Below are 56565 nucleotides of genomic sequence, written 5' to 3' on the forward strand. Positions count from 1 at the left end.
GGTACCCGCCATCGTCGAGCTGGACTTCGCGGACGCCTTCGACGACCTGGACTGACCCGTCCGGGCCGCCGGCCCGGACGCGGCCGTACCGTCCCGCGTACGACGACCCGCTTGTCCACAACTCTCCCGTTGTCCACAGGGTTCCGTCGCCACTGGCCCGAACGGCTAGGCTCCGCCCGTACGAGAAGAGCCGTAACCGGGAGACCCCACGATGGCCAAGAAGCGACCCCAGACGAAGGCCAACCAGCCCCAGATCACCGACGGAGAGATCCCGGTCGTCGGAGCCCGTGAGCCCTGCCCGTGCGGCAGCGGCCGCCGCTACAAGGCCTGTCACGGCCGGGCGGCCTCGCACGCGGCGACCGAGCTGGTGCAGCGCCCCTTCGAGGGCCTGGCGGGCGAGTGCGACTGGGTCGCGCTGCGCGAACTGGTGCCGGCCGCCACGGTCGAACTGACCCTGAAGGACGGCCTGCCCGAGGGCGTCCCCTCGGTCACGCTCGCCACGGTGCTGCCGATGGCCTGGCCCGCCCTGCGCCGCGAGGACGGCTCGGTGCTGATCGGCCTGCAGAACGACACGGCGTCCGGTGACATCAGCCGCGACCTCGCCGACACCCTCCGGCAGGCGCTGGAGGCTCAGCCGGGCACCCCGGTGCAGGGCCGCCGCGCGCCCGCCGACAGCCCTCGCCTTCAGGACCTGCTCGACCCGGAGGGCGCTTTCGAGCCGGTCGTGCACGACGGCTTCGAGTTCTGGGTCCCGGACTCTGAGAACGCCACCCCGGACGTGACCGCGTCCCTGGAGCGGGCCAACGCGGCGGCCATCCCGACGGTGAAGCTGACCGGCGTGGACGCGGCGTACTGGTGCGAGACGCCGGAGAAGAACCACCTGCGGTGGGTCATGCCGCACGCCGAGGAGCAGCTTCTGGACGCCCTCGCGCGGCTGCACGCCGCGGGCCGCTCCAGCCTCGGTGAGGGCACCCGGCTGGTGGGCTCCTTCCGTGCTCACGGGCTCACGGTCCCGGTGTGGGACCTGCCGAGCGGGGTCGGCGCCGAGGACGTGGAGAAGCCGGCCGCCGAGTTCGCCGAGCGGCTCGCCGCCGCCCTGGCGACGGACGCCCCGCTCACCCCGGAGGAGCGCCGGGCCCGCGGCGGGCTCACCAACCGACAGGTCACGCTGAGCTGACGTACCGCGGCCCGTCCGGGGCGGCTGACCGGTCGGTCAGCCGCCCCGGACGGGCGGAATGCGGTGGGAGCGGTCACAACTCCCGCTCGGGCAGGGCGGGATCGGTGTCCGAATAGCCGAGGAAAAACGGAGATCGAATTTGCGAACAGCCGATCTCTTGTTACCGTTCCATTAGCCCGGTTGCTGGTGCATCCCCCGTCGCCAGCAACCGGGTCTCTTCATGTCCGGACGCGCACACGGAACGCGGTCACAGGTCAACCCGAGGTGCGGGCAAGGCAGTTGGCCGGGGGACCGCCCGGAATCCGGGTGCCGCGGCCCCCGGGACGGGCCCTACGAGTTACTGCCCGAGCGCAGCAGCAGCGGGCCGTCGGCCCCCGCCGCCGCGAATTCGGCGAACGCGCTGTACTCCGCCGTCCGCGCCCGGCTGCGCTCGCGGGGCGTGTCACAGGACGCGGGCTCGTCCCCGGCGCTCACCGCGCAGTACGTCTGCACGGTCCGGTCCCCCGGTCCCAGCAGGCTCAGCGCGGCCTGGAGCGGCTCCCCGGTGGCGTTGCGGTAGTAGGCGCGCGCCCAGGTGTCCTCGCCCCGGGTCAGCACACAGGTCTGCGCCTCGACGCCCTCGGGCGAGGTGAGTTCGGGTCCGCAGCGGGCGGCGGTGGCGGTGCCGAGCCCGAGCAGCAGAGGGGTGCGCGAAGGCGCCGTCACGGGCCCTTTCGCGTCGACGTCCGGCTCCCGCGAGACCTTCGGGTCGCGCGCGGGCATCCGTACCGTCGTGCGCTCCTCGTCGTCCGCCGGGTCCGCGGACGCCACGGCCAGCGGCAGCGCGATCGCGCACACCGCGACGCCCGCGAGGGCGAGCAGACGAAGGTTCATGGAGGGGACGATAACCAGCCCGAACGGGCGCCCGGTTCGCCGCGCGCCCGACACCCCTACAACTCGGGCGCGCTCACACCCGTACGAGTGAGGGCGTCGACCACCGCGTCGACCACGGCCTCCACGTCGGGCACCCAGGGCGAGGCCGAACCCGGCAGCGGAGCGCGCTCCCAGCGGATGTCGCCCTGCCCGGTCGAGGACGGGGGCAGGGCGAGATAGCCGCCCTCGCCGTGGAAGCGCAGGGAGCCGGGGACGAAGTCCTTGGCGTAGAGCAGTTCGCCCAGCTGCTCCATGCTGTACGGCCGGACCAGGATCGCCCAGCGGTCGGGCGAGGCGACGACCGGGCCGAGGCGCATGCCGTCGCGGTCCAGCGCGTCGAGCGCGCGGGCGGCGGCCGCGGCCGGCAGGCTCACCGCGCAGGGCGCCCGGCCTCCGGTGGCCAGCACGATCGGGGCCGCCGGACGGTTGGTCCACCACCAGCGCACCATCCGCCCGTCCGTGGTCGCCGCGAGCAGCGCGGGGTCGAAGGGGTGGGCACCGGGCACCGTGCACTCGGGGTCGGGGCAGCCGCAGCCGGACCTGGCCCGCGCGTCCGCCGGCACTCCTGGGAGCACCGGCCACTGCCATTGTGTGGCGAAGGTCAGGGCCGCGCCGATCAGCTCAGGCCTCTTGTCAGCACGCCGGGACAGGAGCCTGCGTCGCCTTCCGAGGATCTCGCGCATGAGCGCTCGTTCCTTTCCGTTGCACGCCTGGCAACACCGTGGGCCACATACACCATGTGTCGATCACTGCACTGTGCGTACCTGCCGGCGCATCACACCCCTGCGAGAAGCGCGGGGATCCCCTGCGGGTCGGGCGTCGGCCGTGTCGACGGCCGGCGCGACCGGACGACCGCGGCGGCCGGTCCGACCGTGCTCTCCGTACTCGACTGCGTCCGTACTCGTCTATCAAAAGCACGGGCGTGGCGTGGGGTGGCGAAGTCTGGCGTTTTGCCGTCCCGCGTATTTCTCCGCCTCCGCCACGGGAGGATGGGGCACGGTCGTCGGTGGCTAAGACGCCCGGGTCCGTCGCCAGGTTCCGGGTAGCCCCCAACCACCCCTGGCCTTCTCCGAGTACGTACCCATCACGACCGTTGTGACGCTCCTGCGAGCAAGCCCAGTCGACCTCAACGAGGCTTTGCCCGAGTCAGTTTTAAGCCAACTTTGCCTTTCTACAAGAGGAACCACCACCCAACCCGTAAACCACATGGACACCAGGAATCCCAGCAGGACAATGCTGGACATCCCCTCACGAGTGCGTGTACATGTGGAGACACTGCTAGCGGCGCAGAATGACCTGGGGGTTTTCGATGCTTTTGAGCAAAACGCACCGGTCGGAAAGCCGGACACCATGAACGCCCCGCACCCTCCGAAAGTGGCCGGAATCGATTCAACGGTTCCCGCACCCGCACACACTGTCGCGCCCGCGCCCGCCGCCGCGCCGGGCGTCCCCCCGGTCCACACCGGCCCGGGCGCACTGCTCCAGGACCGCCTCGCCGGCTGGGTCTCGGACCTCACCACGCTCCACGAGCTCACCGAACGCCTGGTCCGCACGGACGCCCTCGCCGAAGCGCTCCAGGAACTCCTGCGGGCGGGAGCCGCTCTGGTCGGCGCCCGGCGCGGACTCGTCGTCCTGGAACCCGGCGACGGCCTCGGCCCCCGCACCACCCTCGGCCTCGGCCTCGCCCAGGCCGATCTGGGCCACATCGAGACCGTGCCGCGCGGCTCGCTGCCGTACGGCGAACTCCTCGACACCCCCGCCGGACTGCCCGGCGGTGTGGCCGAGATCGTTCGCTCGGACCTGCTGGCCGAAGACGGACTGGACCCCCGGCACCGGGAGGTGGCCCGCCGCCTCGGCTTCGCCGCCAGCTACGCGCTCCCGCTGTCCACGGAGGCGGCCGGCCGGCTCGGCGCCGTGGTGTGGCTGTACGACGAGCCGGCCGAGCCGGTGGAGCGCCAGCGTCACCTCGTCGGCCTCTACGCCCGCTACGCCACCGAGCACCTCGCCCGGCTGCTGGAGGTCGAGCGCACCCGCGCGTCCATGGCGATCATGTCGGAGGAGCTGCTGCCGTCCCGGCTCCCCCGCGTGCCCGGCGTCCAGCTCGCCGCCCGGCACCGCACCGGCCCGCGCGGCGGCGGCGACTGGTACGACGCCCTGCCGCTGCCCGACGCGGCCCTCGGCCTCGCCGTCGGCTCGGTCACCGGCTCCGGGCCGAGCGCGGTCGCCGCGATGGGCCGGCTGCGCGCCTCTCTGCGGGCGTACGCCGTGATGGAGGGCGAGGACCCGGTCGCCGTCCTGTCCGACCTGGAGCTGCTGCTGCGGCTGACCGAGCCCGCGCGCTCCGCGACCGCCCTGTTCGCCTACTGCGAACCCGCCGGGCGCAAGCTCACCCTCGCCGGGGCCGGGCACTGCCCGCCGCTGCTGGTCGGGGAGCGCCGCACCGCGTTCGCGGAGACCTCCGTCTCGGCCCCGCTGGGCATGCTGGCCTGCTGGGAGGCGCCGAGCGTGGAGATCCACGCAGATGCGGGAGAGACGGTTCTGCTGTACACCGACGGGCTGCTGCACCGCACCGGCGACCCGATCGACCGCGCCTTCGCCCGGCTGCACGCGGCCGCGTCCGGCGCGCCCAGGGCGCTGCGCCGCGATCCCGGGGCGCTCGCCGACCATGTGCTGCGCACCCTGCTGCCGGACGGAGCGGACACCTCCGACAGCGAGGAGGACGTGGTCCTGCTGGCGGCGCGCTTCGAGTGACCCGCCCGCGCCTGCGCGTAACAGGCGCTTCGGCCCTGGGCCCCCTTCTCCGTACGACCGTACGATGGACGGGGTCCAGTGCCGTATCAAGGAGGATGACCGTGGCCGAAGAGCTTCCGGAGACCCTGGAAAACTCTGAGGAAGAGCCGATCAAGCAGCGGAAGAACGGCCTGTACCCGGGCGTCTCCGACGAGCTGGCCGAGAACATGAAGAGCGGCTGGGCGGACACCGAGCTGCGGGACCTGGCGCCGATCGCGCAGGCGGCCGAGACCGCCGCACGCCGCGCCGCGCTGTCCGCGCGCTTCCCCGGCGAGCGCCTGGTGATCCCCGCGGGCAACCTGAAGACCCGCTCGAACGACACCGAGTACGCCTTCCGCGCGTCCGTCGAGTACGCGTACCTCACCGGCAACCAGACCGAGGACGGCGTCCTGGTCCTGGAGCCGGCCGCGGACGGCCACCGGGCGACGATCTACCTGCTGCCCCGCTCCGACCGGGAGAACGGCGAGTTCTGGCTGTCCGGCCAGGGCGAGCTGTGGGTCGGCCGCCGGCACTCGCTGACCGAGGCGGAGAAGCTGTACGGCATCCCCGCGTCGGACGTGCGCGAGCTCGCCGGCAGCCTGCGCGAGGCGACCGGCCCGGTGCGGGTCGTGCGCGGCCACGACGCCGGCATCGAGGCGGCGCTGACCGACAAGGTCACCGCCGAGCGCGACGAGGAGCTGCGGACCTTCCTGTCGGAGGCGCGGCTGGTCAAGGACGAGTTCGAGATCGGCGAGCTGCAGAAGGCCGTCGACTCGACCGTGCGCGGCTTCGAGGACGTGGTGAAGGTCCTCGACAAGGCCGAGGCCACCTCCGAGCGGTACATCGAGGGCACGTTCTTCCTGCGCGCCCGGGTCGAGGGCAACGACGTCGGCTACGGCTCCATCTGCGCCGCCGGCCCGCACGCCTGCACCCTGCACTGGGTGCGCAACGACGGCCCCGTGCGCTCCGGCGACCTGCTGCTGCTCGACGCGGGTGTCGAGACGCACACGTACTACACGGCCGACGTCACCCGCACGCTGCCGGTCAACGGGCGCTACACGGAGATCCAGAAGAAAATCTACGACGCCGTCTACGAGGCCCAGGAGGCGGGCATCGCGGCGGTGAAGCCGGGCGGCAAGTACCGCGACTTCCACGACGCGGCCCAGCGGGTGCTGACCGAGAAGCTCGTGGAGTGGGGCCTCGTCGAGGGGCCGGTCGAGCGGGTGCTGGAGCTCGGGCTGCAGCGGCGCTGGACGCTGCACGGCACCGGTCACATGCTGGGTATGGACGTGCACGACTGCGCGGCCGCGCGGGTCGAGACGTATGTCGACGGCACGCTGGAGCCGGGCATGTGCCTGACGGTGGAGCCGGGTCTGTACTTCCAGGCCGACGACCTCACCGTGCCCGAGGAGTACCGGGGCATCGGTGTGCGGATCGAGGACGACATCCTGGTGACCGAGGACGGGAACCGGAACCTGTCCGACGGTCTGCCGCGGCGCTCCGACGAGGTCGAGGCCTGGATGGCGGCGCTGAAGCAGGGCTGAGCCGAGGTGCCCGCCGGAGCGTTGGCCGGCCAGGGCCCTTCTCCGTGGGAGAAGGAGCGGCGTCCGGTGCGTGCGATCGGCGTGCGGTGCGGAGGGTCGCGTGGCGGAGCCAGCTGTCCCTCCGCACCGTGCGGCTGGGGGCACCTCCGACGCCCTTGAGGCAGTGGGGAGGGCGTGCCGGGCGTCGCGACGCCGCGGGGATCCATCAGAAGGGCCCTGGCTGGGGCCTGTCGTGGAGCACGTCCAGGAACAGGGCGCCCGCCGGCAGGCCCGCTGCCCCTCGGGCTCCGGGCCCGGGTACGCAGGTCCGTGTCCGGAGCGGCCAGGGCCGCCCCGCCCTCCGGTGCCGCCGAGCCGCCCGCGTCGAGTACGGCGCGGGCGGCCGCCTGTATGCGGCGCAGGCCGGCCGGGCCCGCCGTGTGCAGCAGTTCGGTGTCCTGGAGGGTGGACATCACCGTCAGAAGGGCGTCCAGCCGTGCCCCGGTTCGGCGGCACCGGCCTCCCGCGCGCCGGTGAGCGCGGTCAACGCCCTTCTCACATGCGGGAATCCGGGCGGGGGCGGCGGGCCGTGCCCGACCGGGCGGGGCGCCTTGCTCCGGGAAGGCGGGCGGGGCGTGAGGCCGGGCGTCAGAAAGGCGCGCGGGGCATGAGGCCGGGCGTCAGGACGCCGTGACCAGTGGGGTGTTCTCGCGCCACTTGAGCATCTTGTCGAAGCTCACCACCGCACCGCTGCGGTCCGGCTTGTTGTCGATGTGGACGTGGTCGGCGAGTTCCTCGATGAGACACAGGCCCCGGCCGTGCTCGGCGTCGTGGCGGGCGGGGCGGGCGGCGGGGGAGCCTGTGAAGCCCGGGCCCGAGTCGGTCACCTCGATACGGCACTTCTCCCCGTCGAGGTAGGCGGTCACTCTGTAGGCCTCCGGGGAAACTCCCCCCGAACGGGTTCCTCCGTGCTCGACCGCGTTGGCGCACGCCTCGGTGAGGGCGACCGACAAGTCGTAGGAGATGTCCGGGTCCACGCCCGCGGTCTCCATGGTGCCGAGCAGCAGGCGCCGCGCGAGCGGAACGCTCGCAGCCTCGCACCGCAGATGGAGTGACCACCAGATGCTCATGCTCCAGCCTCCTGGCCGCGGCTCGACATACCGATACCTATTGCCACGAGTGCCCCGACGTAAGCGTTCAATCAACGTGATGCCGCCCATATGGGGGATGTGCCCCGCGTGCCATTCGGTGTATGTGAGGCCGGATACGACCTATGGCATCTTGCGGACCTGCCGTACGCCGGGCGCGGGCCCGGTGCGATGATGAGCCCGCCATGTCTGCCCCCCACCCACGCACGACGCCCTCCGGAGCCAGGCTCCGGATTCTGCGGGCCGCGGTGTTCGCCGCGGTCTGTGTCGTGCTGTCCGGGGCCGGGCACGCCCTGGCGTCCTGTGCCACGGTGCCGTTGTGGGCGCTCGGCGCGGGTTTCCTGGCCGTGCTCGCGGTGGCGGTACCGCTCGCCGGGCACACACGCTCGCTGCCCGGGATCGTCGCCCTGATGGCGGCCGGACAGACCGTACTGCACACGCTGTTCGGGCTGGGGCAGCACGGCACGGAGTCCGTGACCCAGGCCACGAGCGACGCGGCCGTGGTCGAGCGGGCCGCGCGCCTGCTGTGCGGAACGACCGCGGCGGCGCTCAGCCCGGCCCAGGCGCACCGCATCCTCACCGACGCCCGGCTGCTGCCGTCCGGCGGCGCGGGACCCGGCGGCACGGCAGGAGCGCACCCCGCGCACGGCCCGGCGGAGGCGCTGTCCAGCGCGGCCGCTTCATCCGCGTCCGCTTCCTCCGCCTCCCTGCTGCCTTCGCTGCCGATGCTCCTCGGGCACACCCTCGCGGCGCTGGCCGTCGGCTGGCTGCTGCGCCACGGCGACCTGGCCCTGCTGCGGCTCGCCCGCCTGTCCGCGCACGGGGTCGCCGAGGGGGCTCTCGTCCGGTCCCTGCGCGGGGCGTTCGCGCTGGTGCGCGCCCTGTGTGCGGGCCTTCCGTACGCCTCGGTCACCCTGCCGCGTCCGCCGCGCACGGCGCTGCTCGCGCCCGACGAACCGGGGACGTCCGCACTCCAGCACTCGGTGGTCCGGCGCGGCCCGCCTGCCGCCGCGCTCGCTCTCGCCGCCTGACGCGACCGCACCTTCCGGGGGCATGCCCGCCTCTGCCCGGCCTTGCCGGGCTGGTCCGGCTCCCCGGCGATCCCGGTGACTCTCGGGGTCCCCGTGGCCCCCGTGGCCCCCGTGGTCATCCGGGTCCCGGTGATCCCTCGTGATCCCGTTCCCGGTGACCCGGTGACGGCCGTCGTCGAGCGGCACGCGTCCGCGTGCGCCTCGCTCCCCCGCCCGCCGTGACGTTCTCCCCGGAGAACGCTCGCGGTGTGTGGCACGGCTCTCCCGTGACCCGGGGTCACCTGCGCGCGCCCGTGTCCCTCTTCCTCACCGGACCACCGGTTCTCACCCGAAGTGGAGTGCTTCCTCTCATGCAGGTTTCCCGAATCGCCGCCGCCGCTGCCGTCGCCGGCACCACCGTCCTCGTCCTGGCATCGCCCGCGCTGGCGCATGTGAGCGTCCAGCCCGAGGGCAAGGCCGCCAAGGGCGGCTACGCGGTCGTCGACTTCAAGGTGCCCAACGAGCGTGACGACGCCTCGACCGTCAAGCTCGAGGTCAACTTCCCGGCCGAGCACCCCCTCGCCTCGGTGATGCCGGAGCCGGTCCCGGGCTGGGACGCGAAGGTCACCAAGTCCAAGCTGGACAAGCCGCTGAACCTGCACGGCCGCCAGATCACCGAGGTCGTCAGCAAGGTCACCTGGACCGCCGCCAAGGGTGGTGGCATCAAGCCCGGCTTCTTCCAGAAGTTCCCGGTGAACGTCGGCGCCCTGCCCGAGGACACGGACGAACTGGTCTTCAAGGCGATCCAGACGTACTCGGGCGGCGAGGTCGTGCGCTGGATCGAGGTGCAGCAGGGTGACGAGGAGCCGGAGAACCCGGCGCCGGTCCTCGCCCTGTCCGCCGCCGAGGAGGACGGCCACCACGGCGCGGGCGCCGACGACAAGGCCTCCGCCGAGCCCTCGGCCGGCGCGGACCAGGCCGCCGCGCACACCTCCGCCGCCGGGGAGGCCTCGCAGGACAGCACCGACACCACCGCCCGGGTCCTCGGCGTCGTGGGCATCGTCGTCGGCGTGGCCGGCGTCGCCTACGGTGTCCTGGCCGGACGCCGCCGCTCCGCCTGACCCGTTCTCCGGCTGGCGGGCGGGCGGTGTGCCCGCCCGCCCGCCGGACACCGAACCTCGGTGCGCGCCGGGACGGCCAACGCCCCGGCGCGCACCGGAGCACCTCACCTCCGGGACATCACTCCATGCACTCCAAGCGCAAGAAGCAGCTCGCAGCGGCCGCGTTCCTCGCCGCCGCCTCCCTGACCCTGTCCGCGTGCGGCGGGGGCGACGACAGCGCCTCGCCCGTCTCCGTGGTCTCCGAGGAGACCGGCTCGGACAAGGCAGCCACCGTTCTCGACAAGCCGTTCGAGAAGCCGGACATGATCCTGACCGACACCACGGGCAAGGGGTACGACTTCCGCAAGGAGACCCAGGGGCGGCCGACGCTGGTCTACTTCGGCTACACCAACTGCCCCGACGTCTGCCCGCTGACGATGAGCAACATCGCCGTCGCCAAGAAGTCGCTGTCCAGGGCCCAGCAGGACGCGCTGCGGATCGTCTTCGTCACCACCGACCCCGAGCGCGACACCCCCGAGGCGCTCGGCAAGTGGCTCAAGGGCATCGACCCCCAGGTCGTCGGCCTGAGCGGCGACTTCGCCACCATCCAGGCCGGCGCCCGCACCCTCGGCATCTCCATCGACGCGCCGAAGAAGGAGAAGGGCAAGGTCGTCTCCATGCACGGCACCCAGGTCATCGCCTTCTCGCCGAAGACCGACGCCGGTTACGTGCTCTACGGCGAGGACGCCACCGTCGACGACTACACCGCGGACCTCCCCAAGCTGATCGAGGGAGCCAGGCCGTGAGGCGTGCCGTTCCGGTGACCGCGTTCGCCCTGGCCGGCGCTCTGGCCCTGGCCGGCTGCGGCGACGAGGGCTCCTCCGGCGCCGAACTGTCCGTCAGCGGTGCCTACATGCCCCAGCCGGTCTCCGACATGGCGGCCGGGTTCCTGACCATCGCCAACGACGGCGACCGCGGCGCGCGGCTGACATCCGTGACCAGTGACCTCGGCGAGGTCACCGTCCACGAGACCAGCGGACAGGCCATGCGGGAGGTCTCCTCCCTCGACGTGCCCGCGCACGGCTCGCTCGTCCTCGAGAGCGGCGGCAGCCATCTGATGTTCGGGGGCCTCGTCAAGCGGCCCGAGGAGGGCCAGACCGTCTCCGTCACGCTGCACTTCAGCGGCCTCGACCCGGTCGAGGTCGACCTGCCGGTGAAGCCGGCGACGTACCGCCCCACGTCCGGGAACTGAGGGAGGGATCACCGTGGCGCACACCGTCACCCCGCGCGTCCGCACGCTGGTGCTGCTGCTCCTGGCCGTGGCCGGCGCGCTGCTCGCCGGTGCCGCACCGGCCTCCGCGCACGCCGCGCTCACCGGCAGCGACCCCGGGCAGGGGACGGTGGTCGAGCAGGCGCCCCGGCAGGTCTCGCTGACCTTCTCCGAGGCCGTCTCCCTGACCGGCGACTCGCTGCGCGTGTTCGACCCCAAGGGCGAGCGCGCGGACGACGGCAAGGCTTCGGGCAGCGGCGGCACGACGTACGCCGTGGGACTGCACTCGGGGCTGCCCGACGGCACCTACACCGTGACCTACCAGGTCGTCTCCGCCGACAGCCATCCCGTCTCCGGGGCCTTCACCTTCTCGGTCGGCGCGCCCTCCGCGACCACCGTGTCCGTCGAGCAGGCATCGGGCGACGGCCCGGTCGGCCGGCTCTACGGGCTCGGCCGCTATGTGTCGTACGCCGGGTTCATCGTGCTGGTCGGCGGCTGCGCCTTCGTGCTGGCCTGCTGGCAGCGCGGTTCCGGGGTGCGCGCGGTGCAGCGGCTGGTCGTCTCCGGCTGGGTCGCGCTGACCGCCGCGACGCTCGGGCTGCTGCTCCTGCGCGGCTCGTACACCACCTCCTCGAAGGTCGCCGACGTCTTCGACCTGGAGCTGCTCGGCCAGGTCCTCCAGACCAAGACCGGTGCCGCGCTGGTGTCGCGGCTGCTGCTGCTCGCGGCCGGGGCCCTCTTCATCGCCGTCCTGTTCGGGGCGTACGACAAGAGGGAGGGGCAGGAGAAGCGGGACCTGGCGTTGGGGCTGGCAATCGGCGGCGGTGCCGTGGCGTCCGGTCTCGCGGCGAGCTGGGCGATGGCCGAGCACGCCTCCAGCGGGCTCCAGCCCGGCATCGCCATGCCGGTCGACATCGTCCATCTGCTGGCCGTGGCCCTCTGGCTGGGCGGGCTGAGCACGGTGCTGGTCGCGCTGTACCGGGCGCCCGCCGACACCCCGCTGGACGCGACCGCCGTGCGCCGTTTCTCGCGGCTCGCCCTCGGCTGTGTGATCGCCCTGGTCGCGACCGGCACCTACCAGGCGTGGCGGCAGGTCGGCACCTGGTCGGCGCTGACCGGGACGCGGTACGGCCGGTTGCTGCTGGTGAAGCTCGGGGTCGTGGCGCTGCTCGTCGGCATCGCGTGGCTCTCACGGCGGTGGACGTCCCGGCTGGCGGCGCCGCCGGTGGAGACGGCCATCGTGAAGAGGACCACCGTACGGACGGGGGCGGGGGCGGCGGCCGACACCGACACCGACGCTGGCACCGAGCAGGGCTCCGAGGGCTCTGGCACGTCGCATTCCGACGGCTCGGACTCCGACGGCTCGGACTCCGATGGTTCGGACTCCCACGGATCGGGCGCCGGCGGGTCTGACCCCGGTACGACCCCCGCGCGGGCCGCGCAGCTCGCCCGCCAGCGGGCCGCCGAGGAGAGCGCGCGGCGCAAGCAGGCACGGGACGCCGACCCGCAGCGGTCCGGACTGCGCCGCTCGGTGCTGGCCGAGGCGTCCGTCGCCGTCGTGGTGCTCGCCGTGACCACGATGCTGACGTCCACCGAGCCGGGCCGCACCGAGGAGGAGGCCAAGGCCGCCACCGCCGCGGCCGTGACCGCCCCGACGTCCGGCGCGGTCACCCTGGACATGCCGTTCGACACCGGCGGCGAGGACGGCAAGGGCCTCGTACGCGTCGAGCTCGACCCCGCCCGGGTCGGCGGCAACGAGATGCACGTCTATGTGGAACGGCCCAACGGCCGCGCCTTCGACGTCCCCGAGGTGAAGCTGTCGTTCACCCTGAAGTCCCGGGACGTGGGCCCGCTGCCCGTCGTGCCGGACCACATCACCACCGGACACTGGTCGGCCAGTGGGGTGCAGATCCCCATGGCCGGTGACTGGACGGTCGCCGTGACCGTACGGACCTCCGACATCGACCAGACGACCGTCGACAAGAACGCGAAGATCGGCTGAACCACCATGGCTGACCAGTCCCTTCCCGAGGCCCGGACCTCCGTGGAGAACCCCGTCGCCCCGGCGTCACCGGCCGGCGGGGGCGTCACGCGGCGCACCCTGCTCGCCACCGCGGGTGCCACCGGGCTCGCGCTCGGCGCGGCGGGTGGTGCCGTCGGGTACGCGGCGGCGCCGGCGGGGGCGACGCCGCTCACCTCGGTCGGCGCCGGGGAGGCGATGTTTCACGGGAAACATCAGCCGGGCATCACCGACGCCCTCCAGTCCCGCGGTCATCTCGTCGCCTTCGACCTGGCCCCCGGGGCCGGACGCAGGGAGGCCGCCGCGCTGCTGCGCCGCTGGTCGGACACGGCCCGGCGGCTGATGGCGGGCGAGCCCGCGGCCCAGGAGGACACCGGCATCGCGCTGGACGCGGGCCCCTCGTCGCTGACGGTCACCTTCGGCTTCGGACACAGCTTCTTCGGACGTACTGGGCTCCAGAAGCAGCGCCCGGTGTCACTGGACCCGCTGCCGGACTTCTCCTCCGACCGGCTGGACAAGGCGCGCAGCAACGGCGATCTGTGGGTGCAGATCGGCGCGAACGACGCCCTGGTCGCCTTCCACGCCCTGCGCGCGATCCAGAAGGACGCGGGGGAAGCGGCCCGGGTGCGCTGGCAGATGAACGGCTTCAACCGGTCGCCGGGGGCCACCGCGCACCCGATGACCGCCCGGAATCTGATGGGCCAGGTCGACGGCACACGCAATCCCAAACAGGCCGAGCCCGACTTCGACCAGCGGATCTTCGTGCCCGACTCGGGCGCCAAGGACCCCGCGTGGATGGCGAACGGCTCCTACGCGGTCGTACGCCGTATCCGCATGCTCCTGGACGACTGGGACGGGCTGTCCGTCAAGGCGCAGGAGGATGTCATCGGGCGGCGCAAGGCCGACGGGGCGCCGCTGTCCGGGGGCTCGGAGACGGCCGAGATGGACCTGGAGAAGACCGACGCCGAGGGGAACCTGGTCGTCCCGATCGACGCGCACGCGCGGATCAGCCGGCCCGACCAGAACGGCGGCGCGGCCATGCTGCGGCGCCCGTTCTCCTTCCACGACGGCATCGGCACGGACGGGGTCCCGGACGCGGGGCTGCTGTTCGTCTGCTGGCAGGCCGATCCGCTGCGCGGCTTCGTGCCGGTGCAGCGCAAGCTGGACCGGGGGGACGCGCTCTCGCGGTTCGTCCGGCACGAGGCGAGCGGGCTGTTCGCGGTGCCGGGCGGGGCGGCGGAGGGGGAGTACGTGGGTCAGGGGCTGCTGGAGGGGTGAGAGGGGCGGACGGGGGCGTGGCTCGGCAGCCTGCCGAGTTCCAAACCACCCTCAAGAGTGGTCGCCATGAGACGGGCACGCCTGAGATGCGGGCGGCCGTTAGGGTGAGGGACATGCCAGCGAGCTATGCGTATCTCGGCCCCGAGGGCACCTTCACCGAAGTCGCCCTGCGCACGCTCCCGGAGACGGCGACCCGGGAGCTGGTCCCCTATGTGTCCGTGCAGTCCGCGCTGGACGCGGTGCGCACCGGCGAGGCCGAGGCCGCGTTCGTGCCGATCGAGAACTCCGTCGAGGGCGGGATCACCACCACCCTGGACGAGCTGGTCGCGGGCGCGCCCCTGATGATCTACCGCGAGGTGCTGCTGTCGATCACCTTCGCACTGCTGGTGCGGCCCGGCACGAAACTGTCGGAGATCAAGACGGTCTCGGCCCACCCGGCGGCCCAGCCCCAGGTGCGCAACTGGCTGAAGAAGAACCTTCCGGACGCCCAGTGGGAGTCGGCCGCGTCCAACGCGGACGCCGCCCGGCTGGTCCAGGAGGGCCGGTACGACGCCGCCTTCGCCGGTGAGTTCGCGGCGGCCCGCTACGGCCTCGAGGCCCTGGAGACCGAGATCCACGACGCGGAGAACGCTCAGACGCGCTTCGTGCTGGTGGGACGGCCGGCCAGGCCCGCCGCGCCGACCGGGGCCGACAAGACCTCCGTGGTGCTGTGGCAGCGCGACGACCACCCGGGTGGACTGCGCGACCTGCTCGGCGAGTTCGCCACCCGCGGCATCAACCTGATGCTGCTGCAGTCCCGGCCGACCGGGGCCGGCATCGGCAACTACTGCTTCTGCGTCGACGCCGAGGGCCATATCTCCGACCGGCGGGTGGCCGAGGCCCTGACGGGGCTGAAGCGGATCTGCCTGGAGGTGCGGTACCTGGGCTCGTACCCGCGGGCCGACGTGGAGATCGCGGACGTGAGTCCGCCGCGGCTGGGGACCTCGGACACGGAGTTCGTCGAGGCGGCGGACTGGGTGGCTCGCTGCCAGGACGGCCGCTTCTAGGCGCACGTTCTCAGCGCACACCGGGGGCGCTCGGCGAGGTGGTCGGCAAGGGCGCATGCTGGGGGCGCTCGGCGGGGCTGCTGAGCGGGGCCCTCGGGGGGAACGGTCCGCCGGACTGTCCCGCCGCGGGGTGCCCGAGCCGACTCACGTGCCGAGCTGTGCCACCCCAGGGCTCTGGACGGTTTTCGGCCGATCACACCTGTCGTACCTGCACATTTTCGTTATCCACAGGAGTTATCCACAGGTCCGCTTCTCGACCTGTGCACAAGTCGACAACGAAGCGCCACGCAGTCGACAAATCACTCTGGAGCGACCAACTGCGTCCACCAGGGCGTAAGTCGCCCTTCGTCCACGCGTTTCCTTCGATCAATCCTTTGGGGCGACACATTTCCACTCGAAGGTGGGCCCAATGACGGTTCCTCCAGGGAATCGCAGGGAGCGGCAAAGCGTTCCGGAGTGATCAATTCCGGCATCCACAGATCTTCCACACAGCCTGTGGATAACTTTTCACGGCTGTGGATCTCTGTGGACAACGCGAGCCGGAGAGGGCTCCAAGTTCCGTTGTCCACAAGGGATTCCGGTCAACAGGACGCACCTCACATGCCTCGTCCCGGGGAGTGAGACACTTTTCCATTGACACCCCCTGACGTCTAACCCGTTGGGCGAGATCGTGTGACACGGGGGGCAATTCCCCCATAACGGTATGTACACGGCAGCGCGGAATAGTGAGTCGTGGGCCCTCACCGCGCACCGGTAGCCTTGAGCGCGTGATTGACCTTCGCCTGCTCCGTGAGGACCCCGACCGTGTGCGCGCGTCCCAGCGCGCCCGTGGAGAGGACGTCGCGCTCGTCGACTCCCTCCTGTCTGCCGACGAGCGGCGCAGGTCGTCCGGCGTCCGCTTCGACGAGCTGCGCGCCGAGCAGAGGGCGCTCGGCAAGCTGATCCCCAAGGCCACGCCCGAGGAGCGCGCGGAACTCCTCCAGAAGGCGGAGCGGCTCAAGACCGACGTCAAGGCCGCCGAGGCCGCGCAGAACGAGGCCGACGAGGAGACCAAGCGGCTCGCCCGCTCCCTCGGCAACCTCGTGCACCCGGACGTCCCGGTCGGCGGCGAGGAGGACTTCGTCGTCCTGGAGACGCACGGCACCATCCGTGACTTCGCCGCCGAGGGCTTCGAGCCCAAGGACCACCTGGAGCTCGGCGAGGCCCTCGGCGCCATCGACGTCGAGCGCGGCGCGAAGGTCTCCGGCTCGCGCTTCTACTATCTGACGGGTGTCGGCGCCCTGCTGGAGCTGGCCCTGGTCAACGCGGCGATCGCGCAGGCCACCGAGGCCGGGTTCATCCCGATGCTGACCCCCGCGCTGGTCCGCCCGCGCGCCATGGAGGGCACCGGCTTCCTCGGCCAGGCCGCGGAGAACGTGTACCACCTGGAGAAGGACGACTACTACCTGGTCGGCACCTCCGAGGTCCCGCTCGCGGCGTACCACATGGACGAGATCCTCGACGCCGACCGGCTGCCGCTGCGGTACGCGGGCTTCTCCCCGTGCTTCCGCCGCGAGGCCGGCACCTACGGCAAGGACACCCGCGGCATCTTCCGCGTCCACCAGTTCGACAAGGTGGAGATGTTCTCGTACGTCGCTCCCGAGGACGCCGAGAACGAGCACCAGCGGCTGCTGGAGTGGGAGAAGCAGTGGCTGACCGGCCTGGGGCTGCCCTTCCAGGTCATCGACGTCGCCTCCGGCGATCTGGGCGCCTCCGCCTCCCGCAAGTACGACTGCGAGGCGTGGATCCCGACCCAGGGCAAGTACCGCGAGCTGACCTCGGCCTCCAACTGCGACAGCTTCCAGGCCCGCCGCCTGTCGGTGCGTATGCGTGACGGCAAGCAGGTCAAGCCGCTGGCCACGCTCAACGGCACGCTGTGCGCGGTTCCGCGCACCATCGTGGCCATCCTGGAGAACCATCAGCTGGCCGACGGCTCGGTGCGTGTGCCCGAGGTGCTGCGGCCCTACCTCGGCGGCCGCGAGGTGCTGGAGCCGGTGTCCAAGTGACCACCGGGTTCCCCTACCGGCTGATCGCCACCGACCTCGACGGAACGCTGCTGCGGTCCGACGAGTCGGTCTCCATGCGCACCCGTGAGGCGCTCGCCGCGGCCACCGCGGCGGGCGCCGCCCACATCGTGGTGACCGGGCGCGCGGTGCCCTGGACCCGGCACATCCTCGACGACCTCGGCTACCAGGGCCTCGCGGTCTGCGGCCAGGGCGCGCAGGTGTACCACGCCGGGGAGCACCGGCTGCTGACCTCGGTGACCCTGGACCGGCAGCTGGCCGGGGTCGCCCTCGCGAAGATCGAGGCCGAGGTCGGTCCGCTGTATCTGGCCGCGAGCCGGGACGGACTGGACGGCGAGGTGCTGGTGGGCCCGGGGTACGCGCTCACCGGCGCGCTGCCCGCGACGCCGTTCGGCGACGCGGCGGACCTGTGGTCGGCGCCGCTGAACAAGATCTACATACAGCATCCTTCGCTGTCGGACGACCAGTTGGTGGAGGCGGCCCGGCGCGCGGCGGGCGGGTTCGTGACGGTCGCCCTGGCGGGTGCGGGAATCGTGGAGCTGCTGCCGCTCGGCCTGTCCAAGGCGACGGGGCTGTCGCTGGCGGCCCGGCGGCTCGGCGTCAAGGCCGCGAACACGGTTGCCTTCGGCGATATGCCGAACGATGTGCCGATGCTGGGGTGGGCGGCGTGGGGTGTGGCCATGGCCAATGCGCATGACGAGCTGAAGGCTGTGGCCGACGAGGTGACCGCCTCCAACGAGGAGGACGGGATCGCGCTGGTCCTGGAGCGTCTGCTGGGCTGACACCGTCGTGACGGTGCGAGCCGTGGTCGCCTTTCGCGCAGTTCCCCGCGCCCCTGAGGGGCTCGCGCCGTCGTGACGGTGCGGGTCGTCGTCGCTTCTCGCGCAGTTCCCCGCGCCCCTGGGTACGTCTTCTCGCACCTTGGTGACAGGTCCTGCTCGGTCCCAGTGACAAACGTTTTGCGGAGGATGCACGGATCGAACGTGCGCGGGGTTGCCCCCGACCACGGCTTAGCAAGCCGGTGCCTTGCCACTCGGCCAATCCTCCGGGAGGGCGGCCTCACGCGAAGTGGGATTCGCGTGCTCGAAGCGGCCGCCCGGGCAGCTTGGGCACGGCGGGCTCGGACGGAGGGGTAACTACTCCGGAGCCTGCCGCGAGCTGCCCTGTGGGGAACTCGACGGACTGTCGTGCATGGACATCGTCGTGCTCCTCCCCAGTGCGTGACGCCGGTGGCGCGCAGCTCGCGCCCGGCGTGGACACATCCACTGTGCCGGGACGGCGAGTTGCGCGCCACCGAATTACGAGGGGCCGGTCACTCCTCGCCGGCGAGTGTGAGCGAGCGCAGCTTCTGGCCGGCGTACCAGGTGGCGAGCACCGTCACGGCGACCAGCAGCACCGTGGCCGTGGTCAGGCCGACGTCGGAGGTGACCAGGTCATCGCCCGCGACCTTCTGGGCCACGGCCAGGGACCACTGCTGCACGCTGAGGGTGCGGGCGCCGGGCACCAGGGAGCCGAACAGGGCCTCCCAGACGAGGGCGTAGACCAGGCCGAAAACCACCGCGTGCCGGGAGACCGTGCCGAGCAGCAGGAACACGGCGGCGTAGGCGATGGAGGAGACCAGCGCGGCGACCGTGTAGGCGACCGCGATCTGCTGGCCGTTGCCGTTGAGGATGAACCCGGCGACGAAGGTCGGCAGCGCCGAGAACACCATCGTCACGGCGATCGCCACGATCAGCTTGGTGAAGATGATCGTGGGCCGCTTCACCGGCTTGGACAGGAGATAGACGACCGAGCCGTCGTCGATCTCCGGGCCGATCGCGCCCGTGCCCGCGATGACGCCGATGATCGGCACCATCGTGGCCAGTGCCAGTCCGCCGAGCAGGTCGGAGGCCGTCTGGTCGTCCGCTCCCGCGAGGCCGCGCACCACCACCGAGATGGCGATGAGCAGCAGCGGGAGCGCGCCGAGGATGAGGGCCCGGCGCCGGCCGAGCAGGGCCCGGTAGGTGAGCCGGGCGACTGTGGGGTCGTACATCTTCGGCCTCCTACGCCGCGACCAGGTACGAGAAGACGGACTCGAGGGACTCGTCGGACGGTGAGACCGTCAGCAGCCGAATGCCGTTGTCCCGGGCGACCTGCGGGAGCAGGGTGGTGAAGCGGCCGAAGTCGACCGCCTGGACGCGCAGCGCGCCCTCGGCGACGTCGACCTCGATGCCGGCCGTGGAGGGGTCGGCGATCAGCGCGGCCGCGAGGGCGCGGTCGTCGCTGGAGCGCACCAGGTAGCGGTGCGGGCGGTCGGTCATCAGCCGGCGGATCTTGCGGAAGTCGCCGCTGGCCGCGTGCCGTCCCGCCACGACGACCTCGATGTGCCAGGCGAGCTGTTCGACCTCTTCGAGGATGTGGGAGGAGAACAGCACCGTGCGGCCCTCGTCGCCCATGCGGCGCAGCAGGTCCATCAGCTGCATGCGCTGGCGCGGGTCCATGCCGTTGAACGGCTCGTCGAGCAGCAGCAGCGAGGGGTCGTGGACCAGGGCCGAGGCCATCTTCACGCGCTGGCGCATGCCCTTGGAGTACGTGGAGATCTTGCGGTCCTGGGCGTACTCCATCTCGACCGTGGCGAGCGCCTTCTGGGCGGCCTTGTCGCCCAGGCCGTGCAACTCGGCGTTGGCGACGACGAATTCGCGTCCGGTGAGGAAGTCGTACATCGCCTCGCGCTCGGGGACGATGCCGATGTGCTTGTAGATCGACTCGTTGCGCCAGACGGGCTGTCCGTCGAGGGTGACGGAGCCGGTGGAGGGGGCGAGGAAGCCGCCCATCATGTTGATGAGGGTGGACTTCCCGGCGCCGTTCGGCCCGAGCAGGCCGGTGACACCGGGGCCGATGCTCATGGTGATGTCGTTGACGGCGACCACGTTGCCGAACCAGCGGGAGACGTGGTCGATCTGGAGCGTGGTCACAGGCCCACCTTCTTGTAGCGGCGGATCAGGAGGCCGTAGCAGGCGGCGATCAGGCCGAGGACGACCAGGACGTAGACCGCGCCCTCGCCGTGGGAGGGGCCGACTCCTCCGGGGAAGGAGGAGGGGGCGCCGAGGAACGCCGACTGGACTCCGTCGATGAGGGTGACCGGCGAGAAGAGACCGATCCAGGCGATCGCGCCGGAGCTGTCCTGGAGCTCGGCGATGCCCTGGAGGGCGGAGACCGCGCCGTAGGAGATGGTGAACACCGCGATGACGGCGGCGATGCCGAAGCCGCGGCGCGGGGTGACGGAGGCGATCACCAGGCTGAGCCCGGCGAACAGCAGGGAGAGCAGAGTCACGGACACGAGTCCCTGCGCGAATCCCTTGGTCTGGTCGGCGAAGTCGAGCTTGGCCAGCAGCGCGCCGATGTAGAGCACCAGCACCGGGGCCGCCGTGAGGATGAACAGCGCGGAGGCCAGGGCGGCGAACTTGGCGCGGACGTAGTCGGCGGTCTCGATCGGCCGGGAGAAGTAGAGCGGGACCGTCTTGAAGCGCAGGTCGCGGGAGACGGACTGGGGGGCCTGGGAGGCGACGTACAGGCTGATGACGGCCTGGAGGAAGATCGCGTACTCGGTGTAGCCGACCGGGAGCTTGCTGGCCTTCGTGGCGACCGCGACGGCCACCATGATGGCGGCGGGCACGCACATGACCACGAACAGCAGCATCGGCAGCACCTTGGACTTCACCGAACGGCCGAGGCCGTAGGCGCCGCGCAGGGACTGCGAGTACAGCGAGCGGGTGGCGTAGGCGCGGCCGAGGCGGGGGCCGTCGTAGTTGCGGTAGCCGATGTTGTGGATGCGGGTCTGGTCACCCGGGGGTGCCGCCAGGGGGTGTTCAGCTGCCATGGCCGACGGCCTCCTTCGGCTGCTTGTCGCCGTGCCCGTCCGCGGGTGCGGTGGTGTGTCCGTCGGCGTTCTCGTGGGCGTGTCCGCCGGCGTGCTCGTCGCGGTGCTCGTCGGCGGAGGAGAAGACCTCCGCGATGTGGTGCCTGCGCTGCTCCATGCGCACCAGGCCGAGACCGAGGTCGGCGACGGTGTCGCGGACCAGGTCGTAGGTCTCCTCGCCCTGCGCGGTCAGCAGCAGGACGTGGCCGGCGCCGGGCAGGCCGCTGCCGTCCTGGACGGTGACGCCTCGGGCGTGCAGCGCCTCGCGCATCGCCCTGGTGCCGTCGGGGTGCGCGTCGGAGTCGGTGACCTCGACGGCGAGCGTGGTGGTGGTCTGGGTGAAGTCGGTGGTGGAGCTGGAACGCAGGAGCTTGCCGCCGTCGACGACGACGACGTGGTCGCAGGTGCGCTCCAGTTCGCCCAGCAGGTGGGAGGTGACCAGGACCGAGATGCCGAAGTCGGTGTGGATACGGCGGATCAGGCCCAGCATGTCGTCGCGGCCGACCGGGTCCAGGCCGTTGGTCGGCTCGTCCAGGAAGACCAGCTGCGGGTCGTGGACGAGTGCCTGGGCCAGCTTCACGCGCTGCTTCATGCCGGTGGAGTAGCCGCCGATGGGACGGTAGCGCTCCTCGTACAGACCGACATGGCGCAGGGTGTCCGCGGTGCGTTCGCGCGCGGCGGCGGGCGGCAGACCGGACATGCGCGCCATGTGCACGACGAACTCGGTGGCCGAGACGTCGGGCGGTAGGCAGTCGTGCTCCGGCATGTAGCCCACGCGCTCGCGGATGGCGGCGCCCTCGGTGGCGACGTCGAGGCCGAGCACGGAGGCACGGCCCTCGCTCGCCGGGGACAGACCCAGCAGGATCTTGATCAGGGTGGACTTGCCGGCGCCGTTGGCTCCGACGAGTCCGGTCACACCGGCTCCGATGTCCACGGACAGCCGGTCGAGCGCGGTCACCCGGGGGAACCGCTTGCTCAGGCTTTCGGTCGCGATCACAGTCACGTCTACGAAGGTAGTGACGCGGACCACGCCGGTCGTCAGACTCCAGAGCCGTCTTGGTGTCAGCCTCCAGTCGTACGGGAGGCCGGGGGTCCCCCTGAGGTCGGGCCAGGGGGAACCCTGAGGCGGGCCTCGGCGGGGGCGGCCCGGGCCTTGGGCGACGGCTCGCGAAGAGGGGTGGAACAGGGTCGTCCGTACGGCCTGCGACCGAGGGTGAAGCCCGGCCGTCCGTGCGGTCCGCGACCGGGAGACGGTGCCGCCCCCGGCCATACGCACACTCGCTCCGCGACCGAGGGCGCCGTACGGCCTGCGACCGCCCTATTGACGCCGACTCTAACAAGGTGCGAGATTCGGCGGTGTCAAGTTACGGACACGTACCGCAGTCGATGGGCTCGGGTGGGACGGGGCGGCATGACGACGGCAGTGGCAGACGGGATATCCGCGGAGCTGCGCGGATTCAGGACGGTCCAGCGGCTCGCCTACGAGTGCGCCGAGGCGGTTGCGGCGCAGCTGAAGCCCGGCGTCACCGAGCGTGAGGCCGCGCGCATGCAGCGGGAGTGGCTGCGCGAGCGGGGCGTACGGGACTGGTTCCACCTGCCCTTCGCCTGGTTCGGCGACCGCACGGCGTTCGCGGGCTTCCGCATCCCGCTCCAGTTCTTCCCGACGAACCGGGCGCTGGAGCCGGGGATGCCGTTCATCCTCGACATGGCCCCGGTCCACGAGGGCTTCACCGCGGACATCGGGTACTCCGGCTCGCTCGGCCTCAACCCCGTGCAGAACCGGCTGATGGACGACCTCCGGGCACACCGGGAGCTGATCCTGCGCGAGGTGCGCGAACGCCGCTCGCTGCGGGAGATCTACGAGGACGTGGACCGGCTCATGGTCGGCCAGGGCTACGCCAACCGGCACCGCGCCTACCCCTTCGGCGTGATCGCGCACAAGGTCGACAAGGTCGCCCCGCGCCGGTTCTCCCCGACTCTGTTCGGCTTCGGCACGCAGTCCCTGAAGGGCCTGGCGTCCGACGCCCTGCACGGCCACCGGGACGGCTGGTCCCCGCTGTGGTCGCCGTACCGCTTCTCCGACCATCCGCCGCAGCCGGGGCTGTGGGCGGTCGAGCCCCATCTCGGGTTCCGGGGCACCGGCGCGAAGTTCGAGGAGATCCTCGTCGTCACCGACTCGCGGGACCCCGAGGAGAGCGCCTTCTGGCTGGACGACGATCTGCCGCACGTGCGGCGCTGGGCGGAGGAGAAGTGAGCATGCTCCAGGGTGCGCGGGAGCGCCGGGTACGGACCGGCGGCATCGAGCTGTGCGTCGCCGAGCTGGGTGACGCGCAGGCCCCGACGGTGGTGCTCGTGCACGGCTACCCGGACAGCAAGGAGGTCTGGTCCGAGGTCGCGCCGCGCCTGGCCGAGAACTTCCACGTGGTGCTCTACGACGTCCGCGGCCACGGGCGGTCCACCGCTCCGGAGCCGCTGCGCGGGGGCTTCACGCTGGAGAAGCTCACGGACGACTTCCTGGCGGTCGTGGACGCGGTGAGCCCCGGCCGGCCGGTGCACCTGGTCGGGCACGACTGGGGCTCGGTGCAGTCCTGGGAGTTCGTCACGGTCAAGCGCACCGAGGGCCGTATCGCCTCCTTCACCTCGATGTCCGGTCCGTCCTTGGACCATTTCGGGCACTGGATCAACAACCGTCTCAGGCGCCCCACCCCGCGCCGGGTCGGCCAACTCCTCGGCCAGGGCGCCAAGTCGTGGTACGTCTACCTGCTGCACACCCCCGCCCTGCCCGAGCTGGCCTGGCGCGGTCCGCTGGGCAGGAGCTGGCCCGGCATCCTGCGGCGGCTGGAGAAGGTGCCGGGCGGCAACTACCCCACCCAGTCGCTGCCTTCGGACGCGGCGCGCGGGGCCTGGCTGTACCGGGACAACGTGCGCGCACGGCTGCGCAGGCCCCGCCCGGACGCGTACGCCCACGCGCCCGTGCAGCTCATCACGCCGCTCGGCGACGTCTTCCTCTCCGAGCGCCTCTACGACGAACTGGAGCTGTGGGCACCGCGGCTGACCCGGCGCACCCTGCCGGCCAAGCACTGGGTGCCCCGCACCAGGCCCGAGCAACTGGCCTCCTGGATCAACGAGTTCGTGTCGGGCATCGAGGGTGGCCGTACCGAAGTCGCGCCGACCGGGCGTCACTTCGAGCGGTTCGGCGGGCAACTCGTGCTGGTGACCGGTGCGGGCAGCGGCATCGGCCGGGCCACGGCGTTCGCGTTCGCCGAGGCGGGGGCGCGGATCATCGCCGTCGACCGGGACACCGAAAGCGCGGTGCGCACGGCCGAGTTGGCGCGACTGGTGGGCGCGCCGGGGGCCTGGGCGGAAACGGTGGACGTGGCCGACGCGCAGGCCATGGAGAAGCTCGCCGAGAAGGTCCTGCTCGAACACGGCGTCGTGGACGTGCTGGTGAACAACGCCGGGATCGGACTGTCCGGTTCCTTCTTCGAGACCACGCCGGAGGACTGGAAGAAGGTCCTCGACGTCAACCTGTGGGGCGTGATCCACGGTTGCCGTCTCTTCGGGCGGCAGATGGCCGAGCGCGGGCAGGGCGGACACATCGTGAACACCGCGTCCGCCGCCGCGTTCCAGCCCTCGCGCGCGCTGCCCGCCTACAGCACCTCCAAGGCGGCCGTGCTGATGCTCAGCGAGTGTCTGCGCGCCGAACTCGTGGGCCGGGGAATCGGGGTGAGCGCGATCTGCCCCGGCCTGGTGAACACCAACATCACCTCCACGGCGCGGTTCGTCGGCGTGGACGAGGCGGAGGAGAGGCGGCGGCAGAAGAACTCCTCGCGTCTGTACGGACTGCGCAACTACCCGCCGGAGAAGGTCGCCGAAGCGATCCTGCGGGCCGTCGTACGCAACGAGGCGGTCGTCCCGGTGACCCCCGAGGCACGCGGGGTGCACGCCTTGTCCCGTTTCGCACCTGGTGTGTTGAGGCGGCTGGCACGGGTGGAGCCGCGCCTGTAGGGACGAACGTGCCTGGTGGGGCGGCTGTTTCATCAACAGGTGTGCATGGATGACGGGTTCGCCAAGTTACATGCCTGTTAAGCAACTTGGCGAAATGCCCTAAAAGGGATAGTGGTTGTCCACACATCGGCGAACTGGCCTGTGGATAAACGCTGTTGCTTGTGGATCAAACCTCGGCCGGAAAGAAAGTGCGGGAGAGTCGCCCGCTCGGCATGCTGGGTCGCATGGACGAAAGACGCACCGTGAAGGTGTCGAAGTACCTCTCCAGGCATCTGCGTCATCAGCCGGAGCGGATCGGGCTCACCCTCGACGACGGAGGCTGGGTGGAGATCGAGACCCTGATGACGGCCGCCGCCGGGCACGGGTTCCCCTTCTCGCGCGAGGAACTGGACCACGTGGTGGCCGCCAACGACAAGAAGCGCTTCGCCGTCGAGGGCACCCGGATCCGCGCCAGCCAGGGCCACAGCGTCGACGTGGACCTGGGCCTGCCGCCGGCGACCCCGCCGCCGTATCTGTACCACGGGACCGTGGCCCGCAGTCTGGACGCGATCCGGGCGGAGGGGCTGCGGCCGATGAACCGCCATGACGTGCATCTGTCCGTGGACCGGGAGACCGCCACGCGGGTCGGTGCCCGTCGGGGGCGGCCCGTGGTACTGACGGTGGACGCGGGCGCCATGCACCGGGACGGCCATGTCTTCCACGTCAGCGCGAACGGGGTGTGGCTGACACAGGCCGTGCCGCCGGGGTATCTGCGGTTCTCGGAGTCGCGGTGAGGGGTCGCGGGGAGCGGTGGTCGCGCGGAGGGGTGGGGTCGCGGGAGCGGTGGTCGCGCGGAGGAGTGGGATCGCGGGGAGCGGTGGTCGCGCGGAGGAGTGGTCGCGCGGAGGCGGTGGGGCGCTGGGCTGTGGCTGAGCGCGGGCCGGGCCGGGGCCGTGACCGGCAGGGCTGCGGCTGAGCACGGATCGGGCTGTGGCTGGGGCTGGGGCTGGGGCGGGTCCGGTCGAGAAGCAGGGCCTGGCCGAATCAGGGCCGCGCCGCTATGCCGGTGCGCCGGCACCCGGCATGATCACTGGTATGGACCATTTGCCCACCACCGAGGCGGCCGTCGACGCCCTGCGGGCCATCGCCGACGAGTACGCCCGCGAGATCGAGGTCACCCACGACATAGGCGCCGACCAGACCTCCCGGCGGACGACCGCGGGTGTCGGCGTCACCACCGACGCGGACGGCTCGCTACCGCACGAGGCCCATGTCGAACTGGGCGGCCTCCCCGTCGTCAGCGTGCGGCTCTACCCCGAGGACGACGCGCTGATCACCGTGGACGGGGTGGAGTGCCCCGACGTCGACCGCGACGACGTGCCCGCCTTCGTACGCGCCCTCTACGACGGTGGGGCCTGGGTCAGGACCCGGCGGTTCCCCCCGGGAGACTTCCTGATGGTCCCGCTGCCGGGCGACCGGGTGCACAAGGAGTTCGTCCTCGTGGGGCTCACGCCTTGGCTGGCCGCCCGCGTGCGGTGACCTCGCGGGGGTGCGTGGCGACCTCGGGGTGCGCACAGTGACCTCGTGCGGCGAGCAGTGGCCTTATGGGCGAGCAGTGATCTCGTGGGGCGCGCAATGACCTCGTGGAGGCCGGCGGCCGAGCCGGACAGCCCCGGCAGGCCGGACCGGCGCGGCGGCCCGGGAGCCCGCACCGCCCAGATGTGCGGACCGCCGCACGCCCGTGCGGGCATATGCGCGAGAATGGCCGGGTGACCTCAGCGACGCGACAGCCCGAGCCCTCGGCCTCCTCCCCGCTCTCGACCTCGCTCGACGCCATATCGCCCGGTCGGGCGGGCGCACCGGTCGTCCGGCCGCGACTGATCGCCACCGACCTCGACGGCACGCTCCTGCGCGACGACAAGTCGGTCTCACCGCGGACCGTGGCCGCGCTGGCCGCCGCCGAGGAGGCCGGCATCGAGGTCTTCTTCGTGACCGGCCGCCCGGCCCGCTGGATGGACGTCGTCAGCGACCACGTCCACGGCCACGGCCTGGCCATCTGCGGCAACGGCGCCGCCGTGGTCGACCTGCACGGCGGCCCCGGCGCCCACCGCTTCGTCAAGGTGCGCGAGCTCGCCCGGGAGAACGCCCTGGACGCCGTACGACTGCTGCGGGACGCCGCGCCCGGCACGATGTACGCGGTCGAGCAGACGTACGGCTTCAACCAGGAGCCGGACTACCCGAAGCTGCACATGGAGATCCCGGACAACCTGGCACCGGCCGAGGAACTGCTCGGCCAGGACGCGCCCGGCGCCGGCGAACCCGTGCTGAAGATCCTCGCCTTCCACCCCACGATCGACCCCGACGCGTTCCTCACCCTGGCCCGCCTCGCGATCGGCGACCGTGCGAACGTCACCCGCTCCAGCCCCAGCGCCCTTCTGGAGATCAGCGGCCCCGGCGTCTCCAAGGCCAGCACCCTCGCCCTGTGCTGCGCCGAGCGCGGCATCTCGCACGAGGAGGTCGTGGCCTTCGGCGACATGCCGAACGACGTCGAGATGCTCACCTGGGCCGGCCGCTCCTACGCGATGGGCAACGCCCACCCGGACGTGATCGCCGCGGCCTCGGGCCGCACGGTCGCCAACAACGAGGACGGGGTGGCCGTGGTGATCGAGGAGCTCCTGACGCAGGCTCAGGCGTAGGCGGCCCGCCGGGGCCCCGCGCATCCGGTCCGCCCAGGCCCGCGGCCCCGCTCCCGAGCGGCGCGGCCGGCCCGCCGCGCCCCGCCCGGCCGTCACAGGTTCACCCCGCGCGCGGCCAGCCACGGCACCGGGTCCACCCCGGAGCCCAGCTCAGGGGTGACCCGGACCTCGAAGTGCAGATGCGGGCCAGTCGAGTTCCCGGTCGTGCCGGACTGGCCGATCCACTGCCCGGCGCCCACCCGCTCGCCCTCGTCCACGGCGACCGAGGCCAGGTGGGCGTACTGCGTGTAGTAGCCGCCGGGGTGTTCGACGAGCACCTGGACGCCGAAGGCGCCCCCGCAGGACACGGCCGCCACCCTGCCGTCGCCGACCGACCGCACCGGCGTGCCGATCGGCACCGCGAAGTCCTGCCCCGTGTGCCGGTTCGCCCAGCGGTCGCCGCCGCTGCCGAAGCCCGCCGACAGCTCGTACGTCTCCACCGGCGCGACCCAGCCCCGGGTGGCCGTGGCGGGCGGCTGTTCGAGCCTGACCGCGCCCCGGCAGCTGCCCGCGAGGGCCGACGCGTCCGCCTCCCCCTGGAGCCTGGAGCGGGCCTCCTCCAGCTTCGCCTCGATGGTCTGCTTCAGGGCGGCCAGTTCGCCCCTGCGCTTCTCCAGGTCCTGCCAGGCCGCCGCGGCCTTCGCCTCGTCGGCCGCGAGCCGCCGCTCGGCGCGCCGGTTCTTGTCGATCGCGTTGTCGAGCGCCAGGTTCGCCTGGGAGAAGACGTGCTGGCCGCGCATCAGTTCCTCCGGACTGCCCGCCAGCACGATCTGCGCGGCGACCGGGAGCCCTCCGCCGTCGCGGTACTGGGCGCGCGCGATCCGGCCCAGGTCCTCGTGCAGCACGGCGATCTCGCTCCGCTGCCGGTCCAGCAGTGCCTCGTAGTGCCGCGCCAGGGCTCGCTGTCCCTCGGCCGCCCGCCGCCCGTCCTCGTACTGCCGGGTGGCCACCGCCGCGTCCGCGTACAGCCGGGCCACCTGCGCCGCCGTGCTGTCGGCGGCACCGCCGGGGTCGGAGGCCGCGGGGCGGGCGGCGAGGACGGCGCCCGCGATCAGCAGCACCGGAACGATCAGAGGGCGACGGCGAGGTGATGGCATGTCAGTGATCGTGACCCCGGCCCCCACCCCGAGTCCTGTTCAAGTCGTACGGCTGGGGGACGCATTGCTGCGAACGGGGTGATGGGGCGTCGCTGCACCGAGTCGCTGAGACGGTGGCCGCCTGAGCCCTGGAGGCGGTGCATGCCGCCGCCGGAGGCTGGGGTGCCGGAGCGCTGGGGCTTCTGGGGTGCTGTGGTTGCTTTGGCGCTGCGGGCGCTGGGGGTTCGGGAGTGCTGCGGTGGCCGGGGCGCCGCGGGCGCTGGGCCGCCGCGGGCGCTGGGCCGCCGCGGGCGCTTGGGCGCCGGGGTGGTCCACGCCCCCGCCGTCCGGAGCGTGTCCAGCTGCGCCGCCCTCGCGCCTACGGCGTCGCCACCGCCAGGGACTCCGTGGCCGCCTCCCGCTCGGCCATCGTCCGCAAGGGGCCCGCCACGGCGGCCAGTTCCGCGAAGCCGCCGCGCTGGACTACCTGCCCGCCGGCCAGCACGATCACCTCGTCCACGTCCCGCAGTCCGGCCAGCCGGTGCGTGATCAGCAGCGTCGTCCGGCCCTCGGTGGCGGCCAGCAGGTCCGCGGTCAGCGCGTCCGCCGTCGGCAGGTCGAGATGCTCGGCGGGCTCGTCGAGGACCAGGACGGGGAAGTCGGCGAGCAGCGCGCGGGCCAGCGCCAGCCGCTGCCGCTGCCCGCCGGACAGCCGGGCCCCGTGCTCCCCGACCAGCGTGTCGAGCCCGTCCGGCAGGCCCTCGACCCAGTCGAGCAGCCGCACCCGGGCCAGCTCGTCGCGCAGTTCGGCGTCGGTGGCCCCGCGCCGGGCCAGCAGCAGGTTCTCCCGTACGGAACTGTCGAAGAGGTGCGCGTCCTGCGCGCACAGCCCCACGAGCCGCCGTACGTCGTCGCCGTCCAGCGCGTACGCGTCCACGCCGCCGAGCGTGTACGAGCCCGTCTCCGCGTCCAGGAAGCGCAGGAGCACCTGCGCCAGCGTGGTCTTGCCGGAGCCGGACGCCCCGATGACGGCCACCCTGCGGCCCGGTTCCAGGCGCAGGTCCAGTCCGGCCAGCGCCGCCCGGTCCTGTCCGGCGTGCCGCGCGCCCAGGTCCTTGAGGACGAGCGGGAACGGCGAGGCGGGCGCCTGGCGTGGCCGCTCCGGCTCGCGCACGGGCTCGGGGGTGTCCAGCACCTCGAAGACCCGCTCGGCGCTCCTGCGCACCCGCTGCCGGAACTGCACGGCGAGCGGCAGCCCGAGCACGGCCTCGAAGGCGGCCAGCGGGGTCAGCACGACCACGGCCATGGCCACGCCGCTCAGCCGCCCGTCGGCGACCGCCTGCGCGCCCACCAGCGCGGCCCCGGCCACGGTCAGCCCGCAGACCAGCGCGGTGAGTCCGTCGCCGAGCGCGGTCGCCGCGGCGGTGCGCGAGGCGATCCGGGTGAGGTCCCGGTCCGCCTCCCGGGCCTCGGCGGTACGGCGGGGCAGGGCACCGGCGACGGTGAGCTCCGCGGTGCCGGACAGCAGGTCGGTCACGCGGGTGGCGAGCACGCCCCGGGCGGGGGCGAGCCTGCGCTCGGCCCGGCGGGCGACCGCGCCCGTGGCGAGGGGCACCCCGGCCCCGGCCGCGAGCAGTCCGGCCGCCAGGACCGCGCCGGCCTCCGGCAGCAGCCAGGCCGTGAAGCCCACGGACAGCGCGGACACCAGCGTCGCCGCCCCGGCGGGCAGCAGCCAGCGCAGCCAGTAGTCCTGGAGGGCGTCCACATCGGCGACGAGACGGCTGAGCAGATCGCCGCGGCGGGTGTCGCGCAGTCCGGCGGGTGCCAGCCGCTCCAGACGCCGGTACACCGCGACCCGGGTGTCGGCCAGCATCCGCAGCACGGCGTCGTGCGACACCAGCCGCTCCCCGTACCGGAACACCGCCCGTCCGATGCCGAAGGCACGCGTCGCCGTCACGGCCACCATCAGATACAGCACCGGCGGCTGCTGCGAGGCGCGCGAGATGAGCCATCCGGAGGTCGCCATGAGCCCGACGGCACTGGCGAGGGCGAGGCTGCCCAGCAGCAGGGCGAGGGCGAGGCGGCCGCGCCGGGGGCCGGACAGGGCACGGACCCGGTCGAGCACATGCGTCGTGGCCCGGGTCGACGGGGCGGCGGCCGCCCGCTCCGGAGCCGGGGTGTGTCCGGGTGCCTCGTCGTCGGCGGTGCGGGCCGCGGGGGTCGTCGCCGTGGTCCGCTCCCGGGGTGCTCCCACGGGCTCCTCGGGCGCCTCCAGCCGTACGACCCGGTCGGCCACCGCCAGCAGCGCCGGCCGGTGCACGACGAGCAGGACCGTGCGCCCTGCGGACAGCCGCCGCACCGCGGCCACGATCTCCGCCTCGGTCTCCCCGTCCAGGGCGGCCGTCGGCTCGTCGAGCAGCAGCACGGGACGGTCGGCGAGGAACGCCCGTGCCAGCGCGAGCCGCTGCCGCTGCCCGGCTGAGAGCCCGGCCCCGTCCTCGCCGAGCACGGTCGCGGCACCGAGAGGCAGCGCGTCCACGAACTCCAGCGCCCCGGCGTCCCGCAGAGCCCGCCGTACGGCCGTGTCGTCGGCGTCGGGACGGGCGAGCCGGACGTTGTCCGCGATGGTCCCGGCGTAGAGATGCGGTCGCTGCGGCACCCACGCGACCCGGGTCCGCCACTGCTCCAGGTCGGTCCCGGCGAGGTCCGCCCCGCCGATCCGCACCTGTCCGGCGGCCGGCCGCACGAACCCCAGCAGCATGTGCAGCAGCGTCGACTTGCCCGCGCCGCTGGGTCCGACGAGCGCCACGGTCTCGCCGGGCCGCACGGTGAGGGTGACGTCGGTGACGGCGTCCGCCGTCCGGCCGGGGTAGCGGACCCGGACCCCGTCGAGGTCGAGCGAGAGCGCGCCCGCGGGCGCGGGTCCGGTGCCGGCGTCGGGTACGGGCGTCTCCAGGACCTCGAAGATCTCCTCGGCGGCTGCGAGTCCCTCCGCCGCCGCGTGGTACTGCGCGCCCACCTGCCGCAGCGGCAGATAGGCCTCGGGGGCGAGCACGAGGATGACCAGCCCGGTGTACAGGTCCATCTCGCCGTGCACGAGTCGCATGCCGATCGTCACGGCGACCAGGGCCACCGAGATCGTGGCGAGCAGTTCCAGCGCGAAGGAGGACAGGAAGGCGATCCGCAGGGTCCGCATGGTCGCTTGGCGGTACTCGCCGGTGATGCGCCTGATCGACTCGGCCTGGGCCTTGGCCCGGCCGAACACCTTCAGCGTCGGCAGTCCCGCGACCACGTCCAGGAAGTGGCCGGACAGCCGGGACAGCAGCCGCCACTGACGGTCCATGTGCGCCTGGGTGGCCCAGCCGATCAGCATCATGAAGACCGGGATGAGCGGCAGGGTGCCGACGATGATCGCGGCGGACACCCAGTCCTCGGTGACGATCCGGGCCAGCACCGCCACCGGAACCACCACCGCGAGCCCCAACTGCGGCAGATAGCGCGAGAAGTAGTCGTCGAGGGCGTCCACGCCCCGCGTGGCGAGCGCGACGAGCGATCCGGTCCGCTGCCCGCTCAGCCAGCCGGGCCCGAGCCGGACCGCGCGCTCCAGCAGCCGCCCGCGCAGCTCCGACTTCACGGCCGCGCTCGCGCGATGGGCCGCCATCTCGGTCAGCCAGGCGATCACCGACCGGCCGACCGCGACGGCCACGAGCAGCAGCAGGGGAGTACGCAGTTCACCGACCGACAGCCCGCGCTGGAAGGCGCCGACCACGACCTCGGCGATGAGCATCGCCTGGGCGATGACGAGCACCGCTCCGACGGCGCCCAGGGCGACGACGGCCGCCAGGAACAGCCGGGTGGCGCGTGCGTGGCGGATCAGACGCGGATCGATCGGTTTCACGTGAAACATGCCCTTCGGTCCAGAGAGGATGTTTGACGGTGTTTCACGTGAAACACCCTCCCGGGCGGACTCAGTGCGAGGCCTCGACAGCGATGTGGTGCGTGCCGATGCGCTTGCGGAACACCCAGTACGTCCACCCCTGGTAGAGCAGGACGATCGGCGTGGCGACGGCCGCGCACCAGGTCATGATCTTCAGGGTGTAGGGGCTCGACGAGGCGTTGGTGACCGTCAGGCTCCAGTCCTCATTGAGCGAGGAGGGCATGACGTCCGGGAAGAGGGAGAGAAAGAGCATCGCCACCGCGGCCACGATGGTGACCCCGGACAGGGCGAACGCCCATCCCTCCCGCCCGGCCCGGACCGCGGCGAGCGCGGCGACCAGCGCGGCGACCGCCACGATCAGCGCGACCAGGCTCTCACCGTCACCGCTGTCGACCTGGGTCCACAGCAGGAAGATCAGCGCGGCCACGGCGGTCACGAGCCCGACCTTCAGCGCCAGTGCCCGCGCCCGCTCACGGATCTCGCCGACGGTCTTCAGCGCCGTGAACACCGCCCCGTGGAAGGTGAACAGGGTGAGCGTCACCAGGCCGCCGAGCAGCGCGTAGGGGTTGAGCAGATCCCAGACGTTGCCGACGTACTCCATGTCGGCGTCGATCTTCACGCCTCGCACGATGTTGCCGAAGGCGACACCCCACAGGAACGCGGGGAGCAGCGAGGTCCAGAAGATCGCCGTCTCCCAGTTGCGCTGCCAGCTCTCCTCGGGCCGCTTGGCCCGGTACTCGAAGGCGACACCCCGGACGATCAGGCAGACCAGGATGAGCAGCAGCGGCAGATAGAAGCCGGAGAAGAGGGTGGCGTACCACTCCGGGAAGGCGGCGAAGGTCGCGCCGCCCGCCGTGAGGAGCCAGACCTCGTTGCCGTCCCAGACCGGGCCGATCGTGTTGATCAGCACCCGCTTCTCGAGCCGGTCGCGGGCCAGCAGCTTGGTGAGGATGCCGACCCCGAAGTCGAAACCCTCCAGGAAGAAGTAGCCGGTCCACAGGACGGCGATCAGGACGAACCAGACGTCGTGCAGTTCCATGACTGTGCAGCTCCCTCGGCCTAGTACGAGAAGGCCATCGGCTTGTCGGCGTCCCGGGGGTCGCCGCCGATCTTCGTGGGCGGATTGAGATCGGCCTCGGTGAGCTCGGGCGGGCCGGCCTTGATGTACTTCGCCAGCAGCTTGACCTCGACGACCGCGAGGATCGCGTACAGGGCGGTGAAGACGATCATCGAGGTGAGCACCTCGCCCTGGGACACATGGGGGGAGACCGCGTCACGCGTCCTGAGCACGCCGTAGACGACCCAGGGCTGGCGGCCCATCTCGGTGAAGATCCAGCCCCAGGAGTTGGCGATCAGCGGGAAGGCCAGGGTCCAGATCGCGATGCGCCAGTACCACTTGGTGAGCTTCGGACTGAGGGCCTTCTTGCGGAACAGCACCAGGTTCGGCACCTCGTCCTCACCGGTCCGCAGCGCCTGTGGGAGCAGGAACTTCTTGCGGGTCAGCCAGAGTCCGACCAGGCCGATCGTGAACGACGCCATGCCGAAGCCGATCATCCAGCGGAAGCCCCAGTACGCCACCGGAATGTTGGGCCGGTAGTCGCCGGGCCCGTACCTCTCCTGCTCGAGCTTGTTGATGTCGTTGATGCCGGGGACGTACGAGGTGAAGTCGTCCTTGGCCAGGAAGGACAGCAGGCCGGGGATCTCTATCGCGACCTTGTTGTGGCCGGCGTCGACATCGCCGTAGGCGAAGACGGAGAAGGGCGCGGGTGCCTCGCCGTCCCACAGCGCCTCGGCGGCGGCCATCTTCATGGGCTGCTGCTCGTACATGATCTTGCCGAGCACATCGCCGCTGACCGCGGTGAGCAGACCGCCGATGGCGACGGTGACCAAGCCGAGCCGCAGCGAGGTCCTCATCTCGCGGATGTGCCGCTTGCGCAGCAGATGGATGGCGGCGATGCCGACCATGAAGGCGCCACCGGTGAGGAAAGCGGCGGAGAGGGTGTGGAAGGCCTGGGCGAGCGCGGTGTTCTGGGTGAGGACGTGCCAGAAGTCGGTCAGTTCCGCCCGGCCGCGCTCCTCGTTGATCCGGTAGCCGACCGGGTGCTGCATCCACGAGTTGGCCGCGAGGATGAAGTACGCGGAGAGGATCGTGCCGATCGACACCATCCACATGCAGGCCAGATGGATCTTCTTGGGCAGCTTGTCCCAGCCGAAGATCCACAGACCGATGAAGGTGGACTCGAAGAAGAAGGCGATGAGCGCCTCGAAGGCGAGCGGTGCGCCGAAGACGTCACCCACGAAGCGCGAGTAGTCCGACCAGTTCATACCGAACTGGAACTCCTGCACGATGCCGGTGACGACACCCATCGCGATGTTGATCAGGAAGAGCTTCCCCCAGAACTTGGTCGCCCTGAGGTACTTCTCCTTCTCCGTCCGCACCCACGCGGTCTGCAGTCCGGCCGTCAGGGCGGCCAGCGAGATCGTCAGCGGAACGAACAGGAAGTGGTAGACGGTGGTGATACCGAACTGCCAACGCGCCAGGGTCTCGGGCGCCAAAGCCAATTCCACGTCGTCGTCTCCTTACTCGCCGTGGACACAGCGGCAGTTTGCCCCTTTTGTCTCGCACACCATGGGAGCAACCGGGACACGCTTGTGAACGCGTTCACATTCACAAGCAATTATGACGCACTGATTTTCGGACGGGACAGGGGGGTCCCTCCTTGACCGAAGGGTCGACCCCCTGGCAGCAAACTCAACATATTGTTGAGTTGCCGGCCATGCAGACACGGCCCGCTTCGCCACGCATACGGATCTCCTGGCCTGCGGGTCATCTCACCGCGAGCCTCGACAACACCCCGGCTGCGGAGACACTCGCCAAGGCCCTGCCCCTCGTCTGCACCGCCGCCACCTGGGGCGAGGAGGTCTACTCCGACACAGGTGTCTCGGTTTCACGTGAAACCGGCGCACGCCAGGTCGTCGACCCGGGCACGGTCGCCTTCTGGACCGACGGCGGCGCCCTCGCGCTCCCCTACGGACCGACGCCGATCTCCCAGGGCGAGAAGTGCCGTCTGGCAAGCCCCTGCAACGTCCTCGGCCGCCTCGGCGGCGACCCCCGCCTGCTGGCCACGGTCCGCGACGGGGACCCGGTCCGGGTGGAACGCGTCGAGCTGTGACCGTCCCCGGGAACCGGGGGCGGTCACAGCTCGACAAGAACGGCCTCAGATCTCCTTGCGGAAGCCTTCCGCCGTCTTCAGGAAGATGTCGTTGCCCTCGACCTCGCCGACCGTGACCCGCACACCCTCGCCGAGGAACGGCCGAACCACGACCCCAGCCTGCTCGCAGGCGGCCGCGAACGCCGCGGTGCGCTCCCCCAGCCTCATCCACACGAAGTTGGCCTGGGTGTCCGGCACCGTCCAGCCCTGAGCGCGCAGCCCGTCGACCACACGTGTGCGCTCGCACACCAGCGAGCCCACCCGGCCGAGCAGTTCGTCCTCCGCCCGCAGCGAGGCGACCGCCGCGTCCTGGGCGAGCTGGCTGACGCCGAAGGGAACCGCCGTCTTGCGCAGCGCCGCCGCGACCGGCTCATGGGCGATGGCGAACCCGACGCGCAGGCCGGCCAGACCGTAGGCCTTGGAGAAGGTCCGCAGGACGCAGACGTTCGGCCGGTCCCGGTACAGCTCCACACCGTCGGGCACATCGGCGTCCCGGACGAACTCGCGGTAGGCCTCGTCGAGCACGACCAGCACATCGCCGGGCACCCGGTCCAGGAACCGCTCCAGCTCGGCCCGCCGCACCGCCGTCCCGGTGGGGTTGTTGGGGTTGCAGACGAAGATCAGCCGGGTCCGTTCGGTGATCGCCTCCGCCATCGCGTCCAGGTCGTGCACATCGCCGGACGTCAGCGGCACCTGGACCGAGGTCGCGCCGCTGATCTGCGTGATGATCGGGTACGCCTCGAAGGACCGCCAGGCGTAGATCACCTCGTCGCCGGGGCCGGCGGTGGCCTGGATCAGCTGCTGGGCGACACCGACGGAACCCGTGCCCGTGGCCAGGTGCGTCACCGGCACCCCGAAGCGCTCGGCCAGTTCCTCCATCAGACCGGTGCAGGCCATGTCCGGGTAGCGGTTGAAGGCGGTGGCGGCCGCGGTGACGCTCTCCATCACACCGGGCAGCGGGGGATAGGGGTTCTCGTTGGAGGACAGCTTGTACGCCACAGGCCCTCCGGCCGCGGCGGGCTTGCCCGGCTTGTAAGTGGGGATACCCGCCAACTCGGCGCGCAGCCTCGGGCTCGTCTCGCTCACCGCAGTCCTCCTCGCGATCACCGGCGGACCGTCCGCACCGCCGGCTTCCAATGCTTCTCACCTTAAGAGGATTCGGCCCGCGTGCGTATGGGCCAGCGCACACGTCCTGCACCTCGTGCGGCTCCCCTGCACCGCCGCTCCGCCTCGTTCCGCCGCCCCCGCCACGGTGCGCGGCGGGCTCGCCCACCCCGGACCGGCGCGCCACACACTTCACACCGACAACAGGGGCATCATCGGAGGAAGGCGCATGAATCGGGGGCGCGCCCTACATATATCTATGCGCCGGTAGCTTGCGCCGTGGCGCGCATCCCTCGTGAAGGTGAGTTGAGACCTCTTCGAGACATCAGGCAGTTGGCAGGCGGGTGCGCGCGGACAACCCACGTATCACGGTAGAACCCACTAACTCCCTTGCTTTCAAAGGGAATCAACCTTGGATCGCCTTGCAGAAACGTGCCTGTCAACAGGTGCATATGCGTCCGCACTACCCCACCGTATGAGCCCTACTATCGGCTCGCCATGACAGCAGCAGGGAAGCACCAGGTGAGCCGCGCGGAAACCTCACGCCGAGGCAGCCGTCCGGGACGGGCGGGCATCAGAGACGTGGCCGCCGCGGCCGGGGTCTCCATCACAACCGTCTCCGACGCCCTCAACGGCAAGGGCCGGCTCCCCGATGCCACCCGTCGCCACGTCCGCGAGGTCGCCGACCGGCTGGGCTACCGCCCCTCGGCCGCCGCCCGGACCCTCCGTACCGGCAAGTCGGGACTCATCGGCCTGACCGTGACGACCTACGGGGATGAACCTTTCACCTTCACCGAGTTCGCGTACTTCGCCGAGATGGCCCGCGCCGCCACCTCCGCCGCCCTGGCCCGCGGATACGCCCTCGTCATCCTCCCCGCGACCTCCCGCCACGACGTGTGGTCGAACGTGGCCCTGGACGGCACGGTCGTCATCGACCCCTCCGACCAGGACCCGGTCGTCAGCGAACTGGTCCGCCAGGGTTTACCGGTCGTCTCCGACGGCCGCCCGGCCGGCTCGCTCCCCGTCACCGCCTGGGTCGACAACGACCACGAGGCCGCCGTCCTCGGCATCCTCGACCACCTCGCCGACGCCGGGGCCCGCCGTATCGGCCTGCTCACGGGCACCACGACCGACACGTACACGCATCTGTCCACCACCGCCTATCTGCGCTGGTGCGAACGCGTCGGCCAGGACCCGGTCTACGAGGCCTATCCGGCACACGACCCCTGTGCCGGCGCCGTCGCCGCCGACCGGCTGCTCGCCCGCCCCGACCGCCCCGACGCGGTCTACGGCCTGTTCGACCCCAACGGGACCGACCTGCTCGCCGCCGCCCGCCGCTACGGGCTGCGGGTCCCCGAGGACCTGCTGCTGGTCTGCTGCAGCGAGTCCACGGTCTACGCCAACACCGAGCCGCCCATCACCACCCTCTCGCTCAAGCCCCGCCGCATCGGCACGGCCGTGGTCCAGCTCCTCATCGACGCCATCGAGGGCGTGGAGTCGGACCACCCGGTCGAGCAGGTGATACCGACCGAACTGATCGTCCGTACGTCCTCCCAGCGCCGCCCGACCCGCCGCACGGTCAGCCCGCCGCGCTCCCCCGACCAGGGGTGAGCGGCGGGGCCGCCTCCACGCCACGCCGGACCGGCTCCCCCGGACCCGCCGAAAGCCGAAGCGCCGTCGCCACCGCACCCCGCTCCAGGGGGCCGGAACGAGACGCTCAGGGCGCGGAGAGGGAGCCGATCCGGCCAAGCTCCGCTCACGGAACGGGGCCGTCCGCTCTCGCACCGCCCACGGCATGATCCGAAACGCGGCTCCGCGGCGGCCGTCACCGGGACGAAGGTCGGCCCAATTGGGGCGAAAGGCGCGGTGAACCTGAGTACTCTTCCGATTCACCACCCCTGGGTCATCACACGGCACGATCCGCATTCCTATGATGGGCCCACGGCACCGCGGGCCGCTGCGACCAGGCAGTCCGATGGGGTGCAGGTGCGGCGCGATGGTGGAGGGGTCGATGACTCAGGGGGCCGGTCAGGGACCCGAGGTGGAGCGCACGGCGACGGTGCGCGACTTCCGGGTGCCCGCGTATGTCCACGAGACCGGTCCGCGTCCCGCGCAGGGCTCCCAACCCGCCGGTGATGCCGCCCCCACGGCCGAGCCGCTCGACTACCCCGAGGGGTACACCCCCACTCAGCGCGATCTGCCTGTCATCAATCGGGGTGACACTCTCCAGGTGACCGTGGACCCCGCGCCCGCGGTCGTCGAACGCCCCGCCACCGGCCCCGGCCCGCTGTTCGTGGTCGGCGACGTGCACGGCTATCTCGACGAACTGCTCGCCGCCCTGCGGGAGAAGGGCCTGATCGACGCCTCCGGTCAGTGGTGCGCCGGCACCGCGCGGCTGTGGTTCCTCGGCGACTTCACCGACCGCGGCCCGGACGGCATCGGCGTCATCGACCTCGTGATGCGGCTGTCCGCCGAGGCCGCCGCGGCCGGCGGCTACTGCAAGGCCCTGATGGGCAACCACGAACTGCTGCTCATCGGCGCCAAACGGTTCGGCGACACCCCCGTCAACTCCGGCGCGGGCACCGCCACCTTCCAGGCGGCCTGGCTGCTCAACGGCGGCCAGAAGACCGACATGGACCGCCTCCAGGACCACCACCTCCAGTGGATGTCCCGCCTCGACGCGATGGAGGAGGTCGAGGGCCATCTCCTCGTCCACTCCGACACCACCGCCTACCTCGACTACGGCGCCTCCATCGAGGAGGTCAACGACAACGTCCGCGAGGCCCTCACCCGCAACAACGCCGACGAGGTCTGGGACCTGTTCCGCAAGTTCACCAGGCGCTTCTCCTTCCGTGACGAGGGCGGCGACGCCGTGCGCTCGCTGCTCGACGTCTACGGCGGCACACGCGTCGTCCACGGTCACAGCCCCATCCCCTACCTCCTGGGCGAGGTCGGCTCGGAGGAGGGCGAGGACAGCGGCGGCCCGACCGTGGAGGGCCCGCACGTCTACGCGGGCGGTCTCGCCATCGCCATGGACGGCGGAGTGACCATGGCCGGGAAGCTGCTGGTGCAGCAACTTCCCCTGGATAAGTAAGCGTTCACCGGGCAGGCGCCCCAGAAGCGCGCTCGGGGAACGGCCGCGTCGGCCAGGACCCAATTTCTGCAAACCCCCTGTCACCGGCCACCGTCGCCGCTCTACCATCGGCTTATCCGTAGCAGGCTCCCCTCCGTTTCTGCCCGACGGCTCGTCAGCGTGCGAGCCCCAAGCCCTACGGAGCATCGGGGGATGCACATGAACAGCGTTCCGCAGCACCTGCTGAGCGAGGACCGCCAAGAGTACGAGCGGATCCTCGATGAGGCGCTGCGCTCCGCCCCACACCGTCCCGAACTGGCCGCTGTCGGTCAGCGGCTCAACCCCGAGCAACTGCGCACGATGGCCCTCAACGCCACCGCGCTCATCACGGCCGCCGCGGCGACCGAGTACCAGCACTATGTGAAGGTCCGCGAGGAACTGCGCCGCCCACCGTCCACCACGTCCTCCGTGCGTGAGTCCGGCTCCGCCGATCAGGGCGCGGGCACGGTGGGCCTCGCCCCCTCCATGGGCGAGGTCGCCGAGACCGCCGGCGCGGGAGCCGTCGCCGTCGTCGCGGTCCTGGCACCGGTCCTCGCCGGAACGGCCGCCGTGATCTTCCTGCTCGTCGGCTACCTCCTGAAGATGCTCGATCCGGACCGGGCGTTCGCCGAGACCATGCTCACGACCGGCTGGGTGTTCGGTGCCGTCACCGCCGTGGCGATCCTCGTCGCCGGCGCCGGCCTGCTGCTCACCGCTCTGCGCAACAGTCCCTCACTGGAGACCGGCCCCTACGGCGAGCCCGACGGAGAGGTGGAACGGGCCAGGCAGGCCTGGCGCGAGGCTCTCCTGGAGCGCGGCATCCTGCCGTTCCTCCAGGACGCGCTCAGCACCGCGCGCCCGGTACGCCTGCCCCGCACCACCTCGTCGGCACCCACGAGCCGTATGCCGCACCTCGGTTACGGCCGGCCGGGCTTCACCAGCCCCGGTGAAGGCTCCACCACGGGCACCCGTCCGAGCTACACCAGCCCGGACTTCACGAGCCCCGACTTCGGCGGCCCCGAGCACCAACCGGACTGACCCGGCTTGCGCCCCCGCCCAGGGGGCCCAAGCCGAACCCGGCCGACGGCCCGCCCGGTCGACGGCCCACCCAGCCCGTCCGTGATCAGCCGTCGATCAGTCCGCGATCGGCAGGTACACCCGGTTGCCCGCCGCCGCGAACTCCTTCGACTTCTGCGCCATGCCCTCCTCGATCTCCCCCTTGCTCCCGCCGTGCTCACGGCGGATGTCCTGGGAGATCTTCATCGAACAGAACTTCGGCCCGCACATGGAGCAGAAGTGGGCCGTCTTGGCAGGCTCGGCCGGGAGGGTCTCGTCGTGGAACTCCCGGGCCGTGTCCGGGTCGAGGGCCAGGTTGAACTGGTCCTCCCAGCGGAACTCGAAGCGGGCGTCGGAGAGGGCGTCGTCCCACTCCTGGGCGCCGGGGTGCCCCTTGGCGAGGTCGGCGGCATGGGCCGCGATCTTGTAGGTGATGACGCCGGTCTTGACGTCGTCACGGTTGGGCAGGCCCAGGTGCTCCTTGGGCGTGACGTAGCAGAGCATGGCCGTGCCCCACCAGGCGATCATCGCGGCGCCGATGCCGGAGGTGATGTGGTCGTAGGCCGGAGCGATGTCCGTGGTCAGCGGGCCGAGCGTATAGAACGGAGCCTCATCACAGATCTCCTGCTGAAGGTCGATGTTCTCCTTGATCTTGTGCATCGGGACGTGACCGGGGCCCTCGATCATCGTCTGCACATTGAAACGCTTGGCGATCCGGTTGAGTTCCCCGAGCGTCCGCAACTCCGCGAACTGCGCCTCGTCGTTGGCGTCCGCGATCGAGCCGGGCCGCAGGCCGTCGCCGAGCGAGTACGTGATGTCGTAGGCCGCGAGGATCTCGCAGAGCTCCTCGAAGTTCTCGTACAGGAAGCTCTCCCTGTGGTGCGCCAGGCACCACGCCGCCATGATGGAGCCGCCGCGCGAGACGATGCCCGTCTTGCGGTTGGCGGTCAGCGGCACGTACGGCAGGCGGACGCCCGCGTGGACGGTCATGTAGTCCACGCCCTGCTCGGCCTGCTCGATGACCGTGTCCTTGTAGATCTCCCAGGACAGTTCCTCGGCCCTGCCGTCGACCTTCTCCAGCGCCTGGTAGAGCGGCACCGTGCCGATGGGGACGGGGGAGTTGCGCAGCACCCACTCGCGGGTGGTGTGGATGTTGCGGCCGGTGGACAGGTCCATGACCGTGTCGGCGCCCCAGCGGGTCGCCCAGGTCATCTTCTCCACCTCCTCCTCGATGGAGGAGGTCACCGCGGAGTTGCCGATGTTGGCGTTGACCTTCACCAGGAACCGCTTGCCGATGATCATCGGCTCGATCTCCGGGTGGTTGATGTTGGCCGGCAGCACGGCCCGGCCTGCCGCGATCTCCTCGCGCACCACCTCAGGAGAAACGTTCTCCCTGATGGCCACGTACTCCATCTCCGGCGTGATCTCGCCCCGTCGGGCGTACGCGAGCTGGGTGACGGCCTGGCCGTCCCGTCCGCGGCGCGGCAGCCGGGGGCGGCCCGGGAAGACCGCGTCGAGGTTGCGCAGCCCGCCTCGCGGCGAGGTGTGCCGCAGCCCGTCGTCTTCGGGACGGACCGGGCGGCCCGCGTACTCCTCGGTGTCGCCGCGCGCGATGATCCAGTTCTCCCGCAGCGGCTGAAGGCCCCTGCGGACGTCCGTATCCACGGATGGATCGGTGTACGGGCCGGAGGTGTCGTAGAGCGTGACCGCCCGGCCGTTGGTGAGATGCACCTGACGGACCGGCACCCGCATGTCGGGGCGCGAGCCCTCGACATACGCCTTGTGCCAGCCGATGGACTTCCCGGCCTCGCCGCTGTCGTCGCCCTCGGATACGGCGGAGATCTGCGCGGAGGCAGGCGTGCGTACGTCCTTGCTGGTCATGAGACCTACTCCCTACGCCGGCATTACCCGGTAACAGGTTCGGCGGTCGACGCAGCGGTCACCGTCTGCCGGTGTTTCGTGTGGAACGACACATGTTCCACGTGAAACATCGCGTAGACGGAGGTCAGCGTCCTCTCAGCCCGGTGCTCCGAGCTCCCGCGTGTACAAAGGTGTCCCCACGCTAGCGTCACTTCGGGCGCGGTGAACAGGGGGCCCCCGCCGTTCTTGCGATGATCGGGCGGTGACCACACCGCAGCAGCCTCCGTTTCCGCCGCCCGAGCCCCGCCGCCACAGGCCCGTTGGCGACCCAGGCCCTGGTTCCGGTAGAGGGCAGGGGACGGGTCCAAGGAGTGAACACGGCGACTCTCATGGGCAGATGGACGCCCATGGGCGCGGGGACCCGCACGGACACGGGAACTCCCCTGCGGGCGGGAGCTCCCGCGGGGGCGGGCACGAGCCGTCACAGGGCGGCGGACACGGCTCTTCGCACGGTGGCGGGCACGGGGGCGGCCATGGGTCCTCGCACGGCCACAGTCACAGCCATGGGCCGGCCGCTCCCGTCTCCCGGCATCTGCGGAAGGTGATCGCCGCGATCCTGGTCCCGTTCGCCGCCGCGGTCGTGGTGGGCCTGGTCGTGCTGTGGCCCGGCGGTGCGCCCGCGCACGAACGCACCGGCGTCGGCTTCGACCGGCAGACGGAACAGGCGACGGTCACCAAGGTCGAGCCGGTCGACTGCAGGACAGCCGGTGTCTCCGGCGTCCCGCCGACAGGCGACACCTCCACCGCCGAGGGCTCCTCGGCGGTGCAGCAGGCGAACGGCGACTGCAAGAAGGCGACGATCCGGGTCGACACCGGCGAGAACACCGGGCGCACGTTCACCGAGATCGTCCAGCCCGACCAGTCGCGCCAACTGCACGAGGGCCAGGAGGTCGTGGTCGCCTACGAGCCCTCCGCGCCGGAGGACCTTCAGTACTCGGTCGCCGATGTGAACCGGCGGCTGCCCCTCACCGTGCTCGCCGGCATCTTCGCGATCGCGGTCGTGCTCGTGGGCCGGATGCGCGGTGTGATGGCGCTGGTGGCGCTGGCCCTGAGCTTCATGGTGCTCAACTTCTTCATCCTGCCCGCGATCCTCCAGGGGTCGAACCCACTGGTCGTGGCGGTCGTCGGAGCGAGCGCCATCATGCTGATCGCGCTGTATCTCTGCCACGGCCTGTCCGCGCGGACCTCGGTGGCCGTCCTCGGCACGCTGATCTCGCTGCTGCTGATCGGTGTGCTCGGGTCGTGGTTCATCGACTGGGCCGCGCTGACCGGCAACACGGACGACAACACCGGTCTGATCCACGGGCTGTATCCGTCGATCGACATGAGCGGTCTGCTGCTCGCGGGCATCATCATCGGCTCGCTCGGTGTGCTGGACGATGTGACGGTCACGCAGACCTCGGCGGTCTGGGAACTGCACGAGGCCAACCCGACGATGGGCTGGCGCGGCCTGTACCGCGCGGGCATCCGGATCGGCCGTGACCACATCGCGTCCGTGGTGAACACCCTCGTCCTCGCCTACGCGGGCGCGGCGCTGCCGCTGCTCCTGCTGTTCTCCATCGCGCAGAGCAGCGTGGGCGCGGTCGCCAACAGCGAGCTGGTGGCGGAGGAGATCGTGCGCACACTGGTCGGCTCGATCGGTCTGGTGGCCTCCGTTCCGGTCACGACCGGTCTGGCCGCGCTGATGGTGGCCGCCGACCGCCCCGCTCCGTCCCCCACCGGCGTCGGCGAGCCGACGACGGGACCCTCACCCGTCGCTGCACGGTCCGGCCGGGGACGGCGCCGCAAGCGGTAGGCACCACTCCGCCCGTCGGGCGGACCGACTCCGGAAAACAGCGCCCCAGGTGAAGCGTTACGGCACCTCAGCGGCCGTGACGCTTCACCCCGCGCTCTGCTCCTCGGCCAGGATGCGGTCCAACGCCTCGTCGAGGTGGGCGTCGAAGTCGGCGAGCGAGGTCTCCTGGCCGAGCGGCACCAGCTTGTCCGTGCGGTCGAGGAAGGCGACCAGCGGCGCCGTCGAGGAGCGGAACAGCGCCTGGTCACTGCCCACCTGAAGCCGGATCACCACCTCGCCCAGCGACTCCGGCTCGACGGGCGCGACCCTGACGTCCCCCTCGCCGCTCGGCCGACCCACGCCGTCGATGAGCAGCTCCCGCCCGAACACCCAGGTCACCGGGGCGTCACCGGGCAGATGGAAGGTCAGTCGCACGGCATACGGATCACAGCTCTCGTAGCGCAGCTCCACCGGGATCCTGAACGAGAGCTCCTCGGAGACGAGAAAGCTCATCATGACCTCTGCCTGCACCGACTCGCGCATCGCCTACCCCGTCATTTGCCGTCGACTGGCCGGGAATGATCCCTTGATCCTGGTGGCATCTTGCTCAACGTGCACACCAGATCACAAGCAGTGAGTTTTCAGATACTGATAGAGATCGCCAGCGACCCCAGAAGGCGCCCGATCTCGCTCTGCAGTTGTCGCGCCGCGGGGATCAGCCGTCCGGCCTGCTGGGCGGGAAGCGAGAGGGCCATCGTGGCGGCCGTACTGCCCATCGTGATCGGAATCGCCGCGCAGACCGTGCCCAGCGCGTACTCCTGACGCTCGATCACCGGGTCCATCCGGCCCATCCGGTCCAGCCTGCGCAGCAGACCGCCCTGGTCACGGATGGTGTAGGGAGTGATGGACTGCACCGGGTAGCGATCGAGATGGTCGCGGCGGTCCTCCGGGGCCAGCTGGGACAGCAGGCACTGGCCGATGGCGTGGGCATGGCCGGTCTCGCGGAAGTCGGCCCACTCCTCCACGGCGGGGTTCGCCGGGGTGTCCGAGACGCAGACGACCTCGATCTCGCCGTTCCGGTACACCGCGTAGTACACCGGGACACCGATCGAATCCCGCCATTGCGCGAGAGCCTCGACCATCGTGCTGCGACGTTTCTGCTGCTCACCGCTGCCGGACAGCCGTTCCGCCGCCTCGCCGAGGAAGAACAGGCCCTTGTCCCGGCGCAGATAGCCCTCGTGCACGAGGGTGCGCAGCAGGTGGTAGGCCGTCGGCAGGGCCAGGCCGGTCTCACGGGCCAATTGCTTGGCGGGCGCCCCGTGTTCGTGTCCGGCGGCGCTCTCCAGCAGACGCATCGCCCGCTGCACCGAGCTGATCAGGGTCGTGGTGACCGGGTGCGGGGGCCGCGCGCCCGGGGGCACCGGCTGCTCGGGCGGCCGGGTGAGGGAGCCGACGGGGGCCGCGCGCCCGGGTGGCCGGGCGAGGGTCCCGGTCGGGACGGGGGGTGCGTGGAGGTCAGCGGGGGCGGTGTCAACCGTGGCCAAGGGTCACTCCCGAAGCGCGAGGGTGCTGCCCGTGCCGGGGAACACGGGAGGGGTGTACGGGGGCGTACGCCGGTCGCGGGGGCGTCCCCGTGTCGAGTTCCGGACTCTAACGGCCTGTCACCGCCCCATGACGCCCTGCCCGTAAAACTTCCCTCGCCCGAGGGAACCGGTGGTTGCCGCTTGCCGCCCACCGGCTCCCCTCGCCGTCACCAGTCGCCGCGTGAGGAGGAGCTCGACGTGAACTTCCGTACGACGTAGATGAGTCCGCCGACCAGGGCCACGAAGATCAGCAGCTTGAACAGGAGGCCGATCACGAAGGAGACGACGCTCGCTATCAGGCCGCCGAACACCACCAGGGCGATGACCGGCACCGCGACCCACTTCACCCACCACGGCAGACCCGCGAAGATCTCTCGCATCGCCCCAGCCCTTCTCTCCTGTCCCACGGGGCTCTGTTCGCCCTCCGGGTTCTCCGTTTGTCCTGCCCTCGATGCTAGGACGGACAGGGGGTCCGGCGGGGCCCTCGCATCCCTGCTCCTCCCCTGACAGATCCCCTAGGGAACCCGGGGGTCCGGGATCAGGGATCAGCTCTCCGGAGGCGAGAAGACGACGAGAACCCGCAGGTCCTCGCTGATGTGGTGGAACTTGTGGGCCACCCCGGCCGGCACATAGACGACGCTGCCGCGCGCCACCTGGGTGGTCTCCAGGCCCACGGTGATCGAGGCACGGCCGCTGACGACGAAGTACACCTCGTCCTGATCGTGCGGGCGCTGGGGGTCGTGCTCGCCCGCGTCGAGCGCGTAGAGCCCCACCGACATGTTCCGTTCCCGCAGGAACTGCAGGTAGGCGCCTTCGTTGGAGGCGCGCTCCGCCTCCAGTTCGTCCAGCCGGAATGCCTTCATCGCTTTGTGGCCCTCACGCCCCTGCTCGTAACGGATCTCGTCTGCCACGATCAGACACATGATGAATTTCGTAGTCAAGACGATCGCCAACGCGGGCGCCCTGGCGGTCGCCGTGTGGCTGCTCGACAAAATCACCCTCACCGGTGACAGCACGGGCAAGAAGATCGGCACCCTGTTGCTCGTGGCCCTGCTCTTCGGCCTGGTGAACTTCCTGGTCAAACCAGTGGTGAAGCTGTTGAGCCTGCCGCTGATGATTCTCACGCTCGGCCTGTTCACCTTGGTCGTGAACGCGCTGATGCTGCTGCTGACGTCGTGGCTGGCGGACCAGTTCGACCTCAGTTTCCACGTCGAGGGATTCTGGACGGCCGTGCTGGGCGGTCTGATCATCTCGATCGTGTCCTGGGCGCTCAACGTCGTTCTGCCTGACGGGGACTGAGCCCGATGACCTACCGCGTCTGCTTCGTCTGCACCGGCAACATCTGCCGTTCCCCGATGGCTGAGTCCGTCTTCCGCGCGCGGGTGGCTGGGGCCGGGCTGGACGGCGAGGTCGAGGTCGACAGCGCCGGCACGGGTGGCTGGCACGAGGGCGATCCGGCCGACCCGCGCACCGTGGCCGTCCTCGAGGAGCACGGCTACGACAGCGGCCACTCGGCCCGGCAGTTCCAGACCTCCTGGTTCTCCCGGCTCGACCTGGTGATAGCCCTGGACGCCGGCCATCTCAAGGCCCTGCGCCGGCTCGCGCCGACCGGGCACGACGCGGAGAAGGTTCGTCTGCTGCGCTCCTACGACCCCGCCGCCGGCGACGACCTGGACGTCCCGGACCCGTACTACGGGGGCATGGACGGCTTCGAGGAGTGCCTGGAGATGGTGGAGGCGGCGAGCACCGGCCTGCTCGCCGCCGTCCGGGAGCGCCTGGAAGGACATCCGGCATGAACGACGCGGGACCAGCGGCACAGGGCGACGGCACGCGCGCGGTGCGGGCGGGGCTGCCGGAGCCCGTGAAGTACGAACCGACCCTGCCGGGACCGGTATTCGCCGCGCACTTTCATCTGCCGGGCGACCCGACGGGTCCGTACACCTACGGCCGGGACGAGAACCCGACCTGGACCCATCTGGAACGGGCGATCGGCGAGCTGGAGGCGCCTGGGCTGGACGGCGTGGAGACGCTCGCCTTCGCCTCCGGGATGGCGGCGGTCTCCGCGGTGCTCTTCTCACAACTGCGCGCCGGGGACGCCGTCGTCCTGCCCAGCGACGGCTACCAGGCGCTGCCGCTGATCCGCACCCAGCTGGAGGCGTACGGCATCGAGGTGCGCACCGCGCCCACCGGCGGCGACGCGCAGCTCGACGTCCTGGACGGGGCGAGGCTGCTGTGGATCGAGACGCCGTCCAACCCGGGACTGGACGTGTGCGACATCCGGCGCCTGGCCGAGGCGGCGCACGCGCGCGGCGCGCTGGTGGCGGTCGACAACACCCTCGCCACACCGCTGGGGCAGCGTCCGCTTCACCTGGGCGCCGATTTCGCGGTGGCGAGCGGGACCAAGCAGCTCACCGGGCACGGCGACATCCTGCTCGGTTACGTGACGGGCCGCGCGGGCGAGGCGATGACGGCGGTACGGCGCTGGCGCAAGATCGTCGGGGCGATCCCAGGCCCCATGGAGGCCTGGCTCGCCCACCGTTCGCTCGCCACGCTCGCCCTGCGTGCCGAACGGCAGAGCGCCACCGCCCTCGCGGTCGCCGAGACGCTCCGCGACTGGCCCGAGAATCTCGGCGTGCGCTATCCGGGGCTGCCGGACGACCCCTCGCACACGGCCGCCGCGCGGCAGATGCGGCGGTACGGCTGTGTGGTGTCCTTCACGCTGCCCACGCGCGCGCGGGCGGAGCGCTTCCTGGAGGCGCTGCGGCTCGTGGACGACGCCACGAGTTTCGGCGGCGTACGGTCCACGGCGGAGCGGCGCGGGCGCTGGGGCGGCGACGCGGTGCCGGAGGGCTTCGTACGGCTTTCCGTCGGCGCGGAGGACCCGGAGGACCTGGTGGCCGACGTACGGCGGGCGCTGAGGGAGTCGGCCGAGTAGTGCGTCGGGCGGATGCCGGGCGGTCCGCGCTACGTCGAACGGACGGTCCGAGCCTCCCCCCTCGTGGCTCGGACCGTCCTCGGTTCTGCGCGCGAAGAACCGCGCGAACAAGGCTAGTTGACTCTGTGTCAGTGTCCAATCACCGTAGCGACAGCGACCTATCGACATATTTATAGTTGGGCCCTGCCCGAGGCCTGCGAAGGGTGGAGAAGGGGAGGGGCGCGCCATGGATCTGGCCTTGCTGCGTACGTTCGTCACCGTGCACCGGGCCGGTTCCTTCACGCGTGCCGCCGCGTTGCTGGGTCTGTCCCAGCCGGCCGTCACCTCCCAGATCCGCACTCTGGAGCGGCAGTTGGGCCGCCCCCTCTTCCTGCGGCAGGCGCGCGGGGTCACACCGACGACGATCGGCGACGAGCTCGCCCACAAGGCCGCGCCGCATCTCGACGCCCTGGTCGAGATCACCGAGAGCGGGCTCGACGAGCAGTCCTCCCTGCGCACCCTGCATCTGGCCGGACCGCCCGAGTTCACGGCCGAACGGGCGCTGCCCGCCCTCGTGGAACTGACCGGCGAGGACGGCCAGGGCTTCGCCCTGCGCGTCTCCTTCGGGAACGCCGACGAGGCCCTGGAAGGGCTGGCCGCCGGGCATCACGATCTGGCCATCAGCACGGCCCGGCCACGCGGTGCTCTACTCACCGCGACTCCGCTGTGTGACGAAGAGCATGTCCTGGTGGCCGCTCCCCGCTGGCTGGAGGAGATCGGCCCCGGTGAGCCGCAGCTCAAGGACGCGTCCGCCCTGGAGAACCTCCCCGTCGTGGAGGTGCACGAGTCGCTGCCCTTCGTCTCCCGCTACTGGGCCTCCGTCTTCGACTGCCGTCCCGCCGCCGCGGGCACGGTGGTGGTGCCCGACCTCCGTGCCGTACTCACCTGCGCGGTCGTGGGAGCCGGTGTCGCGGTGCTGCCCCGCTATCTGTGCGCGTCCGCCCTGGAGCGTGGTGACCTGGTCGCCCTGCACGATCCCGCCATTCCGCCGCTGCGGACGTACTTCCTGGTCGTACGGACCGGAACGCTGGCGATGCCTCATATAGCCCGCGCGTACGAGGGACTGCTGCACACCGCTGCCGACTGGTCCTGAGCGGGATCCCGCGGTCCGTCACGCGGTGAGCTCGGCTGGTGACGTTTCGCGATGTTTCACGTGGAACCAGCGGGGCCACATTTCTCCCATGACCGTCCGACCCGTGGTCAAGCGCACCGCGCGCGCCGTCCTGCTGGACGGAGACGACCTGATCCTGATCAAACGCACCAAACCCGGCGTCGATCCCTACTGGCTCACGCCCGGCGGAGGTGTGGAGCCGGAGGACCCGACCGTCGTCGACGCCCTGCACCGCGAGGTGCACGAGGAACTCGGCGCCAAGATCACCGACGTGGTGCCCTGCTTCGTCGACACCGTCGAGCACATCGGCGACGACGGCGGCGCGACCGGGGTGAAGGTGCAGCACTTCTTCGTCTGCCGGCTGGAGTCCATGGACCCCTCGCTGCGCCACGGCCCCGAGGTCGACGAGCCCATCGGTGAGTACGAGATCGTCAGGGTGCCCTTCACCCGGGTCGGCATCGCCTCCGTGCATCTCGTGCCGCTGTCGCTGCGCCACTACCTGGACGGCAACATCGAGGGCGTGCGCGCGATGCACGCGCCCGATCTGGGCTGACCCGGTCCGTCGGCGGGCGCTGCCCGGCCCGCCGCTAGCGCACGAGCTCGTAGGCGTCCCACAGGTCCAGGCCCGCGTACGCGTGGGTCGCCAGGCCCGCCAGGTGGTCGTCCGCGTTGACGGCGACGGACGTCGGCACAGCGGCGAACAGGTCCCGGTCCGACAGCGAATCGCCGTACGCGACGCACTCGGTCCTGCTCACGCCGAACTGCGCGCACAGTTGGTCCGCGACGACCACCTTGGCCGCCGCGCTCAGCACTCCGGCAGGGTCCACCGGCTCGGTGAAGGGCACAGCCGGGAACCGGGACCCATGGGCCGCGTGGGCGCCCCAGCCCGTGAGCCGCTCCACGAAGAACGACGGGGAGAGCGAGACGACGGCGCAGTACTCGCCCCGGCTCCTGATCTCGGCCCACACCTCACGGATCCGGGCCAGCCACGGCGCGCCCTCGAAGGCCGCGGTCACCTGCACCGTGGTCAGCTCGGCCCAGAGCGCGTGCACCCGCACGGCGTACTCCGGCGGCCCGACGAGTCCGGCGGACATCGCACGGTCGAGTTCCACGGTCTCGGCCTCGAGACCGAGCTGCCGGGAGATCTCCCGCGGCGCACTCGAGCCGTGCAGCAGAGTGCCGTCCATGTCGAACAGGTGAAGGCGCGTCATGGACGCCGAGGCTAGTGGGTCCCGGCGAATGACGGTCCAGGGCAGCCATTTCCTGGTGGCAGGCTGTTCGTCGACCGGCGTTCGCCGGTGTTTCACGTGAAACACCGCATAACAGCCGACCCACCGTGGGGTGCGCCACAGCGTGGCCAAAAGCGCGTACATCTCACCCGAAACAGGTGGACGCCGAGGGCCCCTGTCGGACAGCCTGACCTGCGTGCCGACACCTTCCCTCTCCGCTCTGCCCATTCGTCGTCTGACGCTGCGTGATCTCACCGCCTGCGCCGACTTGTCCGAGAACCGGGGGTGGCCGCGCGAGGAGCACAAGTGGGGCCTGCTCCTCACGGCCGGAAGGGGGTACGGCATCGACGACCCCGACGGCGGACTGCTGAGCGCCTGTGTCGTCACCGAGTACGGCCCCCAGGACCGGCCTGATCTCGCGGCCATCGGCATGGTCCTGGTGTCGGAGCGGTACGCCCGTCAGGGTGTCGGGCGGCGTCTGATGCGGCACATCGTGGCGGCCATGAGCACCACGCCCCTCACTCTGCACGCGACCCCCAACGGACGCCCGCTGTACGAGGAACTCGGCTTCAAGGTCACCGGGCGCGCCGAGATGCTCCGAGGCGTCTTCCGCCCCGAGCCCGCTGCGGCGAACATCCCGACCCGGCCGGCCACCGCCGAGGACCTGCCCTCGCTGTTGCGCCTCGACGAGCCGGTGTTCGGTACCGACCGCACCCAGATGATCACCCGGCTGCCCGCGTTCGCCGATCTGCTTCATGTCGCCGAGGAGGACGGCCGGATCATCGGCTACGCCGCCGCCTGGCCCAACATGGAGACACATGTCGTGGGCCCGCTGATCGCCCGGGACACGGACACGGCCAAGGCTCTGATCGCCTCGCTGGCGGCCCGCACCGACCGGCCCCTGCGCACCGACATCGACGTACGGCACGCCGAGCTCGTCGACTGGGCCAAGCAGCGCGGGCTGGAGTCCGTCGCGTTCAACGCGGTCATGACCTACGGCATCGGGGAACTGCCCGGCGACTGGAGCCGACGGTTCGCTCCTCTGACGGTGGCCGCGGGCTGAGTCGACCGAGCCGTGAGCGCCGGTTCCCTGATGGGGACCGGCGCTCGGCGTCGGGGGTGATGCGTGTGCGTCGCTCGTCGGCGGCACGGTGCGGTGCGGGAGTCCCGTCGGCGGGAGTCGTCCGCCCGGCGGTGTCAGCCGTGGACCGCGGCGCGCTCCTGCGCGGGCACGGACCCGGAGACCACCGTGCTCGGCGCGCCACCGCGGCGCTCCAGGGCGGCGGAGAGAACGGCGAGGACCAGCGCCGCGGCGGCGAGGACGGCGCCCACCCAGTTCGGTGCGGTGTAGCCGAGACCGGCCGCGATGACCATGCCGCCGAGCCAGGCGGACAGGGCGTTGCCGAGGTTGAAGGCACCGATGTTCATCGCCGAGGCCAGTGTGGGCGCACCGTGGGCCTGGTCCAGGACGCGCTTCTGGAGCGGCGGCACGGTGGCGAAGCCCAGCACGCCGATCAGGGCGATGGAGACGGCCGACAGGATCTTGTCGTGCGCGGTCAGTGTGAACAGGGCGAGGACCACCGCGAGGCCGGCCAGGGAGATGTACAGCATCGGCATCAGGGCCCGGTCGGCGAACCGGCCTCCCACGAGGTTCCCGACGACCATGCCCAGACCGAACAGGACCAGGAGCCAGGTCACCGAGCCCTCGGCGAAGCCCGCCACGTGGGTCATCATGGGCGCGATGTAAGTGATGGCCGCGAAGACGCCGCCGAAGCCGAGGACGGTCATCGCCATGGCGAGCAGCACCTGCGCGTTCTTGAACGCGGCCACCTCGTGCCGGAGGCTGACGCCCTCCGGCTTGGGCATGTCGGGGACCAGCCGGGCGATGCCGAGCAGGCCGACGACGCCGAGCGCGGCGACGACGGCGAAGGTGACGCGCCAGCCCACGGACTGCCCGACGAGGGTGCCGAGCGGGACTCCGACGACATTGGCGACGGTCAGGCCGGTGAACATCATCGCGATGGCACCGGCCTTCTTGTCGGGCGCGACCAGTTCGGCGGCCACGACCGCGCCGATGCCGAAGAAGGCGCCATGGGCGAGCGAGGCGACGACACGGCCGATGAGCATCACCGAGAAGACGGGGGCCATCGCGGAGAGCAGGTTGCCCACGATGAACAGGCACATCAGCACCATCAGCATCCGCTTGCGCGAGACCTTCGTGCCGAGCACCGTCATCAGCGGGGCGCCGAACATCACGCCCAGTGCGTAGCCGGTCACGAGGAATCCGGCGGTGGGGATGGAGACCCCGAAGTCTCCGGCGACCTCGGGCAGCAAGCCCATGATCACGAACTCGGTCGTCCCGATCCCGAAGGCCCCTATCGCGAGGGCCACAAGAGCGAGAGGCATGGGGTACACCTTCCATACGATTGCAAGTGCGCTTTACGCGTCATGACAATACTTGCGTACGCTTGATATTTGCAAGCGCTGGATATTGCGCTCGTGCTCTACCCTGGAGACAGCCGCTCCGGAGGAGGAAATCGCCGATGACCGCGACAGACCCCGCGCTCACCGCCCTGGCCCAGGGCTGGTGCGCCCTCTCCCTGCTGCACGGGAAGATCGAGGCGCATGTCGAGCGCGCTCTTCAGTCCGGGCACGACCTCAGCGTGCGCGAGTACTCGCTGCTCGACGTGCTCAGCCGGCAACACGACGGCGAGGGCGGCCATCTCCAGATGAAGCAGGTCGCCGACGCGGTCGTCCTCAGCCAGAGCGCCACCACCCGCCTGGTCACCCGACTGGAGGACCGCGGCCTGCTGGAGCGCTATCTGTGCCCCACCGACCGGCGCGGCATCTACACCAACGTCACCCAGGCCGGGCTGAAGCTCCTGGAGGAGGCGCGGCCGACCAACGACGGCGCGCTGCGCGAGGCACTCGACACAGCCGCCGAGAACCCCGAACTGGCCCCGCTCGTCAGGGTCGTGGAGACGCTGAAGGTACCCGCATAGGCTGCCGCCATGGCAGATCTCGAGATACGGCACGCGACGACCGAGGACCTCCCCGCGATCGTCGCGATGCTCGCCGACGACCCCCTGGGTGCCCGGCGGGAGTCACCGGACGACCTGACCCCTTACCTGGCGGCGTTCGAACGCCTCGCGGCCGACCCGAACCAGCACCAGGTGGTGGCCGTGCGCGAAGGCCGCGTCGTGGGCACACTCCAGCTGACCGTCATCCCCGGACTGTCCCGGCGCGGTGCCACCCGGTCGATCATCGAGGCCGTCCGGGTCCACGCCGAGGAGCGGGGCAGCGGCCTCGGGTCGCAGTTCATCGAGTGGGCGGTCGAGGAGTCGCGGCGGCAGGGCTGCCACCTGGTCCAGCTCACGTCGGACGCCTCGCGCACCGACGCCCACCGCTTCTACGAGCGGCTGGGATTCACCGGCTCGCACGTGGGCTTCAAACTGGGGCTCTGACAGAGCGGCGGCTCTCCGGCCCGGGACTGTGTTTCACGTGAAACACAGCCGCGCCGTCATGAACGGGTGATGTCCCGGCTGCCCTCAGCCGATCCCCCTCCAGCCCTCCGGATGCACCCCACCGGGGACGTCGGCACCCTCGTCGTAGGGTCGGCGGGTGAACACGAACGAAGCCAGATCCAGATGGCTCACCGAGCCGTCGGGGCGACGCACGGCCCGCAGGGTCTCGTCGGCGTAGTAGCCCTCCAGCCCCGTCCAGGTACCGTCGCCGTTCGCACGGAACCGTGAGCGGCGGCCCTGGCCCGACAGCGGCCCGAGGGAGAGCAGCCCGTCGGCCGTCAGACGCAGCGCGAAGGCACTCGTCCCCCAGTACCACTGTCCGGAGAGCTCGAGCACGGCCGGATCCGCCTCTCGCAGTGGACGCCAGGGGTCGGGAATCCGGGGTTCGGCCTCGGCGACGATCCGGACGAGATCGGCGCCGACGGCAGAGATCACCGGGCCCGAGGTGCAGTTGACGAGGACGATCGCGGCCACGTCGTCGGCGACGCTGATCGTGAGGTTCGCCAGAAACCCCGGCAGTGAACCCGAGTGCCCGACGAGCGTCCGCCCGTCGCGGTGCTGGACCTGGAGCCCGAGCCCGTAGGAAGACCCGTCCGCGAGATCCGAGGCCTCGGCCGGTGCCGCCGGAGTGCGCATCTCCTGAAGGGTCCCCACGCTCAGCACCCGCTCGTCACCCCGGGCAAGGAAGGCCGCGAACCGGGCCAGGTCTCCGCTGGTGGACCACAGTTGACCGGCCGGAGCCATCAGACCGAGGTCCTCCAGCGGCTCGGGCATCATCACATCGGCCCAGGGGTGGACCGCCCAGCCGCCCGCGTGCGGCGCCCGTGGCTGTCCACTGGTCCGGGTCAGACCGAGCGGCTCCAGCACCTCGCGCCGCAGCACGTCCTCCCAGGGAGCCCCGCGCAGCTTCTCGACGAGCGAGCCGAGCAGGGTGTAGCCGGGGTTGGAGTAATGGAACCTCCGGCCCGGCGGGTGCAGGACGGGCCACTCGCCCAGAACGTCGGACAGCTCGGGGCG

51 protein-coding genes, 1 tRNA gene, 1 pseudogene and 1 riboswitch (2 of these 54 running past the window's edge) are annotated in these 56565 nt (G+C 71.3%); of the genes and pseudogenes, 31 read left to right on the top strand and 22 right to left on the bottom strand.

Going from position 1 to position 56565, the window contains the following annotated elements; genetic code table 11:
* Both ACFYR0_RS09790 and ACFYR0_RS09795 read left to right on the top strand, forming a co-directional pair.
* Positions 1 to 55, top strand: the 3' end of a protein-coding gene (locus ACFYR0_RS09790; protein WP_389324045.1) for an ATP-binding protein. Its footprint begins 497 nt before the window's first position; 55 of the gene's 552 nt are visible here — the last part of the coding sequence; the start codon falls outside the window, past its left edge; it ends in the stop codon at positions 53 to 55.
* Between the two features lie 156 nt (positions 56 to 211).
* Positions 212 to 1177 (top strand): DUF5926 family protein, encoded by a 966-nt coding sequence (locus ACFYR0_RS09795; protein ID WP_386385193.1) that lies wholly within the window; start codon positions 212 to 214, stop codon positions 1175 to 1177.
* Between the two features lie 330 nt (positions 1178 to 1507).
* Here the strand turns inward: ACFYR0_RS09795 and ACFYR0_RS09800 are convergent, their stop codons facing one another.
* Positions 1508 to 2050 (bottom strand): hypothetical protein, encoded by a 543-nt coding sequence (locus ACFYR0_RS09800; protein WP_389324048.1) that lies wholly within the window; start codon positions 2048 to 2050, stop codon positions 1508 to 1510.
* Between the two features lie 56 nt (positions 2051 to 2106).
* Positions 2107 to 2772: a bifunctional DNA primase/polymerase gene (locus ACFYR0_RS09805; protein WP_386385197.1), complete on the bottom strand. Its 666-nt coding sequence runs from the start codon at positions 2770 to 2772 to the stop codon at positions 2107 to 2109.
* A 550-nt stretch (positions 2773 to 3322) separates the two neighbouring features.
* On the opposite strand from ACFYR0_RS09805, the gene ACFYR0_RS09810 reads away from it, so the two are divergent.
* Together ACFYR0_RS09810 and ACFYR0_RS09815 are read left to right on the top strand one after the other, a co-directional pair.
* A complete protein-coding gene (locus ACFYR0_RS09810) occupies positions 3323 to 4840 on the top strand; it encodes a PP2C family protein-serine/threonine phosphatase (RefSeq protein ID WP_389324616.1) in 1518 nt (505 codons plus the stop codon).
* Between the two features lie 95 nt (positions 4841 to 4935).
* The gene (locus tag ACFYR0_RS09815) at positions 4936 to 6402 is read left to right on the top strand and encodes an aminopeptidase P family protein (RefSeq protein WP_389324051.1); all 1467 of its coding nucleotides are present in this window, start codon (positions 4936 to 4938) and stop codon (positions 6400 to 6402) included.
* A gap of 205 nt (positions 6403 to 6607) precedes the next feature.
* Here the strand turns inward: ACFYR0_RS09815 and ACFYR0_RS09820 are convergent.
* Positions 6608 to 7015 (bottom strand): annotated as a pseudogene (locus tag ACFYR0_RS09820) (triphosphoribosyl-dephospho-CoA synthase); the annotation flags it as partial.
* Positions 7016 to 7061: 46 nt separating this feature from the next.
* Entirely contained in the window at positions 7062 to 7511 is a 450-nt protein-coding gene (locus ACFYR0_RS09825) for an ATP-binding protein (protein WP_389324054.1), read from the bottom strand.
* A 203-nt stretch (positions 7512 to 7714) separates the two neighbouring features.
* Between ACFYR0_RS09825 and ACFYR0_RS09830 the strand changes: the two genes are divergently transcribed.
* The 9 genes from ACFYR0_RS09830 (at position 7715) to ACFYR0_RS09870 (ending at position 18098) form a co-directional block, all read left to right on the top strand.
* Positions 7715 to 8560, top strand: a complete 846-nt coding sequence (locus ACFYR0_RS09830; RefSeq protein WP_389324057.1) for a hypothetical protein — start codon at positions 7715 to 7717, stop codon at positions 8558 to 8560.
* A 350-nt stretch (positions 8561 to 8910) separates the two neighbouring features.
* Positions 8911 to 9660, top strand: a complete 750-nt coding sequence (locus tag ACFYR0_RS09835; RefSeq protein WP_389324060.1) for a YcnI family protein — start codon at positions 8911 to 8913, stop codon at positions 9658 to 9660.
* Positions 9661 to 9785: 125 nt separating this feature from the next.
* Positions 9786 to 10445, top strand: a complete 660-nt coding sequence (locus ACFYR0_RS09840; protein ID WP_389324063.1) for an SCO family protein — start codon at positions 9786 to 9788, stop codon at positions 10443 to 10445.
* On the top strand, positions 10442 to 10891 hold the full coding sequence (locus ACFYR0_RS09845; protein ID WP_389324066.1) for a copper chaperone PCu(A)C: 450 nt from the start codon (positions 10442 to 10444) through the stop codon (positions 10889 to 10891). The genes ACFYR0_RS09840 and ACFYR0_RS09845 overlap by 4 nt, the downstream gene beginning before the upstream one ends.
* 13 nt (positions 10892 to 10904) lie before the next feature.
* A complete protein-coding gene (locus ACFYR0_RS09850; protein ID WP_389324069.1) occupies positions 10905 to 12911 on the top strand; it encodes a copper resistance CopC/CopD family protein in 2007 nt (668 codons plus the stop codon).
* A gap of 6 nt (positions 12912 to 12917) precedes the next feature.
* Positions 12918 to 14207, top strand: a complete 1290-nt coding sequence (gene efeB / locus ACFYR0_RS09855) for an iron uptake transporter deferrochelatase/peroxidase subunit (RefSeq protein WP_389324072.1) — start codon at positions 12918 to 12920, stop codon at positions 14205 to 14207.
* 113 nt (positions 14208 to 14320) lie between these two features.
* Positions 14321 to 15253, top strand: a complete 933-nt coding sequence (gene pheA, locus ACFYR0_RS09860) for a prephenate dehydratase (RefSeq protein ID WP_389324075.1) — start codon at positions 14321 to 14323, stop codon at positions 15251 to 15253.
* Between the two features lie 767 nt (positions 15254 to 16020).
* Positions 16021 to 17298, top strand: a complete 1278-nt coding sequence (serS, locus tag ACFYR0_RS09865; protein WP_389324078.1) for a serine--tRNA ligase — start codon at positions 16021 to 16023, stop codon at positions 17296 to 17298.
* Positions 17295 to 18098: an HAD family hydrolase gene (locus ACFYR0_RS09870; protein ID WP_389324081.1), complete on the top strand. Its 804-nt coding sequence runs from the start codon at positions 17295 to 17297 to the stop codon at positions 18096 to 18098. Before serS ends, ACFYR0_RS09870 begins: the two co-directional genes overlap by 4 nt.
* Positions 18099 to 18278: 180 nt before the next feature.
* Here the strand turns inward: ACFYR0_RS09870 and ACFYR0_RS09875 are convergent.
* From ACFYR0_RS09875 to ACFYR0_RS09895, 5 genes are all read right to left on the bottom strand, one after another.
* A tRNA-Ser gene (locus ACFYR0_RS09875) sits at positions 18279 to 18363 on the bottom strand.
* A gap of 265 nt (positions 18364 to 18628) precedes the next feature.
* Positions 18629 to 19348: an ABC transporter permease subunit gene (locus ACFYR0_RS09880; protein WP_389324084.1), complete on the bottom strand. Its 720-nt coding sequence runs from the start codon at positions 19346 to 19348 to the stop codon at positions 18629 to 18631.
* A gap of 10 nt (positions 19349 to 19358) precedes the next feature.
* Positions 19359 to 20270, bottom strand: coding sequence for an ABC transporter ATP-binding protein (locus ACFYR0_RS09885; protein WP_389324087.1), 912 nt, complete (start codon positions 20268 to 20270; stop codon positions 19359 to 19361).
* Positions 20267 to 21175: an ABC transporter permease gene (locus ACFYR0_RS09890; protein WP_389324090.1), complete on the bottom strand. Its 909-nt coding sequence runs from the start codon at positions 21173 to 21175 to the stop codon at positions 20267 to 20269. Before ACFYR0_RS09890 ends, ACFYR0_RS09885 begins: the two co-directional genes overlap by 4 nt.
* A complete protein-coding gene (locus ACFYR0_RS09895) occupies positions 21165 to 22211 on the bottom strand; it encodes an ABC transporter ATP-binding protein (RefSeq protein WP_389324619.1) in 1047 nt (348 codons plus the stop codon). Before ACFYR0_RS09895 ends, ACFYR0_RS09890 begins: the two co-directional genes overlap by 11 nt.
* Positions 22212 to 22625: 414 nt before the next feature.
* Between ACFYR0_RS09895 and ACFYR0_RS09900 the strand changes: the two genes are divergently transcribed.
* From ACFYR0_RS09900 to ACFYR0_RS09920, 5 genes are all read left to right on the top strand, one after another.
* A complete protein-coding gene (locus ACFYR0_RS09900) occupies positions 22626 to 23468 on the top strand; it encodes a M24 family metallopeptidase (protein ID WP_389324093.1) in 843 nt (280 codons plus the stop codon).
* Positions 23469 to 23470: 2 nt separating this feature from the next.
* Positions 23471 to 25222: an SDR family oxidoreductase gene (locus tag ACFYR0_RS09905; RefSeq protein ID WP_389324096.1), complete on the top strand. Its 1752-nt coding sequence runs from the start codon at positions 23471 to 23473 to the stop codon at positions 25220 to 25222.
* A 224-nt stretch (positions 25223 to 25446) separates the two neighbouring features.
* Entirely contained in the window at positions 25447 to 25995 is a 549-nt protein-coding gene (locus ACFYR0_RS09910; protein WP_389324099.1) for an RNA 2'-phosphotransferase, read from the top strand.
* Positions 25996 to 26296: 301 nt separating this feature from the next.
* Positions 26297 to 26740: a hypothetical protein gene (locus tag ACFYR0_RS09915; protein ID WP_389324102.1), complete on the top strand. Its 444-nt coding sequence runs from the start codon at positions 26297 to 26299 to the stop codon at positions 26738 to 26740.
* Positions 26741 to 26970: 230 nt separating this feature from the next.
* Positions 26971 to 27897, top strand: coding sequence for a Cof-type HAD-IIB family hydrolase (locus ACFYR0_RS09920; RefSeq protein WP_389324105.1), 927 nt, complete (start codon positions 26971 to 26973; stop codon positions 27895 to 27897).
* Positions 27898 to 27989: 92 nt separating this feature from the next.
* Here the strand turns inward: ACFYR0_RS09920 and ACFYR0_RS09925 are convergent, their stop codons facing one another.
* The 4 genes from ACFYR0_RS09925 to ACFYR0_RS09940 all read right to left on the bottom strand — a co-directional run bounded on the left by ACFYR0_RS09925 (position 27990) and on the right by ACFYR0_RS09940 (position 35517).
* Positions 27990 to 29033: a M23 family metallopeptidase gene (locus ACFYR0_RS09925; protein WP_389324108.1), complete on the bottom strand. Its 1044-nt coding sequence runs from the start codon at positions 29031 to 29033 to the stop codon at positions 27990 to 27992.
* A gap of 358 nt (positions 29034 to 29391) precedes the next feature.
* Positions 29392 to 32910, bottom strand: a complete 3519-nt coding sequence (gene cydD, locus ACFYR0_RS09930; protein WP_389324111.1) for a thiol reductant ABC exporter subunit CydD — start codon at positions 32908 to 32910, stop codon at positions 29392 to 29394.
* A gap of 70 nt (positions 32911 to 32980) precedes the next feature.
* Entirely contained in the window at positions 32981 to 33988 is a 1008-nt protein-coding gene (gene cydB / locus ACFYR0_RS09935) for a cytochrome d ubiquinol oxidase subunit II (RefSeq protein ID WP_389324114.1), read from the bottom strand.
* A gap of 20 nt (positions 33989 to 34008) precedes the next feature.
* Positions 34009 to 35517 (bottom strand): cytochrome ubiquinol oxidase subunit I, encoded by a 1509-nt coding sequence (locus ACFYR0_RS09940; protein ID WP_389324117.1) that lies wholly within the window; start codon positions 35515 to 35517, stop codon positions 34009 to 34011.
* Between the two features lie 209 nt (positions 35518 to 35726).
* On the opposite strand from ACFYR0_RS09940, the gene ACFYR0_RS09945 reads away from it, so the two are divergent.
* Positions 35727 to 36122: a cyclophilin-like fold protein gene (locus tag ACFYR0_RS09945; RefSeq protein WP_389324120.1), complete on the top strand. Its 396-nt coding sequence runs from the start codon at positions 35727 to 35729 to the stop codon at positions 36120 to 36122.
* 45 nt (positions 36123 to 36167) lie between these two features.
* On the opposite strand, the gene hisC is transcribed toward ACFYR0_RS09945, so the two are convergent.
* Complete coding sequence (gene hisC, locus ACFYR0_RS09950; protein WP_389324123.1) at positions 36168 to 37247, bottom strand: histidinol-phosphate transaminase; 1080 nt, start codon at positions 37245 to 37247, stop codon at positions 36168 to 36170.
* A 516-nt stretch (positions 37248 to 37763) separates the two neighbouring features.
* Here hisC and ACFYR0_RS09955 point away from each other — a divergent pair.
* The 3 genes from ACFYR0_RS09955 (at position 37764) to ACFYR0_RS09965 (ending at position 41415) form a co-directional block, all read left to right on the top strand.
* On the top strand, positions 37764 to 38876 hold the full coding sequence (locus ACFYR0_RS09955; protein ID WP_389324126.1) for a LacI family DNA-binding transcriptional regulator: 1113 nt from the start codon (positions 37764 to 37766) through the stop codon (positions 38874 to 38876).
* Positions 38877 to 39261: 385 nt separating this feature from the next.
* Positions 39262 to 40359 carry a metallophosphoesterase gene (locus ACFYR0_RS09960; protein WP_389324129.1) on the top strand — a complete coding sequence of 366 codons (1098 nt, stop codon included), beginning with the start codon at positions 39262 to 39264 and terminating at the stop codon, positions 40357 to 40359.
* A 192-nt stretch (positions 40360 to 40551) separates the two neighbouring features.
* On the top strand, positions 40552 to 41415 hold the full coding sequence (locus tag ACFYR0_RS09965) for a hypothetical protein (protein ID WP_389324132.1): 864 nt from the start codon (positions 40552 to 40554) through the stop codon (positions 41413 to 41415).
* Positions 41416 to 41511: 96 nt separating this feature from the next.
* Here ACFYR0_RS09965 and thiC read toward each other — a convergent pair whose 3' ends face one another.
* On the bottom strand, positions 41512 to 43314 hold the full coding sequence (gene thiC / locus ACFYR0_RS09970) for a phosphomethylpyrimidine synthase ThiC (protein WP_389324135.1): 1803 nt from the start codon (positions 43312 to 43314) through the stop codon (positions 41512 to 41514).
* Positions 43307 to 43484, bottom strand: a riboswitch (TPP riboswitch). Its footprint overlaps the gene before it by 8 nt.
* 71 nt (positions 43485 to 43555) lie before the next feature.
* Here thiC and ACFYR0_RS09975 point away from each other — a divergent pair.
* Positions 43556 to 45148 (top strand): YibE/F family protein, encoded by a 1593-nt coding sequence (locus tag ACFYR0_RS09975; protein WP_389324138.1) that lies wholly within the window; start codon positions 43556 to 43558, stop codon positions 45146 to 45148.
* Positions 45149 to 45232: 84 nt separating this feature from the next.
* On the opposite strand, the gene ACFYR0_RS09980 is transcribed toward ACFYR0_RS09975, so the two are convergent.
* The 4 genes from ACFYR0_RS09980 to ACFYR0_RS09995 form a co-directional block, all read right to left on the bottom strand.
* The gene (locus ACFYR0_RS09980) at positions 45233 to 45670 is read right to left on the bottom strand and encodes an SsgA family sporulation/cell division regulator (protein ID WP_389324141.1); all 438 of its coding nucleotides are present in this window, start codon (positions 45668 to 45670) and stop codon (positions 45233 to 45235) included.
* 98 nt (positions 45671 to 45768) lie between these two features.
* Positions 45769 to 46671: an IclR family transcriptional regulator gene (locus ACFYR0_RS09985; RefSeq protein ID WP_389324144.1), complete on the bottom strand. Its 903-nt coding sequence runs from the start codon at positions 46669 to 46671 to the stop codon at positions 45769 to 45771.
* A gap of 206 nt (positions 46672 to 46877) precedes the next feature.
* A complete protein-coding gene (locus tag ACFYR0_RS09990; protein ID WP_389324147.1) occupies positions 46878 to 47090 on the bottom strand; it encodes a DUF5326 family protein in 213 nt (70 codons plus the stop codon).
* A 165-nt stretch (positions 47091 to 47255) separates the two neighbouring features.
* Positions 47256 to 47573, bottom strand: coding sequence for a cupin domain-containing protein (locus ACFYR0_RS09995; protein WP_386387085.1), 318 nt, complete (start codon positions 47571 to 47573; stop codon positions 47256 to 47258).
* A gap of 58 nt (positions 47574 to 47631) precedes the next feature.
* On the opposite strand from ACFYR0_RS09995, the gene ACFYR0_RS10000 reads away from it, so the two are divergent.
* The 5 genes from ACFYR0_RS10000 (at position 47632) to ACFYR0_RS10020 (ending at position 51348) form a co-directional block, all read left to right on the top strand.
* Positions 47632 to 48009 (top strand): phage holin family protein, encoded by a 378-nt coding sequence (locus ACFYR0_RS10000; RefSeq protein ID WP_386387066.1) that lies wholly within the window; start codon positions 47632 to 47634, stop codon positions 48007 to 48009.
* A gap of 5 nt (positions 48010 to 48014) precedes the next feature.
* Complete coding sequence (locus ACFYR0_RS10005; RefSeq protein ID WP_389324151.1) at positions 48015 to 48506, top strand: low molecular weight protein-tyrosine-phosphatase; 492 nt, start codon at positions 48015 to 48017, stop codon at positions 48504 to 48506.
* Positions 48503 to 49645 carry a cystathionine gamma-lyase gene (locus ACFYR0_RS10010; RefSeq protein ID WP_389324154.1) on the top strand — a complete coding sequence of 381 codons (1143 nt, stop codon included), beginning with the start codon at positions 48503 to 48505 and terminating at the stop codon, positions 49643 to 49645. The genes ACFYR0_RS10005 and ACFYR0_RS10010 overlap by 4 nt, the downstream gene beginning before the upstream one ends.
* A 226-nt stretch (positions 49646 to 49871) precedes the next feature.
* The gene (locus tag ACFYR0_RS10015; RefSeq protein ID WP_389324157.1) at positions 49872 to 50777 is read left to right on the top strand and encodes a LysR family transcriptional regulator; all 906 of its coding nucleotides are present in this window, start codon (positions 49872 to 49874) and stop codon (positions 50775 to 50777) included.
* Between the two features lie 88 nt (positions 50778 to 50865).
* Positions 50866 to 51348, top strand: a complete 483-nt coding sequence (locus ACFYR0_RS10020) for an NUDIX domain-containing protein (RefSeq protein ID WP_386387073.1) — start codon at positions 50866 to 50868, stop codon at positions 51346 to 51348.
* A 34-nt stretch (positions 51349 to 51382) separates the two neighbouring features.
* Here the strand turns inward: ACFYR0_RS10020 and ACFYR0_RS10025 are convergent, their stop codons facing one another.
* Entirely contained in the window at positions 51383 to 52006 is a 624-nt protein-coding gene (locus ACFYR0_RS10025) for an HAD family hydrolase (protein ID WP_389324161.1), read from the bottom strand.
* Between the two features lie 214 nt (positions 52007 to 52220).
* On the opposite strand from ACFYR0_RS10025, the gene ACFYR0_RS10030 reads away from it, so the two are divergent.
* Positions 52221 to 53087, top strand: coding sequence for a GNAT family N-acetyltransferase (locus tag ACFYR0_RS10030; RefSeq protein ID WP_389324164.1), 867 nt, complete (start codon positions 52221 to 52223; stop codon positions 53085 to 53087).
* A gap of 134 nt (positions 53088 to 53221) precedes the next feature.
* On the opposite strand, the gene ACFYR0_RS10035 is transcribed toward ACFYR0_RS10030, so the two are convergent.
* Complete coding sequence (locus ACFYR0_RS10035; RefSeq protein ID WP_389324167.1) at positions 53222 to 54430, bottom strand: MFS transporter; 1209 nt, start codon at positions 54428 to 54430, stop codon at positions 53222 to 53224.
* Positions 54431 to 54567: 137 nt separating this feature from the next.
* Here ACFYR0_RS10035 and ACFYR0_RS10040 point away from each other — a divergent pair, with 137 nt between their 5' ends.
* Complete coding sequence (locus ACFYR0_RS10040; RefSeq protein ID WP_389324170.1) at positions 54568 to 55026, top strand: MarR family winged helix-turn-helix transcriptional regulator; 459 nt, start codon at positions 54568 to 54570, stop codon at positions 55024 to 55026.
* 9 nt (positions 55027 to 55035) lie between these two features.
* Positions 55036 to 55488 (top strand): GNAT family N-acetyltransferase, encoded by a 453-nt coding sequence (locus ACFYR0_RS10045; RefSeq protein ID WP_389324173.1) that lies wholly within the window; start codon positions 55036 to 55038, stop codon positions 55486 to 55488.
* 84 nt (positions 55489 to 55572) lie between these two features.
* On the opposite strand, the gene ACFYR0_RS10050 is transcribed toward ACFYR0_RS10045, so the two are convergent.
* Positions 55573 to 56565: the 3' portion of a serine hydrolase domain-containing protein gene (locus tag ACFYR0_RS10050; protein WP_389324175.1), read on the bottom strand. It continues 393 nt past the right edge of the window; only the last 993 of its 1386 coding nucleotides appear in the window; its start codon lies beyond the right edge, outside the window; the stop codon is at positions 55573 to 55575.

It is taken from the genome of Streptomyces sp. NPDC005017 (genome assembly GCF_042873115.1).
In the GTDB taxonomy this organism is placed as follows: Bacteria; Actinomycetota; Actinomycetes; order Streptomycetales; family Streptomycetaceae; genus Streptomyces.

Excerpts from the sequence above, each read along its gene's own strand:
- ACFYR0_RS09830 (WP_389324057.1), top strand. The coding sequence starts at position 7,715 with ATGTCTGCCCCCCACCCACGCACGACGCCCTCCGGAGCCAGGCTCCGG.
- ACFYR0_RS09915 (WP_389324102.1), top strand. The coding sequence starts at position 26,297 with ATGGACCATTTGCCCACCACCGAGGCGGCCGTCGACGCCCTGCGGGCC.
- ACFYR0_RS10020 (WP_386387073.1), top strand. The coding sequence starts at position 50,866 with ATGACCGTCCGACCCGTGGTCAAGCGCACCGCGCGCGCCGTCCTGCTG.
- ACFYR0_RS10010 (WP_389324154.1), top strand. The coding sequence starts at position 48,503 with ATGAACGACGCGGGACCAGCGGCACAGGGCGACGGCACGCGCGCGGTG.
- ACFYR0_RS09995 (WP_386387085.1), bottom strand. The coding sequence starts at position 47,573 with ATGAAGGCATTCCGGCTGGACGAACTGGAGGCGGAGCGCGCCTCCAAC.
- ACFYR0_RS09980 (WP_389324141.1), bottom strand. The coding sequence starts at position 45,670 with ATGCGCGAGTCGGTGCAGGCAGAGGTCATGATGAGCTTTCTCGTCTCC.
- thiC (WP_389324135.1), bottom strand. The coding sequence starts at position 43,314 with ATGACCAGCAAGGACGTACGCACGCCTGCCTCCGCGCAGATCTCCGCC.
- ACFYR0_RS09815 (WP_389324051.1), top strand. The coding sequence starts at position 4,936 with ATGACCGTGGCCGAAGAGCTTCCGGAGACCCTGGAAAACTCTGAGGAA.
- ACFYR0_RS09905 (WP_389324096.1), top strand. The coding sequence starts at position 23,471 with ATGCTCCAGGGTGCGCGGGAGCGCCGGGTACGGACCGGCGGCATCGAG.
- ACFYR0_RS09965 (WP_389324132.1), top strand. The coding sequence starts at position 40,552 with ATGCACATGAACAGCGTTCCGCAGCACCTGCTGAGCGAGGACCGCCAA.
- ACFYR0_RS09925 (WP_389324108.1), bottom strand. The coding sequence starts at position 29,033 with ATGCCATCACCTCGCCGTCGCCCTCTGATCGTTCCGGTGCTGCTGATC.
- ACFYR0_RS09990 (WP_389324147.1), bottom strand. The coding sequence starts at position 47,090 with ATGCGAGAGATCTTCGCGGGTCTGCCGTGGTGGGTGAAGTGGGTCGCG.
- ACFYR0_RS10000 (WP_386387066.1), top strand. The coding sequence starts at position 47,632 with ATGATGAATTTCGTAGTCAAGACGATCGCCAACGCGGGCGCCCTGGCG.
- ACFYR0_RS10025 (WP_389324161.1), bottom strand. The coding sequence starts at position 52,006 with ATGACGCGCCTTCACCTGTTCGACATGGACGGCACTCTGCTGCACGGC.
- ACFYR0_RS09890 (WP_389324090.1), bottom strand. The coding sequence starts at position 21,175 with ATGGCAGCTGAACACCCCCTGGCGGCACCCCCGGGTGACCAGACCCGC.
- ACFYR0_RS09945 (WP_389324120.1), top strand. The coding sequence starts at position 35,727 with ATGCAGACACGGCCCGCTTCGCCACGCATACGGATCTCCTGGCCTGCG.
- ACFYR0_RS09795 (WP_386385193.1), top strand. The coding sequence starts at position 212 with ATGGCCAAGAAGCGACCCCAGACGAAGGCCAACCAGCCCCAGATCACC.
- ACFYR0_RS09800 (WP_389324048.1), bottom strand. The coding sequence starts at position 2,050 with ATGAACCTTCGTCTGCTCGCCCTCGCGGGCGTCGCGGTGTGCGCGATC.
- pheA (WP_389324075.1), top strand. The coding sequence starts at position 14,321 with ATGCCAGCGAGCTATGCGTATCTCGGCCCCGAGGGCACCTTCACCGAA.
- efeB (WP_389324072.1), top strand. The coding sequence starts at position 12,918 with ATGGCTGACCAGTCCCTTCCCGAGGCCCGGACCTCCGTGGAGAACCCC.
- ACFYR0_RS10015 (WP_389324157.1), top strand. The coding sequence starts at position 49,872 with ATGGATCTGGCCTTGCTGCGTACGTTCGTCACCGTGCACCGGGCCGGT.
- ACFYR0_RS10040 (WP_389324170.1), top strand. The coding sequence starts at position 54,568 with ATGACCGCGACAGACCCCGCGCTCACCGCCCTGGCCCAGGGCTGGTGC.
- ACFYR0_RS09960 (WP_389324129.1), top strand. The coding sequence starts at position 39,262 with ATGGTGGAGGGGTCGATGACTCAGGGGGCCGGTCAGGGACCCGAGGTG.
- ACFYR0_RS10005 (WP_389324151.1), top strand. The coding sequence starts at position 48,015 with ATGACCTACCGCGTCTGCTTCGTCTGCACCGGCAACATCTGCCGTTCC.
- ACFYR0_RS09835 (WP_389324060.1), top strand. The coding sequence starts at position 8,911 with ATGCAGGTTTCCCGAATCGCCGCCGCCGCTGCCGTCGCCGGCACCACC.
- ACFYR0_RS09955 (WP_389324126.1), top strand. The coding sequence starts at position 37,764 with ATGACAGCAGCAGGGAAGCACCAGGTGAGCCGCGCGGAAACCTCACGC.
- cydB (WP_389324114.1), bottom strand. The coding sequence starts at position 33,988 with ATGGAACTGCACGACGTCTGGTTCGTCCTGATCGCCGTCCTGTGGACC.
- ACFYR0_RS09840 (WP_389324063.1), top strand. The coding sequence starts at position 9,786 with ATGCACTCCAAGCGCAAGAAGCAGCTCGCAGCGGCCGCGTTCCTCGCC.
- ACFYR0_RS09910 (WP_389324099.1), top strand. The coding sequence starts at position 25,447 with ATGGACGAAAGACGCACCGTGAAGGTGTCGAAGTACCTCTCCAGGCAT.
- ACFYR0_RS09805 (WP_386385197.1), bottom strand. The coding sequence starts at position 2,772 with ATGCGCGAGATCCTCGGAAGGCGACGCAGGCTCCTGTCCCGGCGTGCT.
- ACFYR0_RS10045 (WP_389324173.1), top strand. The coding sequence starts at position 55,036 with ATGGCAGATCTCGAGATACGGCACGCGACGACCGAGGACCTCCCCGCG.
- ACFYR0_RS09900 (WP_389324093.1), top strand. The coding sequence starts at position 22,626 with ATGACGACGGCAGTGGCAGACGGGATATCCGCGGAGCTGCGCGGATTC.
- ACFYR0_RS09810 (WP_389324616.1), top strand. The coding sequence starts at position 3,323 with ATGCTGGACATCCCCTCACGAGTGCGTGTACATGTGGAGACACTGCTA.
- ACFYR0_RS09880 (WP_389324084.1), bottom strand. The coding sequence starts at position 19,348 with ATGTACGACCCCACAGTCGCCCGGCTCACCTACCGGGCCCTGCTCGGC.
- ACFYR0_RS10035 (WP_389324167.1), bottom strand. The coding sequence starts at position 54,430 with ATGCCTCTCGCTCTTGTGGCCCTCGCGATAGGGGCCTTCGGGATCGGG.
- ACFYR0_RS09825 (WP_389324054.1), bottom strand. The coding sequence starts at position 7,511 with ATGAGCATCTGGTGGTCACTCCATCTGCGGTGCGAGGCTGCGAGCGTT.